61 protein-coding genes are annotated in these 55069 nt (G+C 70.4%); 11 read left to right on the plus strand and 50 right to left on the minus strand.

What is annotated here, in order from left to right; all coding sequences use genetic code 11:
- The coding region (locus VFW66_10975) for a serine/threonine-protein kinase (GenBank protein HEX5387215.1) at nucleotides 1–1300 on the minus strand (1300 nt) is incomplete at its 3' end.
- 132 nt (nucleotides 1301–1432) lie between these two features.
- Between VFW66_10975 and VFW66_10980 the strand changes: the two genes are divergently transcribed.
- A complete protein-coding gene (locus VFW66_10980; GenBank protein HEX5387216.1) occupies nucleotides 1433–1882 on the plus strand; it encodes a hypothetical protein in 450 nt (149 codons plus the stop codon).
- Between the two features lie 10 nt (nucleotides 1883–1892).
- Here VFW66_10980 and VFW66_10985 read toward each other — a convergent pair whose 3' ends face one another.
- Nucleotides 1893–3905, minus strand: a complete 2013-nt coding sequence (locus VFW66_10985; GenBank protein ID HEX5387217.1) for an N-acetylmuramoyl-L-alanine amidase — start codon at nucleotides 3903–3905, stop codon at nucleotides 1893–1895.
- 99 nt (nucleotides 3906–4004) lie between these two features.
- On the opposite strand from VFW66_10985, the gene VFW66_10990 reads away from it, so the two are divergent.
- Nucleotides 4005–5183, plus strand: coding sequence for a protein phosphatase 2C domain-containing protein (locus VFW66_10990; protein ID HEX5387218.1), 1179 nt, complete (start codon nucleotides 4005–4007; stop codon nucleotides 5181–5183).
- A gap of 30 nt (nucleotides 5184–5213) precedes the next feature.
- The gene (locus VFW66_10995) at nucleotides 5214–6392 is read left to right on the plus strand and encodes an MFS transporter (GenBank protein ID HEX5387219.1); all 1179 of its coding nucleotides are present in this window, start codon (nucleotides 5214–5216) and stop codon (nucleotides 6390–6392) included.
- Between the two features lie 24 nt (nucleotides 6393–6416).
- Here the strand turns inward: VFW66_10995 and VFW66_11000 are convergent, their stop codons facing one another.
- The 5 genes from VFW66_11000 to VFW66_11020 all read right to left on the minus strand — a co-directional run bounded on the left by VFW66_11000 (nucleotide 6417) and on the right by VFW66_11020 (nucleotide 11792).
- Nucleotides 6417–7871, minus strand: a complete 1455-nt coding sequence (locus VFW66_11000; protein ID HEX5387220.1) for a glycoside hydrolase family 3 N-terminal domain-containing protein — start codon at nucleotides 7869–7871, stop codon at nucleotides 6417–6419.
- 10 nt (nucleotides 7872–7881) lie between these two features.
- Entirely contained in the window at nucleotides 7882–9006 is a 1125-nt protein-coding gene (locus tag VFW66_11005) for an anhydro-N-acetylmuramic acid kinase (GenBank protein HEX5387221.1), read from the minus strand.
- Nucleotides 9003–9929 (minus strand): N-acetylmuramic acid 6-phosphate etherase, encoded by a 927-nt coding sequence (gene murQ / locus VFW66_11010; protein ID HEX5387222.1) that lies wholly within the window; start codon nucleotides 9927–9929, stop codon nucleotides 9003–9005. The genes VFW66_11005 and murQ overlap by 4 nt, the downstream gene beginning before the upstream one ends.
- Before the next feature lie 97 nt (nucleotides 9930–10026).
- On the minus strand, nucleotides 10027–10890 hold the full coding sequence (locus tag VFW66_11015) for a hypothetical protein (protein ID HEX5387223.1): 864 nt from the start codon (nucleotides 10888–10890) through the stop codon (nucleotides 10027–10029).
- A 53-nt stretch (nucleotides 10891–10943) separates the two neighbouring features.
- On the minus strand, nucleotides 10944–11792 hold the full coding sequence (locus VFW66_11020; GenBank protein ID HEX5387224.1) for a hypothetical protein: 849 nt from the start codon (nucleotides 11790–11792) through the stop codon (nucleotides 10944–10946).
- 43 nt (nucleotides 11793–11835) lie between these two features.
- On the opposite strand from VFW66_11020, the gene VFW66_11025 reads away from it, so the two are divergent.
- Nucleotides 11836–13644 (plus strand): ABC transporter ATP-binding protein, encoded by a 1809-nt coding sequence (locus VFW66_11025; GenBank protein ID HEX5387225.1) that lies wholly within the window; start codon nucleotides 11836–11838, stop codon nucleotides 13642–13644.
- A gap of 18 nt (nucleotides 13645–13662) precedes the next feature.
- Here VFW66_11025 and VFW66_11030 read toward each other — a convergent pair whose 3' ends face one another.
- Genes VFW66_11030 through VFW66_11040 form a run of 3 tightly spaced genes read right to left on the minus strand, consistent with a single transcriptional unit; the run spans nucleotide 13663 to nucleotide 15606 of the window.
- Nucleotides 13663–14139: a Fur family transcriptional regulator gene (locus VFW66_11030; protein HEX5387226.1), complete on the minus strand. Its 477-nt coding sequence runs from the start codon at nucleotides 14137–14139 to the stop codon at nucleotides 13663–13665.
- Nucleotides 14123–14536 carry a hypothetical protein gene (locus VFW66_11035; GenBank protein HEX5387227.1) on the minus strand — a complete coding sequence of 138 codons (414 nt, stop codon included), beginning with the start codon at nucleotides 14534–14536 and terminating at the stop codon, nucleotides 14123–14125. Before VFW66_11035 ends, VFW66_11030 begins: the two co-directional genes overlap by 17 nt.
- Nucleotides 14515–15606: a hypothetical protein gene (locus VFW66_11040; GenBank protein ID HEX5387228.1), complete on the minus strand. Its 1092-nt coding sequence runs from the start codon at nucleotides 15604–15606 to the stop codon at nucleotides 14515–14517. The genes VFW66_11035 and VFW66_11040 overlap by 22 nt, the downstream gene beginning before the upstream one ends.
- Before the next feature lie 150 nt (nucleotides 15607–15756).
- Here VFW66_11040 and VFW66_11045 point away from each other — a divergent pair, with 150 nt between their 5' ends.
- Both VFW66_11045 and VFW66_11050 read left to right on the plus strand, forming a co-directional pair.
- On the plus strand, nucleotides 15757–17910 hold the full coding sequence (locus tag VFW66_11045; protein HEX5387229.1) for a TonB-dependent receptor: 2154 nt from the start codon (nucleotides 15757–15759) through the stop codon (nucleotides 17908–17910).
- Nucleotides 17911–18004: 94 nt separating this feature from the next.
- The gene (locus tag VFW66_11050; GenBank protein ID HEX5387230.1) at nucleotides 18005–19846 is read left to right on the plus strand and encodes a chloride channel protein; all 1842 of its coding nucleotides are present in this window, start codon (nucleotides 18005–18007) and stop codon (nucleotides 19844–19846) included.
- A 61-nt stretch (nucleotides 19847–19907) separates the two neighbouring features.
- Here the strand turns inward: VFW66_11050 and priA are convergent, their stop codons facing one another.
- The 7 genes from priA to VFW66_11085 form a co-directional block, all read right to left on the minus strand.
- Nucleotides 19908–22406, minus strand: a complete 2499-nt coding sequence (gene priA / locus VFW66_11055) for a primosomal protein N' (GenBank protein HEX5387231.1) — start codon at nucleotides 22404–22406, stop codon at nucleotides 19908–19910.
- Nucleotides 22403–23428 (minus strand): dipeptide epimerase, encoded by a 1026-nt coding sequence (locus VFW66_11060; protein ID HEX5387232.1) that lies wholly within the window; start codon nucleotides 23426–23428, stop codon nucleotides 22403–22405. Before VFW66_11060 ends, priA begins: the two co-directional genes overlap by 4 nt.
- Nucleotides 23429–23857: 429 nt before the next feature.
- Nucleotides 23858–24772 carry a histone deacetylase gene (locus VFW66_11065; protein HEX5387233.1) on the minus strand — a complete coding sequence of 305 codons (915 nt, stop codon included), beginning with the start codon at nucleotides 24770–24772 and terminating at the stop codon, nucleotides 23858–23860.
- A gap of 37 nt (nucleotides 24773–24809) precedes the next feature.
- On the minus strand, nucleotides 24810–25073 hold the full coding sequence (locus VFW66_11070; GenBank protein HEX5387234.1) for a hypothetical protein: 264 nt from the start codon (nucleotides 25071–25073) through the stop codon (nucleotides 24810–24812).
- A 4-nt stretch (nucleotides 25074–25077) separates the two neighbouring features.
- Nucleotides 25078–25362 carry a hypothetical protein gene (locus VFW66_11075; protein HEX5387235.1) on the minus strand — a complete coding sequence of 95 codons (285 nt, stop codon included), beginning with the start codon at nucleotides 25360–25362 and terminating at the stop codon, nucleotides 25078–25080.
- Nucleotides 25359–25646, minus strand: coding sequence for a hypothetical protein (locus tag VFW66_11080; protein HEX5387236.1), 288 nt, complete (start codon nucleotides 25644–25646; stop codon nucleotides 25359–25361). The genes VFW66_11075 and VFW66_11080 overlap by 4 nt, the downstream gene beginning before the upstream one ends.
- A complete protein-coding gene (locus VFW66_11085) occupies nucleotides 25643–26989 on the minus strand; it encodes a glycine--tRNA ligase (GenBank protein ID HEX5387237.1) in 1347 nt (448 codons plus the stop codon). The genes VFW66_11080 and VFW66_11085 overlap by 4 nt, the downstream gene beginning before the upstream one ends.
- A 181-nt stretch (nucleotides 26990–27170) precedes the next feature.
- On the opposite strand from VFW66_11085, the gene VFW66_11090 reads away from it, so the two are divergent.
- The 3 genes from VFW66_11090 (at nucleotide 27171) to VFW66_11100 (ending at nucleotide 30856) form a co-directional block, all read left to right on the plus strand.
- Entirely contained in the window at nucleotides 27171–27467 is a 297-nt protein-coding gene (locus VFW66_11090) for a hypothetical protein (GenBank protein HEX5387238.1), read from the plus strand.
- Between the two features lie 183 nt (nucleotides 27468–27650).
- Nucleotides 27651–29699, plus strand: coding sequence for a HEAT repeat domain-containing protein (locus VFW66_11095; protein ID HEX5387239.1), 2049 nt, complete (start codon nucleotides 27651–27653; stop codon nucleotides 29697–29699).
- On the plus strand, nucleotides 29696–30856 hold the full coding sequence (locus VFW66_11100; GenBank protein ID HEX5387240.1) for an HD domain-containing phosphohydrolase: 1161 nt from the start codon (nucleotides 29696–29698) through the stop codon (nucleotides 30854–30856). The genes VFW66_11095 and VFW66_11100 overlap by 4 nt, the downstream gene beginning before the upstream one ends.
- Here VFW66_11100 and VFW66_11105 read toward each other — a convergent pair.
- From VFW66_11105 to trpS, 5 genes are all read right to left on the minus strand, one after another.
- Nucleotides 30835–31857 (minus strand): YpdA family putative bacillithiol disulfide reductase, encoded by a 1023-nt coding sequence (locus VFW66_11105; GenBank protein HEX5387241.1) that lies wholly within the window; start codon nucleotides 31855–31857, stop codon nucleotides 30835–30837. The genes VFW66_11100 and VFW66_11105 overlap by 22 nt on opposite strands.
- On the minus strand, nucleotides 31854–33134 hold the full coding sequence (locus tag VFW66_11110; protein ID HEX5387242.1) for an adenylosuccinate synthase: 1281 nt from the start codon (nucleotides 33132–33134) through the stop codon (nucleotides 31854–31856). Before VFW66_11110 ends, VFW66_11105 begins: the two co-directional genes overlap by 4 nt.
- 163 nt (nucleotides 33135–33297) lie before the next feature.
- Complete coding sequence (locus VFW66_11115) at nucleotides 33298–34347, minus strand: M28 family peptidase (protein HEX5387243.1); 1050 nt, start codon at nucleotides 34345–34347, stop codon at nucleotides 33298–33300.
- A 13-nt stretch (nucleotides 34348–34360) separates the two neighbouring features.
- A complete protein-coding gene (locus VFW66_11120; GenBank protein ID HEX5387244.1) occupies nucleotides 34361–35518 on the minus strand; it encodes a PilT/PilU family type 4a pilus ATPase in 1158 nt (385 codons plus the stop codon).
- A 24-nt stretch (nucleotides 35519–35542) separates the two neighbouring features.
- Nucleotides 35543–36532, minus strand: a complete 990-nt coding sequence (gene trpS / locus VFW66_11125; protein HEX5387245.1) for a tryptophan--tRNA ligase — start codon at nucleotides 36530–36532, stop codon at nucleotides 35543–35545.
- 35 nt (nucleotides 36533–36567) lie between these two features.
- Here trpS and VFW66_11130 point away from each other — a divergent pair, with 35 nt between their 5' ends.
- Nucleotides 36568–37386: an inositol monophosphatase family protein gene (locus tag VFW66_11130; GenBank protein ID HEX5387246.1), complete on the plus strand. Its 819-nt coding sequence runs from the start codon at nucleotides 36568–36570 to the stop codon at nucleotides 37384–37386.
- 45 nt (nucleotides 37387–37431) lie between these two features.
- Entirely contained in the window at nucleotides 37432–38058 is a 627-nt protein-coding gene (locus VFW66_11135; GenBank protein ID HEX5387247.1) for a cyclodeaminase/cyclohydrolase family protein, read from the plus strand.
- A 6-nt stretch (nucleotides 38059–38064) separates the two neighbouring features.
- Here the strand turns inward: VFW66_11135 and map are convergent, their stop codons facing one another.
- From map to rpsL, 28 genes are all read right to left on the minus strand, one after another.
- Nucleotides 38065–38817, minus strand: a complete 753-nt coding sequence (gene map / locus VFW66_11140; protein ID HEX5387248.1) for a type I methionyl aminopeptidase — start codon at nucleotides 38815–38817, stop codon at nucleotides 38065–38067.
- The gene (locus tag VFW66_11145; protein HEX5387249.1) at nucleotides 38814–39365 is read right to left on the minus strand and encodes an adenylate kinase; all 552 of its coding nucleotides are present in this window, start codon (nucleotides 39363–39365) and stop codon (nucleotides 38814–38816) included. The genes map and VFW66_11145 overlap by 4 nt, the downstream gene beginning before the upstream one ends.
- Nucleotides 39366–39382: 17 nt before the next feature.
- Complete coding sequence (secY, locus tag VFW66_11150) at nucleotides 39383–40696, minus strand: preprotein translocase subunit SecY (protein ID HEX5387250.1); 1314 nt, start codon at nucleotides 40694–40696, stop codon at nucleotides 39383–39385.
- Nucleotides 40697–41149, minus strand: a complete 453-nt coding sequence (gene rplO, locus VFW66_11155; GenBank protein HEX5387251.1) for a 50S ribosomal protein L15 — start codon at nucleotides 41147–41149, stop codon at nucleotides 40697–40699.
- Between the two features lie 2 nt (nucleotides 41150–41151).
- Nucleotides 41152–41409: a 50S ribosomal protein L30 gene (rpmD, locus tag VFW66_11160; GenBank protein HEX5387252.1), complete on the minus strand. Its 258-nt coding sequence runs from the start codon at nucleotides 41407–41409 to the stop codon at nucleotides 41152–41154.
- A 1-nt stretch (nucleotide 41410) separates the two neighbouring features.
- A complete protein-coding gene (rpsE, locus tag VFW66_11165) occupies nucleotides 41411–41899 on the minus strand; it encodes a 30S ribosomal protein S5 (GenBank protein ID HEX5387253.1) in 489 nt (162 codons plus the stop codon).
- A gap of 223 nt (nucleotides 41900–42122) precedes the next feature.
- Nucleotides 42123–42494, minus strand: a complete 372-nt coding sequence (gene rplR, locus VFW66_11170; protein HEX5387254.1) for a 50S ribosomal protein L18 — start codon at nucleotides 42492–42494, stop codon at nucleotides 42123–42125.
- A gap of 2 nt (nucleotides 42495–42496) precedes the next feature.
- Nucleotides 42497–43036, minus strand: coding sequence for a 50S ribosomal protein L6 (gene rplF / locus VFW66_11175; protein HEX5387255.1), 540 nt, complete (start codon nucleotides 43034–43036; stop codon nucleotides 42497–42499).
- A gap of 10 nt (nucleotides 43037–43046) precedes the next feature.
- On the minus strand, nucleotides 43047–43442 hold the full coding sequence (rpsH, locus tag VFW66_11180) for a 30S ribosomal protein S8 (protein ID HEX5387256.1): 396 nt from the start codon (nucleotides 43440–43442) through the stop codon (nucleotides 43047–43049).
- Nucleotides 43443–43456: 14 nt separating this feature from the next.
- The gene (locus tag VFW66_11185; GenBank protein ID HEX5387257.1) at nucleotides 43457–43642 is read right to left on the minus strand and encodes a type Z 30S ribosomal protein S14; all 186 of its coding nucleotides are present in this window, start codon (nucleotides 43640–43642) and stop codon (nucleotides 43457–43459) included.
- A 17-nt stretch (nucleotides 43643–43659) separates the two neighbouring features.
- Complete coding sequence (rplE, locus tag VFW66_11190) at nucleotides 43660–44211, minus strand: 50S ribosomal protein L5 (protein HEX5387258.1); 552 nt, start codon at nucleotides 44209–44211, stop codon at nucleotides 43660–43662.
- Between the two features lie 188 nt (nucleotides 44212–44399).
- Entirely contained in the window at nucleotides 44400–44783 is a 384-nt protein-coding gene (gene rplX, locus VFW66_11195) for a 50S ribosomal protein L24 (protein HEX5387259.1), read from the minus strand.
- A 1-nt stretch (nucleotide 44784) separates the two neighbouring features.
- Entirely contained in the window at nucleotides 44785–45153 is a 369-nt protein-coding gene (rplN, locus tag VFW66_11200) for a 50S ribosomal protein L14 (GenBank protein ID HEX5387260.1), read from the minus strand.
- A 2-nt stretch (nucleotides 45154–45155) separates the two neighbouring features.
- Nucleotides 45156–45437: a 30S ribosomal protein S17 gene (gene rpsQ, locus VFW66_11205; GenBank protein ID HEX5387261.1), complete on the minus strand. Its 282-nt coding sequence runs from the start codon at nucleotides 45435–45437 to the stop codon at nucleotides 45156–45158.
- Nucleotides 45438–45442: 5 nt separating this feature from the next.
- On the minus strand, nucleotides 45443–45658 hold the full coding sequence (rpmC, locus tag VFW66_11210) for a 50S ribosomal protein L29 (protein HEX5387262.1): 216 nt from the start codon (nucleotides 45656–45658) through the stop codon (nucleotides 45443–45445).
- Between the two features lie 3 nt (nucleotides 45659–45661).
- Nucleotides 45662–46075 (minus strand): 50S ribosomal protein L16, encoded by a 414-nt coding sequence (gene rplP / locus VFW66_11215; GenBank protein HEX5387263.1) that lies wholly within the window; start codon nucleotides 46073–46075, stop codon nucleotides 45662–45664.
- Between the two features lie 6 nt (nucleotides 46076–46081).
- Nucleotides 46082–46741: a 30S ribosomal protein S3 gene (gene rpsC / locus VFW66_11220; protein ID HEX5387264.1), complete on the minus strand. Its 660-nt coding sequence runs from the start codon at nucleotides 46739–46741 to the stop codon at nucleotides 46082–46084.
- A complete protein-coding gene (gene rplV / locus VFW66_11225) occupies nucleotides 46741–47097 on the minus strand; it encodes a 50S ribosomal protein L22 (protein HEX5387265.1) in 357 nt (118 codons plus the stop codon). Before rplV ends, rpsC begins: the two co-directional genes overlap by 1 nt.
- A 3-nt stretch (nucleotides 47098–47100) precedes the next feature.
- Nucleotides 47101–47391: a 30S ribosomal protein S19 gene (gene rpsS, locus VFW66_11230; GenBank protein HEX5387266.1), complete on the minus strand. Its 291-nt coding sequence runs from the start codon at nucleotides 47389–47391 to the stop codon at nucleotides 47101–47103.
- A complete protein-coding gene (gene rplB / locus VFW66_11235) occupies nucleotides 47391–48230 on the minus strand; it encodes a 50S ribosomal protein L2 (GenBank protein ID HEX5387267.1) in 840 nt (279 codons plus the stop codon). The genes rpsS and rplB overlap by 1 nt, the downstream gene beginning before the upstream one ends.
- 13 nt (nucleotides 48231–48243) lie before the next feature.
- Nucleotides 48244–48531, minus strand: coding sequence for a 50S ribosomal protein L23 (gene rplW, locus VFW66_11240; protein ID HEX5387268.1), 288 nt, complete (start codon nucleotides 48529–48531; stop codon nucleotides 48244–48246).
- Nucleotides 48532–49380 (minus strand): 50S ribosomal protein L4, encoded by an 849-nt coding sequence (gene rplD, locus VFW66_11245; protein ID HEX5387269.1) that lies wholly within the window; start codon nucleotides 49378–49380, stop codon nucleotides 48532–48534. It lies immediately after the preceding gene.
- Entirely contained in the window at nucleotides 49373–49996 is a 624-nt protein-coding gene (rplC, locus tag VFW66_11250) for a 50S ribosomal protein L3 (protein ID HEX5387270.1), read from the minus strand. The genes rplD and rplC overlap by 8 nt, the downstream gene beginning before the upstream one ends.
- A gap of 12 nt (nucleotides 49997–50008) precedes the next feature.
- Nucleotides 50009–50317, minus strand: a complete 309-nt coding sequence (gene rpsJ / locus VFW66_11255; GenBank protein ID HEX5387271.1) for a 30S ribosomal protein S10 — start codon at nucleotides 50315–50317, stop codon at nucleotides 50009–50011.
- A 78-nt stretch (nucleotides 50318–50395) separates the two neighbouring features.
- Complete coding sequence (gene tuf, locus VFW66_11260; protein HEX5387272.1) at nucleotides 50396–51598, minus strand: elongation factor Tu; 1203 nt, start codon at nucleotides 51596–51598, stop codon at nucleotides 50396–50398.
- A 34-nt stretch (nucleotides 51599–51632) separates the two neighbouring features.
- On the minus strand, nucleotides 51633–53726 hold the full coding sequence (gene fusA / locus VFW66_11265) for an elongation factor G (GenBank protein HEX5387273.1): 2094 nt from the start codon (nucleotides 53724–53726) through the stop codon (nucleotides 51633–51635).
- 347 nt (nucleotides 53727–54073) lie between these two features.
- Nucleotides 54074–54544, minus strand: a complete 471-nt coding sequence (gene rpsG, locus VFW66_11270) for a 30S ribosomal protein S7 (GenBank protein HEX5387274.1) — start codon at nucleotides 54542–54544, stop codon at nucleotides 54074–54076.
- Nucleotides 54541–54930 (minus strand): 30S ribosomal protein S12, encoded by a 390-nt coding sequence (gene rpsL, locus VFW66_11275; protein ID HEX5387275.1) that lies wholly within the window; start codon nucleotides 54928–54930, stop codon nucleotides 54541–54543. Before rpsL ends, rpsG begins: the two co-directional genes overlap by 4 nt.
- Nucleotides 54931–55069: the final 139 nt, after the last annotated feature.

Genomic DNA, 55069 nt, shown 5'->3' on the forward strand with positions numbered 1-55069 from the left:
TACGCGACGAGTCAATCGGCGTCCCGGCCGGACCCGCGGCCGGTGCACCCGCACCGGTCGTATCGGTGGCCGGCATCTCCACCGTAGAGTTGGGCCGAACGCCGGGCTTGAATCCGTGCGCCTCGTAGTAGTAGAGCAGCCCCGCGGCCCCACCGATCACGGCGAGCACCACGAAGGGCCACGCCGGCATGCCGTTCCGGAGGGCGAGCGAGCGATCGGCAATGCGCCGCCCGGACAGGTCGCGCCGCTCGGGCGCGGCCCGGCGGTCCACGGACGCCGCGTTGAGCGGAGTCGTCGGCTGGCTCGCGATCGCGGCCGCCACCGAACCGGAGTTGACCGCCGCGCGCACCGATCCGGGCGCCGCGATCGGCTGCCCCTGCAGTGCCGCGACCAGCTCCTCGCACGCCTGGAACCGGTCCGCCGGGTCCTTCATCAGCATCCGCTTGATCGCCTCGAAAAGCCGGCGTTCGTCCGCGGTGAGCAACTGCGGCGTCGGGATCGGCTCGGTGATGTGCTTGTAGCCGATCGAAAAACTGTCCTCCCCATCGTACGGCACCGCGCCGGTCAGGGCCTGGTAGGCGACGACGCCGAGGCTGTAGATGTCGCTCCGGCCGTCGATGGGCTGGGCCCGCGCCTGCTCGGGGCTCATGTAGTGCGGCGTGCCGATCGACATCCCGGTGCCGGTGAGCCGCTGGCCCGAGGCCGCCTTCGCGATGCCGAAGTCGGTGAGGACGCACTGCCCGAACTCGTCGAACATGATGTTGTCGGGCTTGATATCACGGTGGACGATGCCGCGCTGTGCCGCGTAGCCGAGGGCGCTTCCGGCTTCCACGAGGAGACGCCGGATTTCGGGCGGGGTGAGCGTCTTCCGTTCGGCCAGCACGCCCGAGAGCGCGCCGCCGCGTAGAAACTTCATGACGAAGTAGATCACCCGGCCCGAGCGGCCGACCCGGTAGATCGGGATGATGTTGGGGTGCTCGAGCTGCGCCGCCGTGCGGGCCTCGCGTTGGAAGCGCTCGACGAACTCGCTGTCGAAGCCCAACGTGAACGGCAGCACCTTGACCGCTACCTCGCGCTCCAGGTGCCGGTCCTTGGCCCGGAACACGAGCGCCATTCCGCCGCGGCCCAGCTCTTCCAGCACCTCGTATTCGCTCGACAGCGCTTCGCGCACGAGGTCGAGCTCGGCCACGGCGCCGCTCGCGAGCGCCTGGATCGGCGTGGTCGCCGTGAGATCGAGGCCGCAGGAGGGACAGAATTTGGATTGGCTGGCGACTTCGCTGCCGCAGCGCGAGCAGAACATGGGCCCCAAGCTATCGAGGGTGTCCGGGTAGTCAAGCGAGTTTCCGGCGTTCGAGCGCCAAATGGCACGAACTATGCCGGTGAGCACATGACCCGCTTCTCATCGCACGCGTTTCACTACCCCGGAGTACCCGTGGTCCCGTATCACACGATTGCCTTCAGCCAGCAGAAGCTCCGCGCCGCCCTGCGCCGCGCCGCAGCCCAGGAGCCCGCGCTCACCTACGGCTTCGTGGTGCACTCGAGACGGCACCACACCCGCCCCACGCTCGGGATCATCACGCTGAACGGCGAAAGCCTCCCGCTCAGCCGCAACCTCCTCGCCTCGCTCGGCGGGCTCCCGCTCTGGCTGTTCGGCCACGCGCGCATTTCTCTCGGACACGGCACGACCATCGACGGCGTCGAGGACGAGGAAAAGGCGGCGATCGCGCCGCTCGTTTCACTCATCATGCATATCGCAACGTTCGACGCGAGTACCGGGGTGACGCAGAATCTGGTGCAGGTCGAAGCCGCGATCCGCGCCGATACGCTGGTGCAGCCGCTGCTCGTGCTCACGCACGGCCGACCGTCCGCCTGGCCTTCCTGAAGAGCGGCCGCTAGGGAGCGGCCGCCGTCCGCAGGAACCGCTCGATCCCGTCGTAGACCCCACGCGCATACAGCTCCTGCCCCTCGGCGCTCCGGAGCGCCGCCTCCTGATCCGGCATGATGATGTACATCCCTTCGCAGAGTACGGCCGGCATCCAGCTCGGCCGCGCCAGCGCGAGGTCCGCCCGGCCGACGCCCAGGTCGCGGAGGCCCAGACGGCGGACGAGCGCCGTCTCGATGTCGCGCGCAAGCGGAAGGGCCTGCGGCTGGTTGTAGAAGACGCTGGTGCCGCTGTTGGTGAGCGGATTGACCCCGTCCGGCAACGCGTTTTGATGGATTGAGACGAGAAGGTCGGCATTGAGCCGCTCGGCGAGCCCGATGCGCGGCAGGAGATCCACCGCCGAGCTGTCGCTCCGGGTGAGCGTGACCCGCGCGCCGGCCGAGCGGAGGAGATCGCGCAGCCGAAGCGCCACGGCGAGGTTCGCATCCTGTTCGCGGAGGCCGGTCGGACCGGTAGCGCCGAGCGGCGGGTGCCCCGGATCCACCACGATGACGCGCCCCTCAAGCGGATGCGAGGGATCCATGGGTGGCGGGGCGCGCAGCTCGACCACGAGATCGGTCCGGCTCCAGCGCACCCGGTATCCCCAGAGCGGGCGCGCCAGATCGAGCGTGAGCACAACCTGTCCCGGCGCCTTCTCCTCCCAACTCATCCGGCGCACCAGCGAGTCGCGCGCGACCGGCCCGTAGCGCATCCAGTCGAGGTCGCCCATTGCGCCGTAGAGCGTGAGGGTCACCGACCGTTCCGCGGGCGTCACATGGAACGGGAGCCGCTCGCCCACCGGAATTCGGACGACCGCGCGATCCGGGTCAGCGGCGCGCGAGAGCGTTACCGAGCCGACCGTGGCAGCTGGCGGCGGCGTTCCGGCCGGGAGGGCGTGCGCGTCGGCGGCGGCGACCCAGGTGTCGAGGCCCGGCTCGAGCCGGAGCCGCAGGTCGTCGTTCACCCGGCCACTCACGACCGCGCGGGTGCCGGTCGGAAAGAACCAGTAGTAGCTCCCCCCGGGCGTGGTGCGGCCGGGAGTGAGGCTGTCGGTCCCGCCGCGATGCGCCACGTCGTCGTCGAGCTCGGCCACGACGGGCAGCGTGTCGAGCACCGCCACGCTGAGGGGCCAGCTCACCCGGGCGGTATCTCCGCCGCTGATGGCCTCGAGCACCGGTTCGGCATAGGAGCCGACGGGAAGCGGCTCGGCGACGGCGAAGGGGCACCGGCCGGTCGGACAGCGGGCGCGGGCAGCCGCGAGGGCGCGCGCGAAGTCCGGTCCTGCGCCGGGTAGCACGGCACCCGGGCTCTGGCCGAGCGGCCGCGCCGCCAGCAGGCCGGCGTAGTGTTCGGCATTCAACGGGAGCGCGAGGTTGGCCGTGTCGCGGTCGAAGGCGCGAACGGCGCGGGGCACCTCATCATGCGACCCCTCGGGCCAGAGCGGCACCACGGTGCCATCGCTCAAGCGAAGCTGCACTAACGCGCCGGCCGACGCGCGCGCCGAAAGGGTGAGCAACTCACCGTGCCCGAGCCAGACGCGCCCGCTGGGCCGGAGCGAGCTGCTGTCGATCCAGACCGGTGCCGCGGGCGGCTCGAACGCCATGGCGCGGGGCACCACGTAGTCGAGCCGCGCGGAATCGGCGGCGGTGCGCGCCTCGATATCGAAGTGCATCAGCGAGTCGCGCGGAAACGCAAGCCACGCGAGCCATGCGCCATTGGGCCAGACGCGCGCGGGCACGCGGTTCACCGTGACCGCGGCCGCGCCGTTCCCGGAATATCCGAAGATGAAGCTCGAGTCGCGCACGCTCACGGTGTCGTCGGGACGCGGGTAGACGACGCGAAGCGCAAGCGGGCCGCGCACCTCCGGCACCGCCGGCAGGCGCCGGGAAGCGCCGTCGGGGCCGGGAGAGGTGATCGGTTGTGGTGCGCAGCAGAGGGTGGCGAGTGCGAGCCAGCCGGCCCCGAAGGAGCGGGCGAGGTGCATGTTGCAAGGTACACGGGCGCCATAACTTACGCCAAGATGGCGTTGACGGCCCCCCGGCGCCTTCCCTAGATTCACCGGACCTTTCATGACGAGGTCCGCGTGAATCTCGGCCCGATCCGCGTGTCGGTCTTCGGCAAGAGCGATCTTGGCCGCACGCGCGAGCACAACGAGGACACCTTCCTCGTGGCCGACCTCACGCTGCGCAACGCCAGCCTCCGACCCGAAGTGCGCGATCATGTGGTGGGTCCGCGCGGCTCGCTCTTCATGGTGGCGGACGGCATGGGCGGCGCCGCCGCAGGCGAAGTCGCGAGCCGCATGGCGGCGGACGTCATCTATCGGCATCTCTCCACCGAGTGGGGCGACGACCCGGATGTCTCCGAGCGCCGGTTCGCCTTCCGCATGCGCGAGGCGGTAGAACGCGCCAACCACGAGATCCATGTCTACGCCCGCGCGCACCCCGAGATGCGGGGCATGGGGACCACCGCCACGGTGGCGGGCGTGCAGGGATCGAATCTCTACCTCGCGCAGATCGGCGACAGCCGAGGTTATCTCGCCCGCGGCGGGCGGCTGATTCAGCTCACCAAGGACCAGTCGCTCATGCAGCGACTGGTCGAAGCCGGCGAGCTGACCGAGGAGGAGGCGGAGCAGAGCGAGCGGCGCAACATCATCCTGCAGGCGCTCGGGCCTGATCCGAAGGTCAAGGTGGAGCTCACCTACCAGCCGCTCCGCCGCGGCGACACGCTCGTCATCTGCTCCGACGGCCTCTTCGGCCTGGTGAAGCGCGACGAAATCGCCGAGGTGATCGCGACGACGCCCGACCTCGCTGCCGTGTGCGGTACGCTCATCGATCTCGCCAACGCGCGCGGCGGTTCGGACAACATCACGGTGGTGCTGGCCCGCTTCGAGGGTCAGGGGCTGCCCGACGCCGATGGCGCCGCTGGCGTGGAGTATCGGGTGTACCGGCCATCGGGCGACGTGGAGCCGGAGGAGCCGCCGGCGATGAGCATGGCCGCGCCACCGCTCGCGGGCGCGTTTGCCGGGGTACGCGCCGGCGGGCACGCGGCAGCGTTCGGCGACGCTTCCGCCCCGCTGCCGCACGCGCCGGTGCCGCTGGAGCCCGCGCCGCTCGAATCGGCGCCGGGTGCGCCCCAGGTGGATGCGCCTGCGCCGGGCCTCGCACCGCCGCCGGGGTCGTCGCCCTCGTTTCCGCGCGCGCTCATCGCGATTCTCCTCGTCGTGGCGCTGCTCATCATCATCAGTCTCCTCTCCCGACGTTGAGCGGGTGACGCTCTGATCCGCGATCCAGACGTGGCTCCGCCGGCCGCGAAGCCACTCGCGGTGCGGCTCGCATGGCTCGGCCTGCTGTCGGTGGCGTCGGGCCTGCCCTACTTCCTCTTCTATGAGACCGTGCCGGTGTATCTCGCGGCGCGGCACGTGAGCCTGGCCGAGATCGGGCTCGCCACCGGAGCGTCGGCGCCGTGGGTGCTCAAGTTTCTCTGGTCTCCGCTGGTGGATCGCTACGGAAGCCGGCGGGCGTGGATTCGCGGCGCGCTGCTGTTGCTCGCGGCTGCGACGGTGCTCTTCGGCGCGGTCGAGCCGGCTGCGCGGCCGGTGGCGTTCGGCCTCCTGCTCACCGCATTCGTCGCGCTCTCGGCGACGCAGGACATCGCGATCAACGCGTACACGATCGAGAGCACCACGACCCGCGAACTGGGCGTCGCGAACTCGGTGCTGATCGGCGGCTATCGCGCGTCGAGCTTCGTCTCGAGCGCGCTGCTCATCTGGATCGCCGCCCGGCGCGGGTGGGACGCGGCATTCGGCGCGGGGGCGGCGGTCTTCGCGGTGCTGGCACTCGCGACGCTCGCGCTCCCCGCGGCCGAGGGCGCACGCAAGGCGCCCGGCACGCTGACGGAGCCGATCGCGGCGCTTCTCAGGCGGAAGGACGTGTGGGCGATCGCGCTCTTCGCCCTGCTCTTCAAGCTGGACATTTCGGCGATGGAGCCGATGACGAAGCCGTTCTGGGTGGCGCGCGGCTTCGGACTGGGTGAGATCGCGGCGCTCACCACGGCGCGGCTCGTCGCGACGCTCGTGGGCGCCGCGCTCGGCGGCATCGTGGCAACCCGGTGGGGCATCTTCCGCGCGCTCTGGTCGCTTGGTCTCGTGCAGTTGCTCTCGAGCCTGGGCTACGCGCTCGCGGCCGCGGTGCCGGGCAAGGCGCTGGTGACCGGGGCCGCCGTGTTCGAGAACTTTGCCGCCGGCCTCGGCACCGCTGCGTTCCTCGCATTCCTCATGTCGGTCTGCGAGCGGCGCTACGCAGCGACACAGTACGCGCTCCTGAGCGCGATCTTCGCCCTGAGCCGCTGGGCCGCAGGTATTGCGTCGGGCGTGCTGGCGGAGCAACTCGGCTTTGCGCGGTATTTTCTGCTGACGTTTTTTCTCGGCCTTCCGGCCTACCTGCTGCTGCCAAGGATGCGGCGCATCTCGTAGACGGGTCGCTCGGCGTGGGTCGCGTCACGCCTTTGCCGCGATCCAGCGCGCCACGGCTTCCTGCATGAGACGCTGGCGGTGCCACGCAATCAGGACCGGCGCCGGGCCCGGTATCTCGGCCACGAGGCGGGGATGGCCAAAGAGAACCACGAGCCCCGCGTCGGGAGCTTCCCGCGCGAGCGCGGCGGCGGACTCGGCGCTGAAACTGGCGCGGCCTTTCCATCCTCTCGGTCCATTGAAGGCGAGCACGACGCGCGTGCTGGTGCGGCTGCCGGCGCGGTTCACGGCGAGCCGGAGGGACAACCCGCGGCGTTTGAGCTCGGCTTCGACGTAGCCCGCCGGGCTCGGCGCGTACGGCCCGCCCACGTCGTCGTCCACCACCACACATTCGATCGGCGGCGGAAGCGGGCTCATCCGGCCGCGCACGAGGCCGCGGTCGAGCAGCGCATCGGCGAGCGCGTCGGGAGATACCCAGGGGCCTGCGCGCGGAGGCACGACGGGGCGCTCTGCGCGCTCGAGCGCGTGGACGTAGCGCCGCCGCGCCTCGCGCACCCGCGCGGGCTCGAGCCGGCCTGCGTCGATTGCGCGCGCGAGCGCATCGTGGACCGCCGCCGGGTCGCCCGGATAGAGCAGCAGGTCCACGCCGGCGCGGATCGCCTCGACCGCCGCCTCGCCCTCGCTCCGGCCGGCGCGCGCGCCTTCCATGATGAGCGCGTCGGTTACCACGAGCCCGTCAAAACCGAGCGATTCGCGGAGCTGGCGGAGGATGGGCGGCGACATCGTGGCGGGACGGCGTGATGGGTCGAGCGCAGCGTATGCCACGTGCGCCGTCATCACCGTGGCGACGCCCGCGCGCGCGGCCTCGGCAAACGGGCGCAAGTCGCCCGCGCTGAGCGTGGCCGCATCGGCGTCCACCTCCGGCAGCGCGACGTGCGAATCGCGCGCCGTGCGCCCGTGACCCGGATAGTGTTTCGCGCACGCCAGCGCACCTGCGCTCTGGCATCCCTCGACCCAGGCGCGCACGCAGGCAGCGACGCGCGCGGGATCAGCGCCGAACGAGCGCGTCTGCACGATGGGATTCTCCGGCAGCACGTCGAGATCGGCAACCGGCGCAAACGCCCAGTTGATTCCGACGCTCCGCGCATCGGCGCCGGTGCGGGCGCCGGCCCAACGGATCACGTCGAGGTCGCCGAGCGAGGCCAGGGCGAGCGGCGGCGGCAATTCGCTCAGCCCGGCCACCTGCTGCCCCGCCCCGCGCTCGATGTCCGACCCGATGAGGAGCGGGCGATGCGCCCGTCGCACCAGATCGGCCGTGAGCGTGCGCACTGCGTCCGCCGTGCCACCGAAAACGATGAATCCGCCGGCGCCGATGGCGAGCGCGCCGGCGATCAGCGGTCCTTCGTGAGCAAACCCCGTGTCGGGGCGCCACCGGAGCGCGGGAATGATGAGACGGCCGAGCGCGGCATCGGCTCCGGGCATGGGAGGAATGCTAGGCCGGCGTGATCGCGCCGAGAATGCGCGGCCCGATGGCGCCGGTGGCCGCGGGTACGTTGCCGGGCTGGCCGTGCAGCGTGAGGTACCCGAGCAGCGCGAAGGCGACGGCTTCCTTGGCATCGCCCGGAAAGAAGAGCTCGTCGAAGCGGCGAAGCCGGGTGCCTTCGCTTGGCGCCGCCCCGCCGTCGAGCGCGCGCGCGAGTGCCGCGACGAGCCCCGGATGGTGCGCGCCACCGCCTGAGATGACAACTTCGGGCCGGCCGGGAACCCAGCGCTCGATGGCGGCTCCGATCGAACGCGCCGTGAGCTCGACCGCGGTAGCGACGCCGTCCGGGCCCGGCACCCGGGCGTGCAGCCGCCGCGCGTACGCGTCGCCGAACCGTTCGCGTCCGGTGCTCTTCGGCGGCGGCGCCGCAAAGAACGGATCGCTCAGCAGCTCTGCGACCACGCCGGCGTCGGCGCGACCGCGCGCGGCGATTGCGCCGTCCTGATCGAACGGCGCGCCAGGCGCCACCAGCCGCGCCACCGCGTCGATCACCGCCACACCGGGCCCGGTGTCGAACGCGAGCGTGCCCCGCTCCTGCGCCCGGCGTGGCACGTAGCAGAGGTTCGCCATGCCGCCCACGTTGAGCAACACACGGGGTGCATCGGGCGAGGCAAAGAGGAGGACGTCGGCCGCGGGGACGAGCGGTGCGCCCTCACCTCCCGCGGCGACGTCGCGCGCGCGGAAGTTGTGGACGACGCGCACGCCGAAGCGCTCGGCCAGGAGCGCCGGCTCGCCGAGCTGCCAGCTGACGTGAGGCGGCTCGTGCCAGACGGTCTGGCCGGGAAATGCGATGAATGCGAGCTCGCGCGCGGCATCGGCGTGCGCATCGAGCAGGCGCCGTACGGCATCAGCCGCCCACTCAGCGAGGCTGGCGTGAAGGAGCGCGTACTCGCGCGGCGTGCCGCCCTCGAGCGCCGAACGGAGCAGCGCGCGCTGCGCGTCATCGTACGGCCGAGTGAGGAAACCCAGCAGTTCTGCGCGAGTCGGGCCGGTGAACCGGACCAGCGCGGCGTCCACGCCGTCGAGCGAGGTGCCCGACATGAGGCCGATGCCGACGATGGGCCGCTCGCTCACGCGGGACGCACCGGCGGCGGATCGCCGACGATGGGCCGGAGCCGGCCCGCGTGCGCTTCGATCAGGCGCTCGGCCTCGGCGCGGGAGACCCCGCGCCGCGCCATGACGATCGCGAGCTTCACGCTCCCCTCGGCGGCGTCGATTGCGGCGCGCGCCGCCGCCCGGTCGAGTCCCGTCGCCTCCATGATGATCCGCTCGCTTCGATCGATCAATTTGTCGTTCCACGCGCGCAGATCGACCATCAGGTTCCCGTATGTCTTGCCGAGCCGGATCATGGCGCCGGTCGTGATGGTGTTGAGCACGAGCTTGGTCGCGGTGCCGGCCTTCATGCGGGTCGAGCCGGTGACGACCTCGGGCCCGACCGGCACCAAGACGACGACGTCGCACTCCGCCGCGAGCGCCGGCGGCGGGTCGGCGCAGGTGACGAGCGCGGTGCGCGCACCGAGCGCCCGCGCGCGCGCGAGTGCCGCGCGCACGAACGGGGTGGTGCCGCTCGCCGCGATGCCGATGACTATGTCGTGCGCGGTCACGCGGTGAGCGTCGATCGCGTCCGCGGCCGCCTTCACATCGTCCTCCGCGCCTTCGACCGAGCGCACCAGCGCGGCGGCTCCGCCCGCGATCACCGCAACGACCATCTCCGGTGGCGTTCCGAACGTGGGCGGGCACTCGGCCGCGTCGAGCACGCCGAGGCGGCCGCTCGTCCCGGCGCCGATGTAGACCAGCCGGCCGCCGGCGCGGAAGGCCGTTTCGACCAGCTCGATCGCACGCGCGAGCTCCCTCCGCGCCCGCGCCACCGCCGCCGGCACGCCGGCGTCCTGCGCGCCGATCAGGTCGACGATTTCGAGCGGCGTCGCGACATCGATGGCGATGGTGGCAGGGTTGCGGCGTTCCGTGAGCCGTGCGTCCACGAATTCGTCGGGCATGGCGCGGAAGATAAGACGCCCGGGCGAGACGGAGAACGGCGCGGCTCCGATGGACGGAGCCGCGCCGTTCGCCCACGCGAGATCGCGAGAGATGCCGCTACGCCGTCGGCGTGAAGGGGCTCTTGAGCGTGAGCTTGACCGACGATCCGGCGGGCACGACGACATCGCGGTCCTTGGTTTCGACCGCGCGCTGCGCGCCCACCGCGCCGCCAATCACACCGCCGATGATGGCACCCGTGGCACCCCCGCCGATCACCCGGCCCGCGACGGCGCCGATGCCTGCCCCAGCGCCGACCTTCGCGATATCACCCGCGCCGGTCTTGCGCCCCGCGAGGCTGGTGTTCACCGAGTCGATGCTCGCCGTGATGGGATAGCTCTGGCCGTTCATCCGCACTTCGGTCGGCTCCAGCGTGAGCGTGCCGGTCTTGTCGCTCTTGTTCTCGGATTCGTGGATGGCGGTGATCTTCATCGACACCGTGGCGCCTCGGGGGATGACCGTGCGCCCGCGCGAATCTTTGACCGCCGAAGTGGTGGTCGCCTCGATCACGTCGCCCACCTTGTTGCGCCGGGAGCTGATCGAGTCGGCGAGCGTGGCGCGGATCACGGTGCCGGCCGCGAGGCTCGCGCCGGCGGCAGGTGCCGCGGGCGCCGCGGGTGCCGCGGCGCCCGATGGCTGGGGCGTGGCCGGCGAAGGCCGGCTCGGGTTCGAGCTGGCGCCGGCGGTGGACCGCCGCTTCGGGGCCGGTGCTGCCGGTGGTGCTGCGGGCGTTGCCGCCGCCGTGGCGGTGTCCGCCGCGCGGTCGCCGAGCGCCGCGGTCGTGTCGGTGGGAGCCAATTGCAGATCGCGGGTCAGGCTGTCGGCCGACGCCATGGAGCCGCGGTCGCGTCCTCCGCAGGCCACGGCGCCGGCCGCGGCGGCCGCCACGAACGCCGCCGCGATGCTTCGATGCCATCTATGCATATCACACCTCTCCTTCAGGTGGTAATCGCTAGGGTACCGCGGAGCCGGATAGCTCAGGTCGCGGTGAACTTCTGCCGCAACCGTATGGTAACCGCGGCGCCTGGGGAAACCACCACATCGCGGTCCTTGGTCTCGACGGCGCGCTGGGCGCCCACCGCCCCGCCGATGAGTCCCCCGATCACGGCACCCGTGGCGCCGCCACCAATCACCCGGCCGGCGACCGCGCCGATGCCTGCGCCGGCGCCGACCTTGGCCACGTCGCCGGCGCCGGTGCCACGGCCCTGGAGGTGCGAATCGACCGACTCGACGGTGCCGTCGAGCGCGTACGCGTGCCCACCGACCGTGATGTCACCGGCCTCGAGCTTGAGCTTCCCGGTCTTGTCGCCCTTGTTCTCGGATTCATGGATCTCCGCGATCGTGAACGTCACCGTCGAGCCGGCGGGAATCACCACCTGGCCGGCGGCATCGCGCACATCCTGGGCGACCCTGGCGCGCACGCGGTCACCCGCCTTGTTGCGGCGTGAGGTGATCGAATCGACCATCGCGACGTGAATCACGGTGCCCGCGTCGAGACTCGCCGGAGCGGCCGGCGCGGGTGCCGGCGCCGGCGCGGGAGCCGCGGCCGCCTGCGACGGCTCGCTCGCCGGGCGCGGGGTGGAACGCGGCTTGGGCTTGGGGCGCGGGGCCGGAGTCGCGACGCGCGCCGGCTCTGGCGCGGGTGCGGCTGCGGGCGCGGCCGCGGTATCGGCCGGACGGTCGCTCAGCGGCTGCGTCGTGTCCACCGGCGCAAGCTGCAGATCGCGCTTCAGGCTGTCGGCCGCGGCCATCGTCTGCCTGTTGTCGCCCCTCGAGCACGCCACCATGGCGGCGAGGGCCACCAGAGCCACGATTCGCTTCGCCATCAGTTCCTCCTTGAAATCTGACTTGCCCGGGTTTCGACTGCCGGTGACATTTGAGCCGATGCGTGAGCTGCGCGCGCTGTTACCGTACCTCCGCCGCTATCGCGGCACCGTGGCATTCGGCATGGCCATGGTGCTCGTGTCGAACGGCTTTGCCGTGCTTGGACCGCACTTTCTGGAGCGCGGCATCGATGCGCTCCGGGCTGGGGCGCCCTTCGCACGGGTCCAGTACTTTGCTTTCCTCATCGTGGGCGTCGCCGCCGTGGGCGGTGTGGCGCGCTACGGCATGCGCCAGATCCTGAACAGCGCGAGCCGCTGGATCGAGTACGATCTCCGGAACGACCTGTACGAGCACGTCCAGGGAATGTCAGCCGAGTTCCACGATCGGCACACCACGGGGGACGTGATGGCCCGCGCCACCAACGATCTCCTCGCGGTGCGCATGGTGGCGGGACCGGCGTTGATGTATCTGGTGGATACAATAATCAGGGCGGCGCTCATCGTACCAGCCATGGCGCGCATCAGTCCGCTCCTCACCGGCCTCGCCCTGCTGCCGCTCGTGGGGCTGCCCATCGCCATGGTGTCGCTCGGGCAATTGATCCACCGCCGCACGCTGGAGATCCAGGGGCGGTTCGGCGACCTGACCGGCTTCGTGCACGAGAACCTCTCCGGCGTGCGGGTGGTGCGCGCCTACCGCCAGGAACGTGCCGAGCTGGATGCATTCGGCGACCTCAACCGCGACTATCTCCGCCGCAACATCGCGCTCGCCCGGGTGCAGGGTGTGTTCTATCCGGTGATGGGCCTATTCGGCGGGCTCGGCGCCGTAATCATCATCTATCTCGGTGGGCGCCTCGTCATCGCGGGCACGGTGAGCGTCGGCGCATTTATCGCGTTCGGCGTGTATCTCGCCATGCTGGTGTGGCCGATGATCGCGCTCGGCTGGGCCATCAATCTGGTGCAGCGCGGGGCCGCCTCGATGGCCCGCATCAACGAAATCTTCGCCGAGCGGCCCGCCATCGTGTCCCCGGCCGCGCCGAAGCATCTGCCGCCGCTCAATCCACGCGGGCCCAACGCTCGCGCGCTTTCAGTGCGCGAGCTCTGGTTCCGCTACCCCGGCGCCGTGGACCGCGGCTGGGCGCTTCGGGGCATCTCGCTCCATGTGCCTGCCGGTCGATCGCTCGCGGTCGTGGGGCCCACGGGCTCGGGCAAGTCGACGCTCGTGGACCTGGTGGTCCGCACCTACGACCCGGATCGCGGGCAGGTGGAGATCGACGGTGTGAACATCCGGGACCTGCCACTCGAGGAACTGCACCGCGCCATCGGGTTCGTGCCGCAGGAGACCTTTCTCTTCAGCGCCCGGCTCCGCGACAACGTGCTCCTCGGCGCGCCCGACGACGGCCGGCTCGAGCGCGCGGCGGAGGTATCGCAGTTGAGCGCGGCGCTCACCGATCTTCCTCACGGCTTCGATACCATGTTGGGCGAGCGCGGGGTGAATCTCTCGGGCGGGCAGAAGCAGCGCGCGGCCATTGCGCGCGCCCTCGCGCAGGACCCGACGATCTTCGTGCTCGACGATGCCTTGAGCGCGGTGGACGCGCAGACCGAAGCACGCATCCTGGCGGGGCTCCGCGGTGCGCTCGCGGGCCGCACCAGCGTGATCGTGTCCCACCGGCTCACCGCGGTCCGGGATGCGGACTGGATCGTCGTGCTGGACGAGGGACAGGTCGTGGAACAGGGCACCCACGAAGCGCTGGTGGCGCGCGGCGGCCGCTACTGGGAGCTGCTCCGCCGGCAGCAGCTCGAGACCGAGCTGGAAACCGCGTTGGAGGAAGAGGCCGAGGGCGAGGCGGTAGGCTGAGCGGGCGGGCGGCCCGCCCTACTCGGCGAGCGGGCCGAGGTCGCGGCGGCGGCAGTCCTGGCAAATGCCGTGGATCTCGACCCGGTGGTGCTGGTGCAGGAAGGCGTGCTCGTCGGCGATGATGGGAAGCATGCGCTCCAGCCGCTCGTTCTGAAACTCGACCACGGCCCCGCAGCGGACGCAGATCAGGTGCTCGTGGTGCGCCTGCTCCGGCGTGGGCTCGAAGCGCCGGAAGCCTTCGCCGAAATCGTGCGCGCGGGCGAGGCCGCTTTTCACCAGCACGTCGAGCGTGCGGTAGATCGTCGCGGTGCCGACGTGCTCGCCCCGCTCGGCGAGCCGCTTCTGGATGGCCTCGACCGAGAGATGCTCGTCGGACGTGAGCACCGTCTCCGCGACGAGATCACGCTGGCGGGTGACCGGGAGGTGGTGGTCGCGCAGGTGGCGGCGGAACCGGTCGAGGAGCGCGGCGCCCTCGCCTCTAGCGAGCCGGGCCATCGTCGGGATCCTCGGGCGGCGGGAACCACGCGGCGAGCGGCACGGGGACCGGCGGATGCTCGTCGTCAGTGCGCTGATGCACGTCCCGCAGCAGCGTGGCCAGCGCCTCGACGGGTCCGCTCCCCACCTCCTCCAGCTCCGCCTCGAACTGCCCCCGCTCCTTCCCCTTGAGCACGAGCACGTAGCGCGCGGTGTAGATGCGGCGCCGCTCGCCCGAACGGCGCGCGACCACGGCCGTGCCCCATTCCCGCCCGTCGCGGCGGAGGTTGGGGAAGGCCCAGACGGCGTCGATCTCGCCCGGCGGGAGCGCGCGGCCGATGTGCTCCGCCAGCCGGCTCCAGCCCAGGCCGACGCCCGGCGCCGCGGCCGGCCGGTTCAGTCCGGCGCCTGGGCCCATCGCTCCACGTAGAATCGGAGCACGTGCATGAAGTCCTGCGCGTTGGTCACCACGCCGTACGCCTGGTGGGTGCCGCGATCCTTGAGTTTGTTCACCACGAACTCGGTCTGGTCCACGCAGATCGTCATGAGCGGCTCGGGCACGCCGTGGCCGGTGTGGAACGCCGGCAGCATGTTGCCGACGGCGATCGCGTGCAGCGCCGTGGCGATGAAGATGGCGCCCGTGGCCTTGACCGTGTGCTCGCGCATGGCATCCTGCGCCGCGAGCGTGTCGCTCAGGACGCCGGGGAGCGGGCCGTCGTCGCGGATGGAGCCAGCCAGCACGAACGGAATACCGTGGGTGACGAGCGAATGCATGATGCCGCTCGTCACGAGCCCCGAGGCCACGGCGTTCTCGATCGAGCCCGCCGCGCGCACCTGGTTGATGGCGCGCATGTGGAGGCCGTGGCCCCCCTCGGTGGCCTCGCCGGTGCTGGTCATGCCGAGCGTCGTGCCGTAGATGGCGGCTTCCATATCGTGCACGGCGACGGCGTTTCCGACGAGCACCGCCTGCACGAAGCCCTTGGCGATGAACCACTCGAAGTCCGCGCGCGCGCGCGAGTGCACCAGCGCCGGCCCCACCACCCAGATGAGGTAGCCGCCATTTCGCCGCTCCTCGACGAGCCGGCGCGCCAGCTCCTCGTAGTTCACCGGCCGCTCGCGGCTCACCTCGGTGGACATGAAGCGGAACTCGTTCGCCCCGTGGCTGCCGCCCAGAAACCCGTCCCCGTGAACCACGATGCCCTGAGTGCCGTCCTCCGCTTCGCCCATCGCGACCAGATCGCCTCGACGCAGCCGGCGCGGCTCGATCGTCTCCAGCCGGTTCGGCCGGCGCACCACCACACAGTCCATCCGCGGCCGCTCCGGCATGACCCAGCGGCCGTCCACGTGCAGGTAGGTCGGGAGGTTGGAGGTCGAGAAGAAGCCTTCGGGCAGCACGCCGTCGGCGGGGAGCGGCGCAAAGCGGGCCTCCGGCGCACCCGCGAACGGCGGCTTGGCAAAATCGGGCATCCGATACGGCGAGTCGGCCATAGAGCGCGGAAAGCTAGGCGCCGCCCGGGGGCGATACAAGCGGCGGAGCCGTTGTATAATCCTGACGTCATCCGCGTGCCCACCCTTCGCAAGGACTCGGCAATGCCCGTCCGGACCCGTCCGCGCCCGGCAGCATCCTCGAGGTCGCTCGTGCTGGCGGCGTTCGCGGCGGCGCTCGCGCTCACGCCGCGTCAGACAGCGGCGCAGCAGCCGACGGCAGCCGACACGGCAGCGCGGGACACGCTGGCGCGCGATACCACCGTGCAGCAGCTCAAGACCCTCGAGGTGACCGTCACCCGCACCGCCGAGCCGCTGAGCCGGGTGCCGGCGGCGGTGTCCGTGCTGGACCGCGCCGAAATCCGCCGCGCGCAGCCCACGCTCGGCCTCGACGAAGCGCTCAACGATCTGCCCGGCGTCTACGTCGCCAACCGCTACAACTTTTCGCTCGACCAACGGCTCTCGATCCGCGGCTTCGGCAGTCGGGCCAACTTCGGCACTCGCGGCGTCAAGATCCTGCTCGACGGCGTGCCGCAGACGCTGCCCGACGGCCAGAGCCAGCTCACCAACGTCGAGTTCGGATTGATCGACCGGGTTGAGGTGCTGCGCGGCTCGGCGTCGTCGCTCTACGGCAACGCATCGGGTGGCGTGATTTCGCTTCAGACCGAAACGGCCGATCCGGGCCCGTTCTCCCAGTACGTCCGCGCGGAAGGCGGCGCGTTCGGCTTATTCAAGTGGCAGACCCGCACCCACGGCCGCCTCGGCGCCGCGAGCGGCGTGCTCTCGCTCTCGCGCGCCACGCTCGACGGCTTCCGCCAGCAGAGCGCCGCCGACCTCCGCCTGCTCAACGCGGGCATCGACTACGCGCTTTCGGGCAACGACCTCCTCACCCTCCGCTTCAACGCCGCTGACGATCCGCAGGCGCAGAACCCCGGGGCGCTCACGCCCGCCGAGTACGCGGCGAACCCCGATTCGGCCTCGGCGGGCAACATCCGGCGCGGGGCCGACAAGGATGTGAGCCAGGAGCAGCTCGCCTTCGGCTACAAGCACGTGGGCAACGAGGGCGACGAGTACGGGGTCACGATCTTCGGCGTCCTCCGCGATCTCAACAATCCGCTCGCGACGCCCCCGCCGCAGGGGCCCGGGCCCACCATCGGCACCTACGTGCGGATCGGCCGCGCGGTGGGCGGCGTGCGGGCCACGGGCACGCGGCGCATCGGCCAGGGTACGCTCGCGCCACAGCTCACGGCAGGCGTGGATTTTCAGTATCTGCGCGACAATCGCAGCAACTTCCGCTCGGTGTCGGGCGCGCCGACCGACAGCGTGCTGGTGGACCAGCGGGAGCAGGTGGACGAGGTGGGGCCGTTCGTGCAGGCGAACTGGACGCCCACACCGCGCGTCCGGGTGAGCGGCGGCGCGCGATACGACCGGGTGCACTTTGCCGTTGACGACCGTCACCTGACCGACGGCCGGGACGACAGCGGCGACCGCACGCTCGATGCGTGGGACGGCAACGGCGGGGTGAGTTACTTCGTCTCCGACGCGGTGATCCCGTACGTCAACGTGGCCAGCTCGTTCGAGACGCCGACCACGACCGAGCTGGCCAACAGGCCGGACGGGAGCGGCGGCTTCAACGACGCGCTCGGGCCGCAGCGCGCCTGGACCTACGAGGTCGGCGCGCGCGGACGGATCGGCACGCGGGTGGAATACTCGGTCGCCGCGTTCCTCGGGCGGGTGAGCGACGCGATCGTCCAGTTCGAGGAGGTGGGCGGCCGCGCCTTCTTCCGGAACGCCGGCAAGACCCACAACGACGGCGTGGAGCTCGGCCTCTCGGTGACGCCGATCCGCGGGCTCCGGGTCTTCGGCTCCTACACATTCGCGGACTACATCTTCGCGGACTACAAGGTGCAGAACGGCGCGTCGGTCGACACGCTCGACGGCCACCGCCTTCCGGGCGTGCCCGAGCACTTCGCGCGGCTCGGGCTCCGGGCCGATCTGCCTCGCGGGTTCGCGGTGGATGTGGACCACACGCTCAGCTCGTCGCTCTTCGCCGACGACGACAACACCTTCGAGGTGGCCGGCTGGGGCGCCGGCGTCACCAATCTCAGGGTGAGCTGGCGGGGCGAGACCGGGCGCACGCGCGTGACGCCGTTCATCGGCATCAACAACCTGTTCGACAAGCGCTACATCGCCTCGGTGACGATCAACGGGTTCGACCGACTGGCCAACGCCCCGCGCGTGATCGAGCCCGCGCCCGGCATCAGTCTCTATGCGGGGGGCGAGATCGGCTTCCGGGCGGGGCAGTAGCGCCGCGGATGAGCGTCGCGATACCGACGACGGTCGCGTTGAATTCGATCTCATGCCGGGCGTGAAGCTGGGTCGCCGCCGAGTCCGGCGGTGGGTGCGTCGCACGACCCGGGGCGTCCGGCACGTCACCTACGGCGCGGTGCGGCCGGCGCGCGGCGCGTGGGACGACTTCGTCGACTGGTTCAACGCGCTCGAGCTGAGCGAGAACGCGATCCTGCTCGGATTTGCCGTGCTCATCGGCATCGCGAGCGCGCTCGGCGTGGTGGCGTTCTACAAGCTCATCGACTTCGCGTACATCGCCTTCTTCCGCTGGCCCGGCACGTTCCTCCCCAAACTCGGATTTCTCGCGTACCGGCCGGTCGTGACCGGCGCCGGACTCGTGGTGGCGTGGCTCATCATGCGCCAGTTCGGGCAGGGGAACGACGGCCTCAACGTGCCCGACGTGCAGGTAAGCGTGGTGCGGCGCGGCGGCGTGATTCCCTCGCGCCCGGCGCTCGCGCGGACGGCGGCGAGCGCGGTGACGATCGGCGCCGGCGGTGCGGCTGGCAGCGAGGGCCCGGTGGCCGTGCTCGGCGCCGCGATCGGCTCGCTCCTCGGGCGGCTCTTCCGCTTCGCCTCGTCACGTGTCACGGTGCTCGTGGCGGCGGGAGCCGCCGGCGGGATTTCGGCCGCGTTCAACGCGCCGCTTGCCGGCGCGTTCTTCGCGCTCGAGGAAATCCTGGGGACGCTCAGCGTCAGCGCGTTTCCGACGGTGGTGGTGAGCAGTGTGGTGGCCGCCGTGGTCTCGCGCGCGGCGTTCGGCAACCATCCCGCATTCGGGATTCCGATGGAGTACGGCTACCGCCTCACCTGGGAGGTGGCCGCGTTCTATCCATTGCTTGGCGTCATTGCGGGGCTCGTCTCGGTCGCTTTCGTGCGGATCTTTTTCGCGGCCGAGGAGCATCGGGCGCGGCTCAAGCTTCCACCGGCGCTGGTGGCGGCGCTCGGCGGGGTGTTGGTAGGCGGCCTTGTGTTCGCCTCACGAGGATTTCTGGTGGGCACCGGGCATGTGGCGTTTCCGCTCGTGGTGTTCGGCCGGCTCGAATGGTACACGCTCGCGGCGCTCGCGCTCGGGGAAATTCTGGCGACGTCGATTACGCTCAACTCCGGCGGCTCGGGCGGCCTCTTCACGCCATCGCTCTACGTGGGCGCGGCCACGGGAGGCGCGGTGGGTGTCGCATTGCAGCGCCTGTTCCCATCGCTCGCGCTGCACCCGGAGGCGTACGCGCTGGTCGGCATGGGCGCGCTGATCGCGGGCGCAACGGACGCGCCGATCACTGGCATTTTGCTCGTGTTCGAGATGACGAACGACTACGCGATCATCCCGCCGCTCATGCTCGCCGCGGTGATCAGCTACGTCATCGCCCGCTGGCTCGAGCCCGACTCGCTCTACAGCGGATGGCTCCGCCGGCGCGGCGAGGACATCGAGCACGGCACCAGCCGCGACGTGCTGGCAGGGCTGCGGGTGGGCGATGCCTACGAGCGGCGGCCGGACGTGATTCCCGCCTCGGAGCTCGTGAGCGCCGCGCTCCGCCACCTCGGGCGGGCCGACCAGGAGACCTTCCCGGTGATTGACGCCGACGGGCTCCTGATCGGCGTGCTCACGCTCTCGGAGCTGGGCCAGATCGCGCGCGATCGGAAACCCGACGACGCCAGACTCACCGCCGGGGACGTCGCCGACGACTGCGAGACCGTTGCGCCCGCCGACACGCTGCTCGAGGCGATCCACCGGATGGGCACGCGCGGCTCGGCGGCGCTGCCGGTGGTCGACCCCGTTACGGGCCGGCTGCTCGGGCTCCTGAGCCGGAGCCACGTGCTGGGCCTGTACGAGCGCGCAGCGCTCGGCGCGCCGGAGGGCATTGGCGCCGAGCTCGCCGCGCCACCGTCGGGACAATAGGGCGCGCGGAGGTGCGCGCGCGACGGTTCGCGGGAACGCGTGGGTTGGAAACGCCGGGCGGTCAGAGCACCGACGCCGGATCGCGATCGATGACGACCCGCGTATCGCCGCGGCGCGCGGGCCGCCGGGCCGCGTAACGCACCACGCGGCCGAGCACGCGCGAAGGCCCCTTGAGCAGCACGTGCCAGCGCCAGCGGTCCTTGATCCGCGCGAGCGGGCACGGCGCGGGCCCGAGCACCTCGACGGCGAGCGCGTGCCGCGCCGCGACCGCCGTGCACCAGTCGGCCACCTGCGCCGCGCGGCGGCTCACGGCCCGCTCGGCCGGCCCCGAGACGATGAGATTCACCAGCGCCACGATCGGCGGATACGGCGGCGCCCGACGGGTCCCAAGTTCGGCGGCGAGGAATCCCTCGGTGTCGTGCTGCGCCGCGTGTACCAGCGCCGGATGTCGCGGGCTCCGGGTCTGGACCAGCACGCGGCCGCCTTTCGGCCCGCGGCCCGCGCGCCCCGCTACCTGCGCCAGCAACTGAAAGGTCCGCTCGGCCGAGCGGAAGTCGGGCAGGTGCAGGCCGGTGTCGGCGTCGACCACGCCCACGAGCGTGACGTTGGGGAAATCGAGCCCTTTCGCGATCATCTGCGTGCCGACGAGCAGATCCACTTCGCCCCGCTCGACTGCACCCAGGATGCGCTGGTGCGACCACTTGGTGCTCGTGGCGTCGAGGTCCATCCGCGCCACGCGCGCCGCCGGATAACGCTCGGCGAGCACGCGCTCGAGCTGCTGAGTGCCGACCCCGCGCATCTCGTACACCGGGCTGGCGCATGCGCGACAGGTGAACGGCATCGGCTCCTCGTGCCCGCAGTAATGGCAGCGCAATGCGGACGGATGCCGGTGCACCGTGAGTGAGACCGAGCAGCGCGGGCATTGCCACACCTCGCCGCAGTCGGGACATTGCAGGAACGACGCCCAGCCGCGCCGGTTGAGCAGCAGCAACGCCTGCTCGCCGCGCGCGAGCACTGCGCCGACGGCGCCGTCGAGTGGCTCCGACCAGGCCACCGGACCCGTGTCCGCGACCTTCGGCGCCGTCCGCAGATCGACCAGCTCGACCGGCGGCAGCGGCCGCATGCCGATGCGCTCGGGGAGGCGCACCATCTGGAGCCGCCGCGGTGCGGGAGCAGGGGACGATTCCGGCGGCGCGACCTGCCGCGATGCCGGCGAGACCGCCTGCACCGGAGCCGCGAGCGCGAGTGCCAGCGTCTCGAGCGAGGGCGTAGCGCTCCCGAGCACGAGCGCGGCGCCTTCGAGCCGGGCGCGCACGGCGGCCACGTCGCGCGTGTGGTAGCGCGGCGTCTCGCCGTTCTTGTAGGTGGCCTCGTGCTCCTCGTCGAGCACGATGATGCCGAGTCGCTGGACCGGCGCGAACACGGCCGAGCGTGCGCCGACCGCGACGCGGCGCTCGCCCCGGCGCAGCAGGCGCCAGGCGTCGGCGCGCTCGCCATCGGAGAGGCCGCTGTGGAGCACCGCGACGTCGTCGCCGAACGCGCCGCGGAACCGGCTCACCGTCTGGGGCGTGAGGCCGATCTCGGGGACTAGAACGATCGCGCCGTGCCCTGCGGCGAGCAGTCGCCGCACGGCCTCCAGATAGACCAGCGTCTTTCCGCTTCCCGTGACGCCGAACAGCAGCGCCCCCTCGCCGGGCGCGAGCGTACCGATCGCATGAAGCGCGGCGGCCTGGTCGCCGGTGAGATGCTCGGGCGGCGGCGTTGCCGGGAGCACCGCGAACGGATCGCGCACGCGCTCGGTGGACTCGACCCGCGCCAGCCGGCGCCGTACCAGCGCGCGCACCAGTGCGGCGCTGAAACCGAGCTGCTCGACCGCGTGGCGCACCGGCGCGTGGCCACCCAGACCCTCGAGCGCCTCGTAGAGCTCGCGCTGGCGGCGCGAGCGCCGGAAGAGCGCCTCGCGCTCGAGCAGCGTCGGCGCCGGCTCGGCGAGCACGAGGAGCCGCTCGGTGATGACCGCCGCCGAGGTATCGGGCGGCTCGACCCGGAGCGAGACCGCGCCCACGCGCGCAAGCCGATCGAGCGCGTCCCACACGCTTCGACCCAGTCCGCGCGCCATCGATGCGACCGCCGCCTCACCACCCTGCTCTTCAAGCCACGCGAGCACTCGACCGGCAAGACCGCCCACGGTCCTCGGTGCCCGCTCGAGGGTCGCGACTACGCGCGATGCGCCCCAGAGCCCTGCCGGCAATGCGGCGCGAAGCGCGAGGCCGAGCGGCGCGCCGTAGTAGCCCGCCATCCACTCCGCCGCGCGGAGCAGCGGCGCGGGCATGGCCGGCTCCGCATCGGGCGCGGCGAGCAGGTCCTTGAGCGGCACGCCGTCCGATCCGGCAGACGGTGCATCGTCGACGGAGACCACGATGCCGACGAGCTCGCGCCGCCGCACCGGCACGACCACGCGCGCGCCCGCCGACACGCGATCGGCGAGCGTTTCGGGAATGCGGTAGGTGTAGGCGGTGGAGAGCGGCAGCGGGAGTGCCACCCGCGCGAACCCGATCATCGCGCGCGGACGCCGAGCCCCGGTGCCGTGGGAAGCGAAAGCCGGCCGGCATCGATGCCCGCGCCGACGAAGGGATCGTCGGAGAGGAGCGCGGCCCCGTCGAGGTCCACGAGATCGACCAGCGGAGCGAGGTGCGCCGCCGCGGTGATCGCGATCGACGATTCGATCATGCAGCCCAGCATCACGGTCATCGCGTGCGCGCGGGCGACCGCCACCATCCGCAGCGCTTCGCGCAGGCTGCCGCACTTGGCGAGCTTGATGTTGATTCCGTCCACGACGCCGGCGAGCGGCGGGATGTCGGCGGCGACGAGGCAGCTCTCGTCGGCAATGACGGGAATCCGGGCCGCGCGGGTCACGGCCGCGAGCCCCGCCAGATCGCGCGGCGGGAGTGGCTGCTCGAGCACGGTGACGCCGTACTCCTCGATCAGCGGGAGCATGCGGAGCGCGTGGGTGCGGGTCCAGGATCCGTTGGCATCGACCCGCAACTCCTTGCTGGTCGCGTCGCGGATGGTGCGGAGAATTTCCACGTCGCGCGGCGTCCCGAGCTTCACCTTGAGGACCGGATAGGGCTCGGCTTCGGCCACCTTGGCCCGCATCTTGTCCGGCGCATCGAGCCCGATGGTGAAGGTGGACGGAGGCGCCGTGGTGGGGTCGAGTCCCCAGAAGCGCCAGAGCGGGACACCGAGTCGCTTGCCGGCGAGGTCGTGCAGCGCCATCGAGAGCGCGGCGCGCGCCGACGGATTTCCGGCGAGCGCGCGAGCGAACCGCGCGTCGGCTGCGTCGAGATCGAGCGGATCGTCCGGGAGCTCGGGCCGGTACCTGCCGAGCGCGGCGAGCACCGTGTCGGGTGTCTCGCCGTAGTACGGGCTCGGCGCCGCCTCGCCCCACCCGACCGCGCCGTCGCGGTCGGTAACGCGCACCCAGACTGTGCGGTGCTCCGCGCGTCCGCCGCGCGCGATGATGAACGGATGGCGCGTGTGGAGGTCGAGCGGCTCGGCTTCGAGATGGAGCGCGGGGGGCACGGCGGACCTCGGTCGGGGACGGCGTGGAATATCGCGGGCGGGCGGCGGGGGCGCTACGGCGTCGCAGCGCGCTGCAGCGGGGGTCCGTGTGGGGCGGACAGAAACGCGGGGACCGCCCCTCCCGGCCGCTGCAGTTCGCTCGATCGGGGAGATCCCAAGGGGGGCTACGGCTCACTGATGCGTCCGTCCGGGGCAGCCCCCGCGTTTCTCTCCGCCGCCGGCCACTCTCCCAGAGCGCGGCGATGCCAGTGGCGCCGAGCGCTCGAGCTTTGGGGCGGCGGTGAGCCGCGATCGGGGTCGGTGCCGCGCAGCGGGCGTCAGTGAGCGGTAGCCCCGCTTGGGATCTCTCAAGTTGAGCGAACTGCAGTCCGCGGAGTGGCACCGACCGCGATCCCGGCTCACAATTACACGGAGCACCGACCGCGCGGCTCACGCGAGCGCCCGCACATGCGCCGCCACCCCGTCGGCGAGGCGCTCCGGCACGTAACCTCCCTCGAGCACGCCCACAATCGGCACGTCCGGCATCCGCTCCCGTAGCCGCCGAGTGAGCTCGGCGTAATGCTCCGGCTCCAGCGTGAACCCGCCGAGCGGGTCGCCCCGCATCGCGTCGAACCCCGCCGAGACGAGCACCAGCTCCGGCTCCCACCCGCGGGTCGCCGCCAGGATCGCCGCCCAGAGATCGTCGACATAGAGCGACGCGGGGCGCCCCGGCCCGCGCGGCACGTTGAAGATGTTGCCTACACCGCGCTCCTCCGCGGCGCCGGTGCCGGGATACCATGGCCACTGATGCAGCGAGACGTAGCGGATGCCGGCGTCGTGCTCGACCAGCGCCTGTGTCCCGTTGCCGTGGTGCACGTCCCAGTCGACGATCAGCACCCGCTCGCGCCCGAGCCGCTGGGCGGCGCGCGCGCCGATCACCGCGTTATTGAGCAGGCAGAAGCCCATTCCCGTCGACGCGAGGGCGTGGTGTCCCGGCGGCCGCACCGCGGCGAAGGCGTGCGACGCCGCGCCGCGGCCGCCCGATGCCGGGTGCACGGATTCAACGGCGGACACGACCGAGCCGGCCGCGCCCGTTGCCGCGGACCAGCTCGCGCCGTTCATCATGGTATCGAGGAAAAGTACGCCGCCGCCGCGCGCGCTCAGCGACTCGAGGCGACGCAGATATGGCTCGGGGTGCACGACGAGAAGATCTTCGCGCCGCGCTTCCGGTGCCGTGACGAGCTCGGCCGCGGGTTCATCGCCCAGGCGCTCGAGCACGGCACGCAGCCGCGCCGGCGATTCCGGATGATCCGGCCCCGCGTCGTGGAGCAAACAGGCGGGATGGGTAAAGACGCGAACCGGCATCCGGGCGTTACCGCGGCAGGAGGAGGCCGCCGGCCCGTCACCCGCCGAGCAGATGGCGCAGCGAGTGCTCGGCGGTGACCAGCGCGTTGCGCGCGGCGGCGATCTCGTCGAGCTGCCGCCGGTGCCAGCGCCAGTACACGAGGATGAGGCCCGACGCGATGAAGAGGCAGAGCCCCGCGACGGCGACGAGCGGGTGCCGCGTCCAGACGCCGATCACGACCACCGCGGCGCCGTCAAACCCCAGAAAGGCTGACGCCAGCACTGTGGCGGTGCGCGCGGCGATGGGCGACAGCGGCCCCATGGCGCTACCGCACCGGACGGCGCCGCCGCGGAAGCACGATCAGCGCCGCGTTGGGCACCACGCCGGTCTCGGCCAGCGTGCGCGCCTCGTCCGGCTGCTCCGCACCGCGGAACTTCACGACGTACTCCGCGGGATCCCGCGCGACGCGGGTGCGCTCGAGCGCGCGGCGCTTGAGCTCGCCGAGCGACGCCGAGGCAGGCAGCAGCAACTCGACCTCGTCCCATACGTCCGGCACCATGACGCGCACCGGCAGGGCGCCGTTGCCCGCCGCGCCGTCGCGCGCGCTCACGCCGGCTCCGACTCTGCGCCCGCGGCGTCCACCGCGGGCAAGGTCGAGAGAAAGCGATCCACCACCTGATCGAAGAGCAGCGTGGAGCCCCGCACCCGCGTGCCCGCCTCACCCGCGATGGCGGCAAACGCGATCTCCTCCCCGCCCTGGCCGCGCAACACGAGGTAGTCCGGCCCCTCCTTCTCCGGATACGCCGCGTAGAGCGGCACCCGCTCGGCGAAGAACTCCCGGGCGCGGCGGAGCACCTCGGCCGGCAGCAGCGTGGTCATGGTCTCGTAGGTCATCGCGTCGAATATACCGGATCGATGCGATCGAAGAGAAAGGCATCAAGCTGGTCGAGCGACACACGGTCCTGGCTCATCGAGTCCCGATGCCGCACGGTGACGGTCCGGTCCGCGATGGTGTCGCCATCGATCGTGATGCAGAACGGCGTGCCCGCCTCGTCCATCCGGCGGTATCGCCGCCCGATGGCGCCGCTGTCGTCGTAGAAGCAGAAAAACCGGCGCCGGAGCGCGTGGTAGACCTCGATGGCGAGCTCCGGCATGCCGTCCTTCTTCACCAGCGGAAACACGCCCGCCTTGATCGGCGCGAGCGCCGGATGCAGGCCCAGCACCACGCGAGTCTCGCCCTCCACCTGCTCCTCGCGATAGGCGTCAACGAGCAGGGTGAGCGTCACCCGGTCGGCGCCGGCGGAGGTCTCGACGATGTAGGGCACGTAGCGCTCGTTCGCGGGCTGGTCGAAATAGTCGAGCCGCTTGCCGGAGTACTGCTGGTGACGCGTGAGGTCGAAGTCGGTGCGGTTGTGGATGCCTTCGATTTCCTGCCAGCCGAAGGGAAACTCGTACTCGATGTCGAACGCGGCGCGCGCGTAGTGGGCCAGCTCGTCGGGGCCGTGCGCGTGAAAGCGGAGCTTCGCCGGATCGAGCCCCAGGCCGCGATGCCACGCCATGCGCCATTCCTTCCAGCGCTCGAACCATTCCATGTCGGTCCCCGGCTTCACGAAAAACTGCATCTCCATCTGCTCGAATTCGCGGGTGCGGAAGATGAAGTTGCCCGGCGTGATCTCGTTGCGGAACGCCTTCCCGATTTGCGCGATGCCGAACGGAATCTTCTGCCGCGCGGTATTAAGGACGTTGAGGTAATTGACGTAGATGCCCTGCGCCGTCTCCGGCCGGAGATAGACGACGGCTGCCTGCTCCTCGACCGGTCCCATGAACGTCTTGAACATGAGGTTGAAGAGTCGCGGCTCGGTGAGCGTGCCGCGCGAGCCGCAGACGGGGCACTGCGCATCGGGCTGGCCGGGCGTGCCCTTGATCCGAGGGTCGTCAGCGCGAAACCGGTTCTTGCAATGTCGGCAGTCGACCAGCGGGTCGGTGAAGCCCGCCACGTGGCCTGACGCTTCCCACACCTTGGGGTGCATGAGAATCGCGGCGTCGAGTCCTTCGATGTCGTCGCGCTCGTGGACCATTGCGTCCCACCAGCGGTTCTTGACGTTCCGCTTGAGCTCGACGCCGAGCGGGCCGTAGTCCCAGACGGAGCCCAGGCCGCCGTAGATCTCGGACGACTGGAACACGAATCCGCGCCGCTTGGCGAGCGACACGAGCTTGTCCATCAGGGATTCGGCCATCGGCCAGCTACACCAGTGCGTGAGGGGAATGGTCCATACCGAAGTGGCGGCGGAAGATACGAGGGGCCGGCGGCGCGGGCAAGGAAGGCGGGAGCGCCGTTTGGTGGGAGCCACATGGTACCCGGCCGGAAGCGACGCGGCCGATCTTGCCGGCCCCGGGATCTGGCGGTAGCTTTGTGATGTGCAAAACCAATCCGGCTCCCGAACTCCACGTCGACGCTGTCCCCGCGCTCGCGCCGACCTCCGCTTCCAGCCCGCGCCCGGCGGCCTCGCCCTGCGCGACGGGCAGGGCCGGCGGAGCGGGCCGCTCAGCCTCACCGCGGCGCTCGTCCTCACCTACTGCGACGGCGCCCACGAGCCGAGCAGCATCGCCCACGCCGTCGCGCAGACACTCGCCCCGCAGGGCGAGAGTGACGCTCTCCGGGCCGACGTTCAGCGAATCATCGAGAGCTTCGAGACCGACGGCTTGTTGGTCTAGGCGGTGCGGCAGGCCGTCACGCCTCCCCTCTCAAAATCAGGCGCCCAGTGGAGAAATCCGGCGACCCGCCGGCCCCGCCCCCATGCGCGTGAGCGCATCGCCTTGTAAATCAAGCGTTTCTGCGCACGGGCCCAGGCCCCGAACTTGCCTCTCCTGACCCGACCAGCCGACCAGGTGAATGACATGCAGTTGCCCGGGACCGATTCGCAGGAGCTGTCGAGCGGCCGCAAGCCCGCGGCCGCCCTGCCTCGGGACGTGGCCGAGTTCCTGGTCGAGTTCTCCATCGCCCTCCACAACCGCTCGACCTATCCCCAGGGCCATCCGCAACTCCGCCGCGCGGCCGACCGGTTTGCCCGCCGGCTCGAGCTTCTTCTCGAGGCGCGGGGGCCGGTCTCTCTCGGCGTGGCGCACCGCCAGCTCCTCGTGGACGGCGCGGCCACCGATCCGCAGAACGCCCTGCTGCGGGATCTCTCGGAACGCCTGCACCGGCACCAGCTGACCGCGATCCGTTTCGAGCCTGGCGTATCACTCAGCGAGATCGACGACCTCGTCGGCGCGCTCGCCGCCGACCCGCTCCGCGGAGAAGGGCCGCTCGGCCGGCGGATCGGCGGCACCCTGCACTGGCCGCACCTCCGTCTCTCCGCCGTGGAATACGACAAGCTGGCACTGCGCGGCGCCGAACCGACCACGGCGCTCGATGGCGCGCGCGACGGCGCATCGCTCTGGGTGGACCTCGCGCGGCTTGCGCTCGGCGCTGATGGGGCGGCGGAGTCATCCGAGGTGGCGCGGGCGATCGACGCCAATGCCGGCGAGGTCGCCTACGACCGCGTCGTGCTCGAGTACCTGACCCGCATCGCCGAGGAGATGTCGGGTCGCGTGAGCCCGGCCGAGGAGCACCTGCGCCGCCGTGTCTCCGACCTCGTCAATCAGCTCGACCCCGCAACGCTGAAGCGGCTGCTCGCGGCCAGCACCGATCAGAGTGCGGCGCGACAATTCACCCTCGATGCCTCCCAGGTGCTCGCCGTCGACGCGGTTGTCGCGGTGCTCGAGGCTGCCGCGGGCGCCTGCGGCCAGACGATTTCGCATCAGCTTCTGCGCCTGCTCCACAAGCTCGCCCACCACGCCGAGCAGGGCGCGCTGCACGCGCGGCCGGAGGCGGCGGGAGTGCTTCGCCAGCAGGTCTCGGCCCTTGCGGCGGGATGGCAACTCGACGACCCGAATCCGAGCGCGTACACCGCCGTCCTCGACCAGCTCGTGCAGAGCGGCTCGGTCGATCTCTCGACCGATGTGACGCTTCGCAGCGAACCCGAGGACGTGCTCCGCATCGGGCTCGAAATCGGATCGGCGGGGTCGCGTGTGCTCGCCGCTGTGGACACGATGCTGGCCCGTGGGGATGTGCACCCGCTGCTCGATCTCCTCGCCGCGGCACCGCCGCACGAGGCGACGGACATCCTGTGGCAGCGGGTGGCGACTCCCGAGCGCCTCCGTGACACGCTCCACGACTCGCCCTGCGACCGCGCCCTCGTCGAGCGCCTGGCCGAGCGGCTCGGTGCCGCGGCGCTCCCTCCACTGCTCGATGCTCTGGCCGCGCGGGAGGAGCGCGGGGCCCGAGCGTGGCTGCTCCGCGTGCTCGCGGGGCTCGGGCTCACTGCCGCCACCGCGGCGATCGAGCGATTGCCCGGCGCACCCTGGTTCGTCCAGCGAAATCTGCTGCTCCTGCTCGGGCGTATCGGGGAGTGGCCGGAGGGCTTCAGCCCGCTGCCGTACGCGCGCGAAAGCCATCCCGCGGTACGGCGTGAAGCCGTAAAGCTGGGGCTCTCGCGCCCGGTGCTCCGCACCGAAACGGTGCTCACCGCGCTGGGCGACAGCGACCAGCGCGTCGTCACCCTCGCTCTCCGCGCGGCGTGCGAGGACTGTCCGCCGGACGCCGTGTCGCGGCTCGAGGCGATCGCAACCGACGGCCGGCGCGACCGCGAGATGCGCGCCCGCGCCGTGCGCGCGCTCGGCGGAAGCCGCACACCCACCGCGCTCGAGCGGCTGCTTGAGTTGGCACTCACCCGCCGGCGTTGGCTCCCGAGCCGCCTCGCGCCCAAATCCCCGGAGGTGCTCGCCGCCGTGAGCTCGCTGGCCGCGTTCTGGAGCGACGACCCGGGCGCGGCCAAGGTCGTGGCGATGGCCCGGCGCCATGCCGACCCCGCCTTTCAGGCCGCGGTGGGGCCGGCGCAGTCATGACCGACCCGACCCGGTTTCTCACCGCCTTCGCCAAGGGCGTCGCGGGGCTCCACCTCTATGGCGACGCTCACCCCGCGTTCCGCCGCGCGGTGGCGCAGGCGGCCGAGCACCTGGCCGAACTCCAGGCCGGCGACCCTCGCCTCGAGTTCAATTTCCTTCCGTCCGAGGTGCTGTTCGGACAGGAACTGCTTCACGAGCTGGAGGACTCGGAGTGGGCCGAGCGGATGCGCGGCGCCGGCATCGAGCGGCTCGAGTTCACCGGTCCGGTCGGCGCGGACGAGCTGGAGCGGTTCGTGACCCACGTGGGCGCGCGGCTCTCGCCGCGCGGCTCGGACACGAGCGAAACCTGGCAATCGGGCGGAGGCAACATTCGCTGGGGGCGGCTCGAGATCCGGAGCGACGACGCGCCCCGGCTCGTGCTCGAGCCGCCACCGACCATCGCGACGCTCACCTTCGGGCTGCGTGAGGAGCGCGAGGCGGTGGCCTGGATGCACGAAGAAATCCAGGCGGGAACGGCGCTGCCGCTCGTCGAAGCCGAGGCGGTCGTGCGCTCGCTCTCGTTCGCCATGCACGCGGACCGGGCGATGGTGCTGCCACTGCTCGAGCTGAAGGAGTTCGACCAGTACACCACGACGCACTCGATGAACGTCTCGGTGCTGGCGATGGGTCTCGCCGAGCATCTCGACCTGCGCGGCGACGTGCTGCGCACGATCGGCCTCGCCGCACTGCTGCACGACCTGGGCAAGGTCTGCGTGCCGCGCGAGATCCTGAATAAGCCCGGCAAGCTCACCGATGCCGAACGCGACGTGGTGCGGCGGCATCCGGTCGAAGGGGCGCGGATGATTCTCGAGCGCGACGAGGAGCTGGACCTGGCGGCCACGGTGGCCTACGAGCACCACCGGATGATCAACGGAGGCGGATACCCGTGCCCGCACTTCCCCCGCGAGGCCGGCTACGTGAGCCGGCTGGTCCACGTGTGCGACGTGTACGATGCATTGCGCACGCGGCGGCCCTACCGCGAGGCCTGGGAATCAGTCGAGGCGCTGCGCTACATTCAGAGCCGGGAGGGTATCGAATTCGATCCGACGATCGCGCGGGCGTTCGTGGGGATGATGCGGCACTGGGAGGAGCGGGTTCACCCGACCGCCGCGGCCTGACGGGCCGCGGCGCCCTGCCGCTCGATGATGTCCCGCACGATCCGCTCGCCGTGGCCGCGGGAATTTTCGATGAAGAGGCGATTGGCATCGTTGCCGCTCGCGATGACCCCCGCGAGATAGCAGCCCGGCAGCGGCGTGGACATCGTCCGTTCGTCGTGGGCCGGGATCCCGCTGGCGCCGTCCACCGGCACGCCGAGGCGCTGGAGGAGCATGGTGTCGGCGTGATACCCGGTCATCGCGAGCACCGCGTCGGCTCCCAGCTCCTCGACCTCCGAGACCCCCTCCGTCATGATCGCAACGTGGGTCGGCGTGATGGCCCGCACCCGCGAGCGCCAGCGCACTCCGATGCTCCCCTCGCGGATCCGGTTGGTGATGTCCGGCAGCACCCAGGGCTTCACCGTCGCGTCGAGCTTCTCGCCCAGATGGACGATGGTCACCTCCGCACCCGCGCGCCAGCACTCGAGCGCCGCATCTACCGCGCTGTTTCCCGCCCCGATGACGACCACCTGCCGGTGCCAGAACGGGTGCCCCTCGCGGAAGTAGTGGCTCACGTGCGGCAGCTCCTCGCCGGGCACACCGAGGAAGTTGGGGTTGTCGAAGTACCCGGTCGCGAACGCGACGTTCTCGGCGAGATAGCTCGTCTCGTCATGCGGCCGCTGCACCAGCAGGCGGTAGCGCCCGCTGCCGTCGCGGGTCACGTCCACCACCTCCTCCGCCGGACGCACGTCGAGCGCGTAATGCTCGGCCACGCGCCGATAGTAGATGAGCCCGTCGCGGCGGGTGGGCTTCTCGTGGCTCGCGACGAACGGCACGCCGCCGATCTCGATCCGCTCGGGCGTCGAGAAAAACGTCATGGCGAGCGGATAGCGGTCGATGGTGGATACGATGTTTCGGCGGTCGAGCAGCACGCAGGGCATCCCGGCCTGCCGCGCCGCGACGCCGACGGCGAGGCCGCACGGGCCGGCCCCGATCACGAGAAGCGTCGTCGACTCGGTTGTCATACCTCGATGATCTGGTCGCGGCGGGTGCCGACGCTCACGTACCGGATCGGCGCCCCGGAGAGCTGTTCCAGCCGGTCGAGATAGCGGCGTGCCTCGATCGGAAGATCGGCGAGCCGGCGGGCCCCGGCGGTCGGTTGACGCCAGCCCGGCAGCACCTCATAGATCGGCTGCACCCGGCCGAGCAGGTCCACCTCCGCCGGCATCTCCTCGCAGGCGCAGCCGTCGAGACGGTACGCGGTGCCCACCGGAATCTGCGCGAAGGTGTCGAGCACGTCGAGCTTGGTGACGGCGAGTCCGGTGAGTCCGTTCACCCGCACCGCGTAGCGCACCACCGTCGCGTCGAACCAGCCGCAGCGCCGCGGGCGACCGGTCACCGCACCGAACTCGTCGCCCAGCTCGCGCAGGCGCGCGCCCTCGGCGTCGGTTGCCTCGGTCGGGAGGGGACCGTTGCCGACGCGCGTCGTGTACGCCTTCACCACGCCGAGCACGCCGTGGATGGCGGTGGGCCCGATTCCGGCACCGACGGCGGCCCCGCCCGCCGTGGTGTTCGACGACGTGACGTAAGGATAGGTGCCGTGATCCACGTCGAGCAGCGCGCCCTGCGCGCCCTCGAGCAGCACCCGGCGACCGGCGAGCACCGCCCGATGGACCAGCAAGCCCGCGTCGGCCGCGAGCGAGAGCAGCCGTGGCGCCCAGCGCTCGAGCAGCGCCGCGTGCGCCTCGAGCGAGGCGCGCTCGGGGCTTCCCATGAGCTCGAGCAGCCGGTTGGCCCGCTCCACCCGCTCGGCCAGCACCGGCCGGGTGCACTCGAGCAAGCGGAGGTCGCCCACGCGAATGCCGCGGCGGCCGTATTTGTCCTCGTAGGTGGGACCGATGCCGCGGCCGGTCGTGCCGATCTTCTGGCTCCGCTCGGTGGCGGCATCCAGCAGTTTGTGGTACGGCAGGACGAGATGGGCGCGGTCGGAAACGAAGATGCGGCCGTCGGTGGCGATGCCCCTGGCGCGAAGCTGGTCCAGCTCGCCGAAAAGCTGGTCGGGGTCGAGCACGACGCCGTTTCCCACCACGCAGGTGACCCGTGGGTGGAGGATGCCCGAAGGAATCTGCTGCAGGATGAATTGGGTGTCACCGGTGACGACGGTGTGGCCGGCATTGGCGCCGCCCTGATAGCGCACGACCATGTCGGCCCGCTCGGCGAGGACGTCGACCAGCTTGCCCTTGCCCTCGTCGCCCCATTGCGCGCCCACGACCACCACGCAGGTGGTCCGTGCATCGAACATGGCTGCTCCTCGCGCGCCGACATGCGCGCGCGCTCCTCACGACAACAAAAAAGCCCCGCGGGGGGCGCTCGTGCATCCTCCGGCAATGTTAGCGGCGGCGGGCGCAAACGTCAAACGCTCGCCGCTGCCCAGCTCAGCGCCCTCGCCGGATGCATGGCGCCGCTCAGGCGCCGAGTGCGCGCCCCACCCGCTCCGCCGTGTCGAATGCGAAGCCATCGGCGGCATCGCGCGGGGTATGGATCAGGCGGAGCGTGCTGCGGTCGAGCCGCGCGACGGTCACGGCGGCGGCGCCCGCGCGGGCGAGCGGCATGCTGTCGACCAGAATACCGAGCGGGAGCCGCCGCACCCGCACCGGAAGACCGAGGCCGCCGAGCCGACCGGCGGTGGCCGCGGCGAGCGGCGCGCCGCGCGCGTCGTGGCGCACCACGGCGAGGGGGCCGGTGTCGTCCAGCGTGTCGAAGTTGATCACCTCGCACCCCCGCAGCGCGGCCGCGTGCGCGCGGGCGAACGCGCGCGCACCGACGAGGCCGAATTCTTCGGCCGCCGTGATGAGAAACCCGGTGGCGTCGTCCGTCGAGTGCTCCGCCACGGTGAGCGCCGCGAAGAGCCCGCTGGCGTTGTCCCGCGCGCCCACCGAGCGACCCTTGAGCCGGCCCCGGCCCGCGAGCGCGCCCGCCAGGACTGCGAGCGCGGCGCCGGCACCCGCCACCACGATCGGCAGCTCGCCCCGTACCCGGAGCGCGGCGAGCGCCGTGAGAGCGAGAGCCGCGAGTAGCACGAGCCAGACGGCGACGATCCGCCCCGCCATCGAATGTCCCTGCGCCTTGGAATCGAGATGTGCCACGATCCAGCGGCGCACCTCGGGCGAGCGGGTGGCGACGATGGTCGCATCGTCGCGCAACCGGCCGGCGAGCGGGAGCGACGCCCAGCCCGCGCCCACCACCCAGACCAATGCCGTGAGGCTTACGGCACCGATGGCCCAAAGGACGAGCGCGGCCCACGGTGTCACGGTCGGCATCACGAGGAGCGGGAGGAGCACGAGGCCGAGCCAGCCGAGCCCCGCGCCGAGCACCGGGAGCGCCCAGAGCGACGAGGGCGTGAAGCGGATCGGCTCGAGCGTGACGGCGTACCCCAACGCGCTCAGATGCCGCGCGACCGCATCGCGCGCGGCGTGGGCCTCGGGCGTGCCGGCCTCGCGCGGGGCGGCGAGCACCCGCGCGAGCGCATCACGCGCCCGCGGCCTGTTTGCCGCGGCGGCCGGACGGGGCCTGTGGTGCGCCACCGGAGGGTGAGTTCGGGGTGGCCGCGCGCCCGCCGCTTTGCGCGGCGCCGGGGCGCGCAGCCGGTGCGGGGCTTGGCATGGCAGCGGTGGCGGCCGCCGCCGCCTCACGCGTGATCCGCCCAGCCTCGACCAACTCGAGGAGATGCTGCTCGAACGTTTGCATGCCATCGTCACGGGCGGCGGCCATGAGCGCCGCCAGCTCGTCGAGCCGCGCCGGCGCCTTCACACAGTCGCGCACCGCCGGGGTCGCGACCATCAGCTCGGCCACCGCAACCCGTCCCGCGCCGTTCCGCGTCGGCAGAAGCTGCTGGGCCACGATGGCGCGCACCGCCTCGCCGAAGCGAACCCGGCCGATCTCGCGCTCGCCGGGTTCGAGTGTGGCAAGCACGCGCTCCACCGCGCCGGCCACGTTCGGCGCCGGCACCGTCGCGATGACGAGCCGGCCGGTCTCGGCCGCCTTGAGCGACACGTCGAGCGTCTCGGCGTCCGCCATGTCGCCGATCACGACGACGTCCGGGTCCTGCCGGAGCGCCGCGCGGAGCCCTATGGCGAGCGACTCGGTGTCCACGCCCACCTCGCGCTGGGTGATCGAGCAGTTGATGTCGCGGTGGAGGAATTCGATCGGGTTTTCGATCGTCACGACGTGCCGGTGCTGGGTCCGGTTCACGTGATGGATCATCGCGGCGACCGTCGAGCTCTTGCCGCTCCCGCTCACGCCGGCCACCAGCACGAGCCCGCGATCGGACTCGGCCACCTGGGCGAGCGCCGCCGGCAGCGCCAGCTCATCGAGCGTGGGCACGGTGAACGGGATGACGCGCATCACGACCATGAACGACGAGCGCTGGCGCAGCACGTTGACCCGGAAGCGGCCCACACCCGGCATGCCCCAGGAGCAGTCGAAGTCGCGCAGCTGCTCGATGCGTGCGCGATCTACGTCGCTGCTCATGAGCTGGAGCGCGATGGCGCGGGTCTGCTCGGGCGTGAGCCGCTGCTTCGTGAGCGGCACGAGTTTGCCGTTGATGCGGGCACGGAAGACGTCGCCCGCCTTGATGTGCAGGTCCGACGCGCCCCGCTCGACCGCCGCCTTGATGATTTTTTCCATGTCGTGTCCGCGTTGGACGGAGAATCAGTCGACCGGCAGGAACCCCATACGCTCGCGCACCTCCGCCATCGTGGCGCGCGCCATTTGCCGCGCCCGCTCGGCACCTGCCGCGAGCAGCTCCGCCACCCGCACCGGGTGCGCGTTCAGCTCGCGCGCGCGCTCGCGCATGGGCGCGAAGTGCGCGGCAATGTTGTCGGCCAGCACGCGCTTGCAGTCGAGGCAGCCCCAGCGCGCGCCGCGGCAGTTTTCCGCCACCTCGGCCACGGTGGGCGCCGGCGAAAAGTAGCGGTGCAGGTCGTAGATGTTGCAGATCTCGGGCGTGCCGGGGTCCTTGCGGGTGACCCGCGCCGGATCGGTGACCGCCGGACGGAGCTTCTGCCAGATCTCCTCCGGGCTCGCCAGCACGGCAATCGTGTTGCCCAGGCTCTTCGACATCTTCGCCTGCCCGTCGAGGCCCAGGATACGCTTGGCTTCGGTGAGCAGCGGCTTGGGCTCGGGAAAGTAGTCGGCGCCGCCGCCGAACTCGGCGTTCCAGCGCCGCGCGATTTCGCGCGCGAGCTCGAGATGCTGCACCTGGTCTTCGCCCACGGGGACGAGATCCGCGCGATACATCAGAATGTCGGCCGCCTGCAGGATCGGATAGTTGAGCAGGCCCGCCGGGATGCTCTCCATTCCCCGCGACTTATCTTTGAACTGCGTCATCCGCTCCAGCTCGCCGAGCGGCGTCACCGCGTTCAAGAGCCACATGAGCTCGGCGTGCGCCGGCACGTGCGACTGCACGAAGAGCGTCGCGCGTTCGGGGTCAATGCCCGCGGCCAGCAGGCCGACCGCCATCTCGTGGGTGCGCTGCGCCAGCAGCGCCGGCTCGTACTTGCGGGTGATGGCGTGCAGGTCCACGATGCAGTAGATGCACTCGTAGGAGTCCTGCAGCCGGACCCAGTTCTGCACCGCGCCGAGGTAGTTGCCGAGATGCAGCTCGCCGGACGGTTGAATGCCGGAAAATATGCGGGGCATCACCCAAGGTAGCTTGCCGGAGTTGGCGCCACAAGATGCTGTCGTCATTAGACTTACTTGATCTCGCCCGGTCGGCGGCCGCGGGCGCCGCCGGCTTCATTCGCTCGGTCGAGCGGCCGGCCGACCCAGCCGGCTGGACCCTCAAGGGGAGCCGCGACTTCGTCACCGAGGTCGACCGCACCGCCGAGCGGCTCATCCGCGACATCTTGCTCGGCGGCGTTCCGGGGGCCACTATCGTCGGCGAGGAGCTGTCGCCCGAGATCACCACGGCGGGGCTCGTGTGGGTGGTCGATCCGCTCGACGGCACGACCAACTTTCTGCACGACTACCCGGCCTACGCGGTGTCGATCGCCGCGGCCATCGACGGTGAGCTGGTGGCCGGCGTGGTGCATCAGGTGCCGTTCGATCAGGTGTACTGGGCGACCCGCGGCGGCGGCGCGTGGACCAGCGCGGCGGGGGATGGCGGTCCCTCGGGGAGCGCCCGCGCGCTCCGCGTGTCGCCCATCGCCGACCCGGCTCACGCTCTCATCGGCACGGGATTTCCTTTCAAGGATCTCGCGCAGCTCGAGGAATACGAGCAACAGTTCGGCCGCGTCGCTTCGGCGACCACCGGCATCCGTCGCGCTGGCTCTGCCGCGCTCGACCTGGTCGACGTCGCGGCCGGCCGCTTCGAGGGGTTCTGGGAGCAGCGGCTCTCGGCGTGGGACATCGCGGCGGGACTCGTGCTCATTCGTGAGGCGGGCGGCGTCGCCACTGATTTCGCGGGGCGCGATCTGGGCGTGGAGCACGGACCGGTGGTGGCGGGCAATCGGCCGATCCACGCATGGCTACTCAAGACACTCGGGCCGGACTGATCGACAACCTCGGACCGCATTGATCGTGTACGTGGAGGACGACGCATGATCGGCAGCCACGATTCGGTCGAGACGTGGACGGATGCGCTCGCCGCTGCGTCGGCGACGCCCGCAGGCGGGTCGGCGGCGGCGATCGCCGCCGCACTCGCCGCGGCGCTCGTCGGCATGGTGGCGGCGCTCACCGGACGCCGGGAGAGCTACGCGGCGGTGCGAAGCGAATCGGCGGCGGCACTCGCGCGGGCGGAGCCGCTCCGCCGCCGGCTGCTGGCGCTCGCGAGCGAGGACATCGAGGCGTTCGACGAGGTATTGCAGGCGCTCGCGCTGCCCCGCGGCACCGAGGCCGAGATCGCGCGGCGCGGGGCGGCGCGCGACGCGGCGCTCAAGGCGGCGGCGGCGGTGCAGTACGAGCTGCTGCTGCTCGCCGGAGAGACGGTCGACCTCGCCGAAGTGCTGGCCGACCGCGGGCTCCGAAGTGCGGCCGGCGATGCGGCCTCCGCCGCGTTCCTCGGCGCCGCGGCGAGCCGCGCGGCGTACTGGGCGATCCGCTCCAACCTGCGGCGGATGCACGAGGACCGCGAGGCGGAGCGGATGTGCGAGCAGGCGCTGGAGCGGCTGGAGCTGGTCGAGGCGACGGAAGCGCGGGTGCTGCGGCGGCTCAGCGAGTGGGCGTGAGCTGCCCTACGCCGCGGTGAGGATCCGCGGCCCATCGCCGGTAATCGCGACGGTATGCTCGAAGTGGGCCGAGAGGCTCCCATCCACCGTGACGACGGTCCACTTGTCGGCCAGCGTGCGGGTGATGGGGTTGCCGACCGTGATCATCGGCTCGATGGCGATCGTCATGCCCTCGAGCAGCCGGGGCCCGCGGCGCGGCGCGCCGTAGTTCGGCACCTGCGGCTCCTCGTGGAACCGCGTGCCGATGCCGTGCCCCACCAGCTCGCGTACCACGCCGTACCCTGCCGCCTCAGCCACCCGCTGCACCGCGTGCCCGATGTCGCCGATGTGGTTGCCCACCCGAGCCGCGGCGATCCCGGCGGCGAGGCACTGCTGGGTCACGTCGAGCAGGCGCTGCGTTGCCGGTGCGGTGCGCCCCACGGCAAAAGTCGCCGCCGAGTCGGCATGCAGCCCTTCGAGCTGCACCCCTACGTCCACGCTCACGATGCTGCCCTCGGCCAGCACGCGCCTGGTCGACGGAATGCCGTGCACGATTTCCTGATCGATGGAGGTGCAGAGCGTCTTGGGGAACCCGTAGAGGCCCTTGAACGACGGCGTGGCGCCCGGATGGCTCCGGATGAATGCCTCCGCCTCGGCGTCCAGCGCTGCGGTACTGATACCGGGCTTCACGGTGTCGCGCATGAGCGCGAGCACGCCCGCGACGATTCGTCCCGCCCGGGCCATGGTGTCGACTTCCCGGGGGGACTTGAGCGTGATCATGCCTCCCCGATCGCCCTCCGCACCCGTCCGGCGATGTCGTCCACCGCGCCCACGGCGGGCACCCGCTTCACCAGTCGCCGATCGTCGTACCAGGCGAGCACCGGCGCGGTCTGCGACCGGTATGCCTTGAGCCGGGTCGCTACCGCGGCGGGGTCGTCATCGGCGCGGCCCTCGATCGAGCGGCGCCGCTCGAGCCGGGAGAGGATTTCTTCGTCGGTAACATCGAAAAAGAGCACGGCGTCGAGCCGCCGGTCGCGCTCGCCCAGCAATTTCTCCATCGCTTCGGCCTGGGGCACGGTCCGCACCACGCCGTCGAGGATGGCGCCGCCGGCGGCCGCCGGCTTGTCCAGCTCTTCGCGGACCATGCCGAGGATGATATCGTCGCTGACCAGGTTTCCGGCCTCCATCACCGCCTTGGCCTTCCGGCCGAGCGGAGTGCCCTGCTTGACGGCGTCGCGGAGCAGATCTCCGGTGGCGAGTTTCGGCAGACCAAGATGCTCGGCAAGGATGGCGCCTTGGGTGCCCTTGCCGGCCCCAGGCGGCCCCATCAGCAGGTAATAAGCGGTCACATGTAGCGCTGCTGGTTGCCGCGGAACTTCACCCGGCCGGTCTTCATGAAGCCGTCGTACTTCCTGAGCGTGCGGTGCTGTTCCACCTGCGCGATGGTGTCGAGCAGCACGCCGACCACGATCAGCACGGAGGTGCCGCCGAACCGCGCCTGGATGTTCACCTGATCCGACACGATGACCGGCAGGATCGCGACGAAGGCGAGGAACAGGCCGCCGGGGAGCGTCACCCGCGCGAGCACGGCATCGATGTAGTCGGCGGTGCTGGCACCCGGCTTCACGCCGGGAATGAAGCCGCCCTGCTTCTTCAGGTTTTCCGCCAGGTCCACCGAGTTGAAGATGATGGACGTGTAGAAGTAGGTGAACAGCACCGTGAGCACGGCGAACGTGAGATCGTACGCGATGTTGCCGGGCGCGAAGTAGGTGGCCAGATCCTGCAGGACCGGCGACTTGGTGAAGGTCGCCAGCGTGCCGGGCACGATGATGATCGTCTGCGCGAAGATGATGGGCATCACGCCCGCCGTGATGAGGCGGATGGGGATGAAGGTCTTCTGGCCTTCGCGGATGCGCCCGCGTCCCATCACCTTGCGCGGGATCTGGATGGGGATGCGCCGCGCGGCGATCGTCATCGCCACCACGGCCGCGATCACGCCGAGCAGAACGGCCATGAAGATCACGGTGCCGAGCACCGTGACCGACCCCGCCTTGATGAACTGTACGAGCTGCACCGTGGCCGGCCAGAGCCGCTCCAGGATCGAGAACGTAATGAGAAGGCTCATCCCGTTCCCGATGCCGCGCTCGGTGATCTGCTCGCCGAGCCACATGACGAAGATCGAGCCGGCGGTGAGCGTCACCACCATGACGAGGCGCGACGCGAAGCCCGGATTCTCGATGGCGCCGGGGATGGACTCGGTAAAGAGGGCGAAGGTATAGGCCTGGGCGAGCGAGATGCCGACCGTCATGTATCTGGTCCACTGGGTCAGCTTCTTCCTGCCCTCTTCGTCCTTCTGCATCTTGCCGACCGAGGGCGACACGCCGCCGAGCAGCTGGAAGATGATCGAGGCCGAGATGTACGGCATGATCCCGAGGGCAAACACCGTCGCCCGCGAGAGGCCGCCGCCCAGCGTATCGTAGAGCCCGAAGAACCCGGCGGCGCCCGAGTTCCGGATGAAGTCGGCCAGCGCCGCGACATTGACCCCGGGTGCGGCGATGTGGGCGCCGACCCGGTAGATGACGAGCGCGAGCAGGGTAAAGAGGAGCTTGCGCTTGAGCTCCTCATCGATGTGGAACGTGGAAACGCGAGGTGCGGTCACTTACGCCTCGATGGTGCCGCCGGCGGCTTCGATCTTCTGGCGCGCCGACGCGGAAATCGCCACGCCGGTCACCGTGTATGCCCGGCCGGCCTCGCCGGTGCCGAGCAGCTTCACGGGGGCGTCTCGCTTGCCGATGAGCCCCGCGGCGTGGAGGGTGTCTGGATTGACGGCCGGTCCGGACAGCTTGTCGAGCTGCGCCAGGTTGACCGGCTGCGCCACGACCTTGAATGGATTGGTGAAGCCGCGCTTCGGAAGGCGCCGGTACATTGGCATCTGGCCGCCCTCGAAGCCGGGGTTGGTCGACCCGCCGGTGCGCGCCTTGTGTCCCTTGTGGCCCTTGCCCGACGTCTTGCCGAGCCCCGATCCGGGCCCGCGGCCAACGCGCCGGCGCGCCTGGGTGCTGCCCCGCGGCGGGCGCAGCGTCGAGAGGGTGATCTTGCGGTCGTCTGCCATCGTCATTCCTTGGCCGGCGCCACGTCGACGAGGTGGCGCACCTTGAACAGCATGCCGCGAACGGATGCGTTGTTGGGTACCTGCACCGTCTGCTGGTGGTGCCTCAATCCGAGGGCCTTGAGCGTGCGGCGGAGCCGCTCGGCGTGCCCGATCTCCGAGCGAATCTGGGTGACCGCGAGCGTCGCGGCCGCATCTTCACTCGGGATGACCGCGGCGTGGTGGCCGGGACCCTGGCGCCCGACGACCGGATTGCGTCCCATGTCAGACCTCCTGCCGCGGCCGGTAGGCGATCTGATCGATCTCGATGCCGCGTTCGCGCGCCACCTGCCGTGCGCTCACCAGCCGCGAGAGGCCGTTCATGGTGGCCCGCACCATGTTGTGCGCGTTGCTCGAGCCGAGGCTCTTGGTGAGGATGTCGGTGACGCCGGCGCACTCGAGCACGGCGCGCACGGGGCCGCCGGCAATGACGCCGGTGCCAGTCGCGGCGGGCTTGAGCAGCACGCGTCCGGCGCCGTGCTCGCCCACCACCTCGTGCGGAATGGTGGACCCGGTGCGCGGAAGGTCCACCATCGCGCGCTTGGCCGCTTCGACCGCCTTCCGCACCGCCTCGGACACTTCGTTCGCCTTGCCCGTCGCGATGCCGACCTTGCCACGGCCATCGCCCACCGCCACGAGCGCATTGAACGAAAAGCGGCGGCCGCCCTTCACGACCTTGGCGACGCGGTTGATGGCGATCACGTTCTCGACCATGTCGCTGCCGTGGTCGCGATCGCGGTCCCGGTCGCGCCGGGGGCCACGATCGCCGCGTCCGCCCCGGCCGCCGGCCCCGCCACCGCGGCGGCCCCGGGGCCGCTCGGCGGCTGCTGGAGCTTCTGCCGCGCCGGGGCGCTGATCGCCCCCGGGGGCTCCGGTGCCGGTATCTGCCGTCGGGCCGCTGCCCTCGGGCGCCGCGCTCTGCTTTTCGTCTGCCATGCTAGAACTCCAGTCCGCCTTCGCGTGCGCCGTCTGCGACGGCTTGCACACGACCATGGTAACGGTATCCGGCGCGGTCGAACACCACCCGGGTGATTCCAGCCGCGCGCGCCTTTTCGGCGAGGCGTTTGCCCGTGGCCTTGCCGCGCGCCACCTTGCTCGCGCCGTCCGCCTGCACGCCCTCGCTCCGGTCATTCACGCCGAAGAGCGTGACGCCCCGGTCGTCGTCGACCAGTTGCGCCGAGATGTGCTTGAGCGAGCGGAAAACCACGAGCCGCGGCCGTTCGGCCGTGCCGTGCACCTGCTTGCGCACGCGGAGGTGGCGCCGGTAGCGCCGATCGCCGCGGGTACGCGGGGCATGGATCGCGCGCATGCTTACTTCGCTCCTGTCTTGCCGGCCTTGCGGCGGACCTGCTCGCCCTGGTAGCGGATGCCCTTGCCCTTGTACGGCTCCGGCGGGCGCACGTTGCGGAGCTCGGCGGCCACCTGGCCCACGACCTCCTTGTCGGCGCCTTCGACCTTCACGAGCGTATTGTTGTCCACCGAAATCTTGATGCCCTTCGGGGCCTCGTACTTGACCGGGTGCGAGTAGCCCACGATCAGGTTCACGCCGTACGGCTTGGCCTCGGCCTTGTAACCCACGCCCTGGATCTCGAGGGTCTTGAGATAGCCACGCGAGACGCCGTCCACCATGTTCTGGACCAGGGTGCGGGTGAGGCCGTGCAGCGCCTTGTGCCGGTTCTCGTCGCTCGGGCGCGCCACTGTCACCTCGGCGTCGGTTACCGCGACCTGCATGTCGCGGTGGAGGCGGCGGCTGAGCTCACCCTTGGGCCCCTTCACCGAGATCGTGTGGTCGGTGAGCGCCACGGTGACGCCCTTCGGGATCGCCACGGGCTTCTTGCCGATGCGGGACATGCGCGCCTCCCTACCAGACGAGCGCCAGGAGCTCGCCGCCCAGCCGGGCGGTGCGCGCCTCGCGGTCGGTCATGAGCCCCTTCGGGGTGGAGACGATCGCCATCCCGAGTCCGTTCTTGACCCGCGGGATCTCCCGGCACTTGACGTAGCGCCGGAGGCCCGGAGTCGAGATCCGGCGCAGCTCCCGGATGACCGGCTCGTCGTTGTGGTACTTGAGGTACAGGCGCAGCACGCTGTGGGTGCCGTCGTCGAGCACCTTGAAGTCCGCGATGTAATGATTGTCGCGCAGCAGCCGGGCGACCTCGCTCTTGAGCTTGGACACCGGCATATCCACCCGCCGGTGGCCCGCGGCGCAGGCGTTCCGGATGCGGGTGAGCATGTCCGCGACGGGATCTGTGAGGTTCATCATCCCTCGTCCCCCTACCAGCTGGCCTTGCGCACGCCGGGGATGTCTCCCCTGAGCGCGAGCTCACGGAAACAGATGCGGCACAGGCCGAATTTGCGCAGCACCGCGCGCGAGCGGCCGCACCGCTGGCAGCGCCGCACCGTGCGGACCTTGAATTTCGGGACCCGTTTTGCCCGTTCGATCCACGCCGTCTTTGCCATCGACTCTCCTTGCTCCTTTACGCCACCTTCACCGGCGTCTCGCCCCGGAAGGGCCACCCGAACTCGCGCAAGAGCGCCAGCGCCAGATCGTCCCGCGTCGCCGAGGTGACGATCGTGATGTCCATCCCGTGGATCCGCTCGACCTTGTCGAAGTCGATCTCGGGGAAGATCATCTGCTCCTTGATGCCGAACGTATAGTTGCCGCGTCCGTCGAAGCTCCGGTTCGAGAGCCCGCGGAAATCGCGAATGCGCGGGATCGCGAGGCTGATGAACCGGTCGAGGAACTCGTACATCCGAGCCCGGCGCAGCGTCACCGTGGTACCCACCGGCATCCCGGCCCGGAGGCCGAAATTGGCGATGGCCTTCTTGGCCCGGGTCACCACCGGCTTCTGCCCGGTGATCAGAGCCAGCTCTTCGACCGCCGCCTCGAGCCCCTTCGGATTCTTCGAGGCGTCGCCCATGCCGACGTTGAGCACGATCTTGTCGAGCTTCGGCACCTGGTGCGGGTTCGCGAGCCCGAACTCGCGCTGAAGCCTGGGCCGGATCGTCTGCTCGTAATGGGTCTGCAACCGCGGCTTCCCTTCCGCCGCTTTGGGCGCATGATCGACCGCGCCAGCAGCGGCCTTGTCCTTTCCCTTGGCCTGCGCCGCGCCGCCACCCTTAGGCGCACCGCCCCCCTTCTGACCGGCGCCCTTACCGCCCTTTCCGTCTTTACCGCCCTTACCGCCTTCCTGCATGCCTTTCGTCTCGTCCGCCATTACCTCACCCTCGGAATCGGCTGCCCCGACTTGATCGCAATCCGCTCCACCGTCCCATCTGCCGCCCGCCGCCGGCGAATACGCGTCGGCGCGCCGGTCTTGGGGTCAATGAGCATTGCCTTCGAGTGGTGGATCGGCGCCGGCATGCTGATGATTCCCGATTCGCCGCCCGGCGTCGTGGCGCGGCGGTGCCGCTTCACGATGTTGACGCCTTCGATCGTGATCCGCCCGCTCTTGGGATCGACCCGCAGCACGGTGCCGCGCTTTCCCTTCTCGTCACCCGAAACGATCTGCACGGTGTCGCCCTTGGTGATGTGCAGCCGCATCCGCTCGGGCGGCGCGTGGCGCACCCGCTTCCGCTTCTTGTAGACCAGCGGTTTCATGCTAGAGCACCTCCGGCGCGAGCGACACGATCTTCATGTATCGCTTCTCGCGCAGTTCGCGGGCGACGGGGCCGAAGATGCGGGTCGCGCGCGGCTCGCCGTTGTCGGTGATGAGCACCGCCGCGTTCTCGTCGAACCGGATGTAGGAGCCGTCCTTGCGCCGGACCTCCTTGGCCGTCCGCACGATCACCGCCTTGGCCACGTCGCCCTTCTTCACCTGCCCGGTGGGGATGGCGTCCTTGATGGCCACGACGACCTGGTCGCCGAGCCCCGCGTAGCGGCGCTTGCTGCCGCCCAGGACGCGGATCACGAGCGCGCGCCGGGCCCCCGAGTTGTCCGCGATGCGGAGGATGCTCTCTTGCTGGACCATGGCTACTTCGCTCTCTCGACGATCTCGGTGACCCGCCAGCGCACCGTCTTCGCGAGCGGCCGGGTTTCCATGATGCGCACCGTATCGCCCGTGTGCGCGCCGTGCTCGTCCCGCGCCTTCACGGTCTTGGTGCGCGTCACCTGCTTGCCGTAGACCGGGTGGGCGTAGCGGCGCACCAGCGATACGGTGACCGTGCGGGTCATCTTGTCGCTCGTCACCACCCCGACGCGGGTCTTCCGCCGCCCGCGCGGCGCACTCGTGTTCGTCGTCTCGCGTTCCGGCATGTTGCTCACCCTTGCGGCTGGCCCGCCGGCGCGCCCGGGGCGCGCTCGCGCAGGATCGTCTTGATCCGGGCGATGTCCCGGCGCAGCGCGCGGAACCGGATCGGATTCTCGATCGTCTCGGTCGCGGCGCGGAAGCGCAGCCGGAACCGTTCCTCGACGAGCTCGTGCAGTTTGGTCTCCAGCTCGTCGTTCGTGAGCTCGCGCAACTCGGTCGGCGTCATCGCTCAGGTCTCCTCGCGGGTCACGAACCGGGTCTTGACCGGCAGCTTGGCCGCCGCGAGCGCCAGCGCCTTCCGCGCCAGGTCCTCGCTGATCCCCTCGATCTCGAACAGCATCCGGCCCGGCTTTACCACGGCCACCCACCCCTCCGGGTTGCCTTTGCCCTTCCCCATGCGGGTCTCGGCCGGCTTTTTGGTGATCGGCTTGTCCGGAAAGATCCGGATCCACACCTTGCCGCCGCGCTTCATCTCGCGGGTCATGGCGACGCGGCTCGCCTCGATCTGCCGGTTGGTGATCCAGCCCGGATCGAGACTCATGAGCCCGAACTCGCCGAACGCGACCGTGTTGCCCCGCTGCGCGATGCCCCGGGTGCGGCCCTTGAACGTCTTGCGGAACTTGATCCGCTTGGGAGCCAGCATCGTTCGTCAGGCTCCGGTGCTGTAGGTGCGGCCCGCCACGTCTTCGATCACTTCGCCCTTGAAGATCCAGACCTTGATGCCGATGGTGCCGTAGGTCGTCTTTGCCGTGCTGGTGGCGTAGTCGATGTCCGCGCGCAGCGTGTGCAGCGGCACCCGTCCCTCGTGATAGCCCTCGGTGCGCGCGATCTCGGCGCCTCCCAGACGCCCCGACACCCGGATCTTGATGCCTTGCGCGCCCATTCGCATGGCGCTCTGCACCGCGCGCTTCATGGCGCGGCGGAACGAGATCCGTTGCATGAGCTGGTGGGCGATGTTGTCACCGACCAGTTGGGCCGAGAGCTCGGGCCGCTTGATCTCTTCGACGTTGATCGCGGCGTCCTTGCCGGTGAGCTGCGCCAGCTCGTCGCGCAGCTTGTCGACCTCGGCGCCGCGCTTGCCGATCACCACGCCGGGCCGCCCGGTGTGCACCGTCACGGTGGCCTTGCCGGGGCGGCGCTCGATATGGATCTCCGAGATCGCGGCGTGCCCGAGGCGGGTCTTCAGGTACTTCCGGATCAGCTCGTCCTCCTTGAGCAGCGCCGGCATGTCCTTGGCTGCGAACCAGCGCGACTTCCACGGCTTCACGATCCCGAGGCGAAAGCCCACCGGATGTGTCTTCTGGCCCATCAGTCGTTCTCCTTGGCCGCCACGTGAATCTCGACGTGGCTGGTGCGCTTTCTGATCGGCGTCGCCCGGCCCTGCGCCGCCGCGCCGAAGCGCTTGAGCGGCGAGCCGGCGTTCACGATCGCCTTGCTGACGACCAGCAGATCGGGATCGAAGTGGCCGTTGTCCTTGAGCGCCGCCTGCTCGGCATTGGCCACGGCCGAGCGCAGCGTCTTTGCGATCTGCCTGGCCGCGAGCTTCTTGTTGTACTTGAGGATGGCGTACGCATCGTTCACATCCTTGCCGCGGATGAGATCGATGACGAGCCGCATCTTCCGGGGCGACTGCCGCACCCCCCGCTGAATCGCGTGGCCGCTCATCGGTTACTCCGGCTTGGCCTTCTTGTCGGCCACGAGCTTGCCGCTGTGCCCGCGGAAGAGCCGCGTCGGCGCGAACTCGCCGAGCTTGTGGCCCACCATGTTCTCGGTCACGTACACCGGCACGAACTTGTTGCCGTTGTGCACCGCGAAGGTGTGGCCCACGAACTCGGGGAGGATCGTGCTCGCCCGGCTCCAGGTTTTCACCACCCGCTTCTCGTTGCGCTGGTTGAGCTGGCCCACCTTGCGGGCCAGCGCCTCCTGTACGAAGGGACCCTTCTTGACGCTGCGTGCCATTACCGGGTTGCCTTCCCGCGCTTCCGTCCGCGCACGACGTACTTGTTGGAGGCCTTCTTGTGATGCCTCGTCTTCCGCCCCTCGGGCTTGCCCCAGGGCGACACCGGCGGCCGCCCGCCCGAGCTCTTGCCCTCGCCGCCGCCCAGCGGATGGTCGACCGGGTTCTTGGCGACGCCGCGCACCTTGGAGCGCTTGCCGAGCCAGCGGTTCTTGCCCGCCTTGCCGATGGAGAGCAGCTCGTGCTCGGCGTTGCCCACCTCGCCCACGGTGGCGAGGCAGCGCGCGTGGACCAGGCGCATCTCGGTGGAGCGGAGCCGGAGCGTGACGTAATCGCCTTCCTTGGCCACGACCTGCGCGCTAGTGCCGGCGCTCCGGCAGAGCTGCCCGCCCTTGCCGATCTTGAGCTCGATGTTGTGCACCTGGGTGCCGAGCGGCATTTCGCCCAGCGGCACCGCGTTGCCGGTGCGCGTGTCCGACCCCGGGCCCGAGACGATGGTGTCGCCCACGGCGAGGCCCTTTGGGTGGAGCACGTAGCGCTTCTCACCGTCGGCGTACACGATGAGCGCGATCCGCGCGCTCCGGTTCGGGTCGTACTCGATTTCGGCGACCCGGCCCGGAATGCCGAACTTGTTGCGCTTGAAGTCGATCTTCCGGTATTGCCGCTTGTGACCGCCTCCCTTGTAGCGCGCCGTCACGTGGCCCTGGTTGTTGCGGCCGCCGCTCTGGCGCTTGGGCTCGAGCAGCGACTTCTCGGGCGTGGACCGGGTGATCTCGTCGAATCCCGACACCGAGCGGAACCGGGTGCCCGCAGTCATGGGTCTGAATTGTCTGATGCTCATCGCGACGGCCTCCTCAACCCTCGAACACGGCGATCGAGTCACCGTCCTTGAGCGTCACCACGGCCTTCTTCCAGCGCGCCGTCTTGCCCCGCGTGCGGCCGCGCACCACCTCGCGCCGCCGCATCTGCATCGTGCGCACACCCGTGACCGTGACACCGAACAGCCGCTCGAGCGCCGTGCGGATTTCGGGCTTGGTGGCGGCCGGGTGCACCTCGAAGGTGTAGACCTTGCCGGCCTGGTAGGCAGCCGAGCTCTTCTCGGTCACCACGGGTCGAACGATCGTGTCATGCAGCGACGGCATTTACTCGCGCTCCTTCTTCTTCCGCGCGGCGGGCCGCTTGGCGGCCTTGGCCTTGGCGGTCTTGGCCTTGGCCGTCGACTTGGCGGGCTTGCCCGCTGCCCGCTTGGCCTTGGCGCCGGTGCCCTTCGCGCGCTTGGCGGCCTTTGCCGCGCTCTTGGGCGCGGCGCGCTTGGGCTGCCTGGCGCGCGGCGCGGCTTCGGCGGGTTCAGCCTCGGGCTCCGCCTCCACCTCGGGAATCACCCCGGTGATGGCACCTTCCTCGACCACCACCGCGTCGGCCCGAACGACGTCGTATGCTGAGGCGTCGGCGTAGCGCATGACCTCGACGCCCGGCAGGTTGCGCCCGCTCAGATAGACGTTGGGGCTGTGCTCGGCGGTGAGCACGAGAACCTTCCGCCCGGCGACGCCGAGCCGCGCGAGCAGCGCCGCGAGATCGCGGGTGCGCGGCTCCGGAAACAGGAGCCGCTCGATCACGTGCAGCTCCGCCTCGCGGGCGCGCGCGTTGAGCGCGGAGCGCCGGGCGAGCTGCCGCACCTTGCGTGGAATGGCCGTGGTGTAGTCCCGCGGCGACGGACCGAACACCGTGCCGCCGCCCCGCCAGTGCGGGGCCCGCGTCGATCCCTGACGTGCCCGGCCCGTGCCCTTTTGCTTCCACGGCTTCTGATTGCCGCCGGAGACGAAGCTCCGAGTCTTGGTCTGGGCCGTGCCCTGGCGCTGGTTATTGAGGAATGCGCGCACGGCCTGGTGCAGCGCCGGCTCGTGCACGGTTCCGTCGAAATAATCGGCCGGCAGCGCGAATGCCGCGTCGCGCCGGACGCCGGCGGCAGAGTAGTGCGGCGCCTCAATCATGGCGGCTCCGCCCTCCCTGCTTGGCGATCGTGACGATCCCGTTGCGCGCGCCCGGAATGGCGCCGCGGACGAAGAGCAGATTCCGCTCCGGGTCGATCCGGACCACGGTGAGTCCGAGCTCGGTGTGCCGGGCAGCGCCTTGGTGCCCCGGCATGCGCTTGCCCTTGATGACGCGCGAGGGATCGGTGCCCGGACTGATCGAGCCCGGCTTCCGATGCCGCGTGTTGCCGTGTGTGGCCGGCCCCCCGCCAAAGCCGTGGCGGTGGACCACGCCCTGGAAGCCACGCCCCTTGGTGGTGCCGGTGACCTTGACCAGCTCGCCCGGCTCGAAGATGTCCACCTTCACCTCGGCGCCGGCCGCCGGCGCCTCGCCGTTCAGCGGAAAGTCCCGAAGCACCCGGGGTGCCGCATCGAGACCCGCCGCCTTGGCGTGGCCCAGCTCCGCGCGGCTCGTGCGCCGCGCCCGCTGCGCGCCCCAGCCGAGCTGCACGCCCTGCTCGCGCACCTGGACCACGCGGCAGGGGCCGGCCTCGATCACCGTCACCGCTACCGCGGTGCCGTCCTCCGCGAAGACCCGGGTCATCCCGAGCTTGCGGCCGATCAATCCAGTGGTCATCTGGGCCCTCGCCTACTCGACCTTGATCTCGACGTCGACACCCGCCGGCAGATCGAGCTTGGTCAGCGCGTCCATCGTCTGGGGCCGGGAGTCGTTGATATCGAGCAGCCGCTTGTGGGTGCGAAGCTCGAACTGCTCCCGGCTCTTCTTGTCGATGTGCGGGCTGCGCAGCACGGTCCACCGCTCGGTCTTGACCGGCAGCGGAATGGGCCCGGACACCTGCGCACCGGTTTTTTCCGCGGTGCGCACGATGTCCGCCGCCGCCTGGTCGAGGACGACGTGGTCAAAGGCCTTGAGGCGGATGCGGATTTTCTGAGCCATGAGCGCTCCAATGGGTCGGGCGGACCGCCGGGCGGCCGGTCGAGAGTGACCGGAACCGACCGGCTGACGCCGGACCGCCTACTTCAGGATCTTCGTCACCACACCGGCGCCGACCGTCCGCCCGCCCTCGCGGATGGCGAACCGGAGCCCCTCATCCATGGCGATCGGCGTGATCAGCTCGATCGTCATCTGGATGTTGTCACCCGGCATCACCATCTCGACGCCGCCCGGAAGCTCGACCGAGCCCGTGACGTCGGTCGTGCGGAAGTAGAACTGGGGCCGGTAGCCCTTGAAGAACGGCGTATGCCGCCCGCCCTCTTCCTTGGTGAGCACGTACACCTCGGCCTCGAACTTGGTGTGCGGGGTGATGCTGCCGCCCTTGGCCAGCACCATGCCGCGCTCGATCTCGTTCTTTTCGACGCCGCGGAGCAGGAGACCGACGTTGTCGCCGGCCTGGCCGTCGTCGAGCAGCTTGCGGAACATCTCGACGCCGGTCACGACCGTCTTCTTCTCGGCGCCGAACCCGACGAGCTGCACTTCGTCGCCCACCTTGACCTTGCCCCGCTCGATGCGTCCGGTGGCCACGGTGCCGCGGCCGGTGATCGAGAAGACGTCCTCCACCGGCATCAGGAAGGGCTTGTCGATCTCGCGGACCGGCTCCTTGATGAAGCTGTCCAGCGCGCCGTACAGCTCCTCGACCTTGCCGACGTAGTCCTTGTCGCCCTCGATCGCCTTGATGGCCGAGCCGCGGATGACCGGCGTGTCGTCGCCGGGGTACTCATACTGCGAGAGCAGCTCGCGCACCTCGAGCTCCACCAGGTCGAGCAGCTCGGCGTCGTCCACCAGGTCGCACTTGTTGAGGAAGACCACGATGGAGGGCACGTTCACCTGCCGCGCGAGCAGGATGTGCTCGCGGGTCTGCGGCATCGGGCCGTCCACCGCGCTCACCACCAGGATGGCGCCGTCCATCTGCGCCGCGCCCGTGATCATGTTCTTCACGTAGTCGGCGTGGCCCGGGCAGTCGACGTGCGCGTAGTGGCGGTTGGCGGTCTCGTATTCGACGTGGCTCGTCGCGATCGTCAGGATCTTGCTCGCATCGCGCCGTCCCTGCGCCTCCGACGCCTTGGCCACCTCGTCGTACGAGACGTACTTGGTGCCCCAGCCCTTGTCCGAGGACACCTTGGTGAGCGCCGCCGTGAGAGTGGTTTTTCCGTGGTCCACGTGGCCGATGGTGCCGACGTTCACGTGGGGCTTGGTCCGCTCGAATTTGGCCTTGGCCATGATCCTGTCCTCGTGCTCCTGTGTGGTGCCGCCCTTAGCTCTGCTTCGAGATGATCGCGTCCGCGATGGTCTTCGGCACTTCCTCGTAGTGATCGAACTGCATCGAGTACACCGCCCGCCCCTGCGTCATGCTGCGCAGCGTGGTGGAATACCCGAACATCTCCGCGAGCGGGACGTGGGCGGCCACGACCTGCGCATCGCCCCGCTGCGTCATGCCGCCGATCTTGCCGCGGCGGCTCGAGAGGTCGCCGATCACGTCGCCGAGGAAATCGGCGGGTGTCACGACCTCCACCTCCATGACCGGCTCGAGCAGCACGGCGTGCGCCTTCCGGGCCGCCTCCTTCACCGCCATCGAGCCGGCGATCTTGAACGCCATTTCGGAGCTGTCCACGTCGTGGTAGCTGCCGAAGGTGAGCGTCGCCTTCACGTCGACCATCGGGTAGCCGGCCAGCACGCCGCCCTCGAGCGCCTCGCGGATGCCGGCCTCGACCGGCTTGATGTATTCGCGCGGAATGACGCCGCCGACGATCTTGTCCTCGAAGAGGAATCCGGCGCCGGCCTCGGTCGGCTCGAGATCGATCACGACGTGGCCGTACTGGCCCTTGCCGCCGCTCTGCCGGATGAACTTGCCCTCGACGTCGCTCACCTTGCGGCGGATGGTTTCGCGGAAGGCCACCTGCGGCCGGCCGACGTTGGCCTCGACCTTGAACTCCCGCTTCATCCGGTCGACCAGGATCTCGAGGTGCAGCTCGCCCATGCCGGCGATGATCGTCTGCCCCGTTTCGGCGTCGCTCCGCACCCGGAAGGTCGGATCCTCCTCGGCCAGCTTCTGCATCGCGATGGCGAGCTTGTCCTGGTCGGCCTTGGTCTTGGGCTCGATCGAGACGTCGATGACCGGGTTGGGAAACTTCATCGCCTCGAGGATGACCGGCTTGGCGTCATCGCACAGCGTGTCGCCGGTGCGGGTGTCCTTGAGGCCGATGGCGGCCGCGATGTCGCCGGCCAGCACTTCCTCGATCTCGTCCCGCTTGTTGGCGTGCATCTGCAGGAGCCGGCCGATCCGCTCGCGCTTGTCCTTGGTGCTGTTGTAGACGTAGCTGCCGCTCTTGAGCGACCCCGAGTACACCCGGAAGTAGGTGAGCCGGCCCACGTACGGATCAGTCATGATCTTGAACGCGAGCGCGCTGAACGGCTCCGCATCGGAGGCGCAGCGCTCGACGTGGGTGTCGTCGTGCTGCGGCAGGTGCCCCTGCACCGGCGGAATGTCGAGCGGGCTCGGCAGATAATCGATGACCGCGTCGAGCAGCGCCTGCACGCCCTTGTTCTTGAACGAGGCGCCGCAGAGCACCGGCACGAACGCGCCCGCGATCGTCGCCTTGCGGATGGCGCGGGTGACCTCGTCGGGGCTCAGCTCGGCGCCGCCCAGGTATTTCTCCAGCAGCTCTTCGTCGTACTCGACGGCGGCCTCGATCAGCTCGTGACGCACCTGCTCCACCCGCTCGCGGTACGCTTCGGGCACCGGCATCTCGGTAAACGTCTTGCCCAGGGTCTCGTCATCGAAGACGATCTCGACCCGCCGGAGCACGTCGATGTGCCCGGTGAAGAGCTCGCCCGAGCCCACGGGAAGCTGTAGCGGGTACGCCCGCTTGGTGAGCCGGCCGCGGATCATGGCCAGGCAGCGGTCGAAGTCCGCCCCGACCCGGTCCATCTTGTTGGCGAAGATGATCCGGGGGACGTTGTAGCGGTCGGCCTGGCGCCAGACGGTCTCGGTCTGCGGCTCGACGCCGGCCACCGAGTCGAGCAGGGTGACGGCGCCATCAAGCACGCGGAGCGACCGCTCCACCTCGACGGTGAAGTCCACGTGGCCCGGGGTATCGATGATGTTGATCCGATACTCGGTGCCGTGCCGGCTCCAGAAGCAGGTAGTGGCAGCCGAGGTGATGGTGATGCCTCGCTCCTGCTCCTGCTCCATCCAGTCCATGGTGGCCGCGCCCTCATGGACCTCACCGATCTTGTAGTTCTTCCCCGTGTAGTAGAGGATGCGCTCGGTCGTAGTCGTTTTCCCGGCATCGATGTGGGCCATGATGCCGATGTTGCGATAGCGGTCGAGCGGGGTTCGCCGAGCCATAGTCCGTCTGGGTCCAGTCACTCTCGAGCGGCGCGTTTGCGGCGCCTGCGGCGCCTTTGCGGCGCGTTTGCGACGCGGCTTCTGCTCGAAGCGGCTAACGAAAAAGCGGGGCGACCGTGCCGGCCGAGGCCGGGGGTATCGCTCCGCGCGCATCCGGGCGTCCGCCCTGGATGAGGAGTTCGATTCTCCACGCGTTGTGTTTGGAAGACCAGAGGTGGCGGCCCGCGCCGGCGCGCGTCACGTGGTCCGATGTCGGCTTGGCGAACCTCGAAAGCAGCCAAGCCTTGTAAAAGTAGCGGGTTAGCTGGTGAAGTCAACCCCGCCGAGCGCGGGACCGGCCGCCCGGCTTACCAGCGATAATGCGCGAACGCCCGGTTAGCCTCGGCCATCCGGTGCGTGTCTTCCTTCTTCTTTATCGTGTTTCCCTCGCCCTTCGAGGCGAGGATGAGCTCGGCCGCCAGTCGCTCCGACATCGTCTTCTCGGTGCGCGCGCGCGAGTACTGGATGAGCCAGCGCATGGCGAGCGCCGTGCGGCGATCGGGCCGAACCTCGACCGGCACCTGGAGCGAGGCGCCGCCCACCCGGCGGCTCTTCACCTCGAGCGTCGGCTTGGCGTTGTTCACCGCCTGCTTGAACACGGCGACGCCAGGCTGCCCGGTGCGCTCCTCGATCAGGTCCATCGCCCGATAGAAGATGCCCTCGGACACGCTCTTCTGACCCGCGTACATGAGGTTGTTGACGAACTTGGAGACGGTCTGGCTGTCGTAGCGCGGATCCGCGGGGACCGGACGCTTGACCGAACGGGTGCGGCGGCTCACTTGCCGGCTCCCGCCGCCTTCGGCCGCTTGGCGCCGTACTTGGAGCGACCCTGCCGGCGATCGTTCACCCCGGCGGAGTCGAGCGTGCCGCGCACGATGTGGTAGCGCACGCCGGGAAGATCCTTCACGCGACCACCGCGGATGAGCACGATCGAGTGCTCCTGAAGGTTGTGCCCCTCGCCGGGAATGTACGCCGTGACCTCGAACCCGTTGGTGAGCCGCACCCGCGCCACCTTGCGCAGCGCCGAGTTGGGCTTTTTCGGGGTCGTGGTGTACACGCGCGTGCACACCCCCCGCTTCTGCGGGTTCGATTTCAAGGCCGGGGCCTTGTCCTTCGCTTCCACGTCTTTCCGGCCGTGCCGGATGAGCTGATTGATGGTTGGCATTCGCCTGCGTAATAAAGGAATCGCGCGAAACAGACCGACGAAGCTAGCCGGCCCCTCGGGGGAAAGCAAGCGCGGCGCGCGCTCGCGCGGAGGGCAGCGGGGCATCTGTCGCCGTGTCCATTTGCGCGGTCCACGGCCT

This window comes from Gemmatimonadales bacterium, assembly GCA_036279355.1.
Lineage (GTDB): Bacteria > Gemmatimonadota > Gemmatimonadetes > Gemmatimonadales > GWC2-71-9 > DASQPE01.

Bases quoted from the DNA above. Each gene is read 5' to 3' on its own strand.
- VFW66_11105 (HEX5387241.1), bottom strand. From the start codon at position 31,857: ATGACAACCGAGTCGACGACGCTTCTCGTGATCGGGGCCGGCCCGTGC.
- rplB (HEX5387267.1), bottom strand. From the start codon at position 48,230: ATGAGCATCAGACAATTCAGACCCATGACTGCGGGCACCCGGTTCCGC.
- rplV (HEX5387265.1), bottom strand. From the start codon at position 47,097: ATGAGCGGCCACGCGATTCAGCGGGGGGTGCGGCAGTCGCCCCGGAAG.
- VFW66_11065 (HEX5387233.1), bottom strand. From the start codon at position 24,772: ATGCCGGTTCGCGTCTTTACCCATCCCGCCTGTTTGCTCCACGACGCG.
- rpsL (HEX5387275.1), bottom strand. From the start codon at position 54,930: ATGCCAACCATCAATCAGCTCATCCGGCACGGCCGGAAAGACGTGGAA.
- VFW66_11135 (HEX5387247.1), top strand. From the start codon at position 37,432: ATGATCGGCAGCCACGATTCGGTCGAGACGTGGACGGATGCGCTCGCC.
- rpsQ (HEX5387261.1), bottom strand. From the start codon at position 45,437: ATGCCGGAACGCGAGACGACGAACACGAGTGCGCCGCGCGGGCGGCGG.
- rpsJ (HEX5387271.1), bottom strand. From the start codon at position 50,317: ATGGCTCAGAAAATCCGCATCCGCCTCAAGGCCTTTGACCACGTCGTC.
- map (HEX5387248.1), bottom strand. From the start codon at position 38,817: ATGATCACGCTCAAGTCCCCCCGGGAAGTCGACACCATGGCCCGGGCG.
- rplX (HEX5387259.1), bottom strand. From the start codon at position 44,783: ATGAAACCGCTGGTCTACAAGAAGCGGAAGCGGGTGCGCCACGCGCCG.
- rpsH (HEX5387256.1), bottom strand. From the start codon at position 43,442: ATGAACCTCACAGATCCCGTCGCGGACATGCTCACCCGCATCCGGAAC.
- murQ (HEX5387222.1), bottom strand. From the start codon at position 9,929: ATGCCCGACGAATTCGTGGACGCACGGCTCACGGAACGCCGCAACCCT.
- VFW66_11145 (HEX5387249.1), bottom strand. From the start codon at position 39,365: ATGGGGCCGCCTGGGGCCGGCAAGGGCACCCAAGGCGCCATCCTTGCC.
- VFW66_11100 (HEX5387240.1), top strand. From the start codon at position 29,696: ATGACCGACCCGACCCGGTTTCTCACCGCCTTCGCCAAGGGCGTCGCG.
- VFW66_11030 (HEX5387226.1), bottom strand. From the start codon at position 14,139: ATGGCCCGGCTCGCTAGAGGCGAGGGCGCCGCGCTCCTCGACCGGTTC.
- rpmC (HEX5387262.1), bottom strand. From the start codon at position 45,658: ATGACGCCGACCGAGTTGCGCGAGCTCACGAACGACGAGCTGGAGACC.
- VFW66_11185 (HEX5387257.1), bottom strand. From the start codon at position 43,642: ATGGCAAAGACGGCGTGGATCGAACGGGCAAAACGGGTCCCGAAATTC.
- VFW66_11015 (HEX5387223.1), bottom strand. From the start codon at position 10,890: ATGCATAGATGGCATCGAAGCATCGCGGCGGCGTTCGTGGCGGCCGCC.
- rplP (HEX5387263.1), bottom strand. From the start codon at position 46,075: ATGCTGGCTCCCAAGCGGATCAAGTTCCGCAAGACGTTCAAGGGCCGC.
- VFW66_11040 (HEX5387228.1), bottom strand. From the start codon at position 15,606: ATGGCCGACTCGCCGTATCGGATGCCCGATTTTGCCAAGCCGCCGTTC.
- rplN (HEX5387260.1), bottom strand. From the start codon at position 45,153: ATGGTCCAGCAAGAGAGCATCCTCCGCATCGCGGACAACTCGGGGGCC.
- VFW66_11070 (HEX5387234.1), bottom strand. From the start codon at position 25,073: ATGGGGCCGCTGTCGCCCATCGCCGCGCGCACCGCCACAGTGCTGGCG.
- VFW66_10985 (HEX5387217.1), bottom strand. From the start codon at position 3,905: ATGCACCTCGCCCGCTCCTTCGGGGCCGGCTGGCTCGCACTCGCCACC.
- rpsE (HEX5387253.1), bottom strand. From the start codon at position 41,899: ATGGTCGAGAACGTGATCGCCATCAACCGCGTCGCCAAGGTCGTGAAG.
- trpS (HEX5387245.1), bottom strand. From the start codon at position 36,532: ATGCCCCGCATATTTTCCGGCATTCAACCGTCCGGCGAGCTGCATCTC.
- VFW66_11110 (HEX5387242.1), bottom strand. From the start codon at position 33,134: ATGTTCGATGCACGGACCACCTGCGTGGTGGTCGTGGGCGCGCAATGG.
- rplR (HEX5387254.1), bottom strand. From the start codon at position 42,494: ATGCGCGCGATCCATGCCCCGCGTACCCGCGGCGATCGGCGCTACCGG.
- rplO (HEX5387251.1), bottom strand. From the start codon at position 41,149: ATGGCAGACGACCGCAAGATCACCCTCTCGACGCTGCGCCCGCCGCGG.
- rpmD (HEX5387252.1), bottom strand. From the start codon at position 41,409: ATGGGACGCAATCCGGTCGTCGGGCGCCAGGGTCCCGGCCACCACGCC.
- priA (HEX5387231.1), bottom strand. From the start codon at position 22,406: ATGATCGGGTTCGCGCGGGTGGCACTCCCGCTGCCGCTCTCCACCGCC.
- VFW66_11000 (HEX5387220.1), bottom strand. From the start codon at position 7,871: ATGCCCGGAGCCGATGCCGCGCTCGGCCGTCTCATCATTCCCGCGCTC.
- rpsC (HEX5387264.1), bottom strand. From the start codon at position 46,741: ATGGGCCAGAAGACACATCCGGTGGGCTTTCGCCTCGGGATCGTGAAG.
- tuf (HEX5387272.1), bottom strand. From the start codon at position 51,598: ATGGCCAAGGCCAAATTCGAGCGGACCAAGCCCCACGTGAACGTCGGC.
- fusA (HEX5387273.1), bottom strand. From the start codon at position 53,726: ATGGCTCGGCGAACCCCGCTCGACCGCTATCGCAACATCGGCATCATG.
- rplD (HEX5387269.1), bottom strand. From the start codon at position 49,380: ATGATTGAGGCGCCGCACTACTCTGCCGCCGGCGTCCGGCGCGACGCG.
- rplC (HEX5387270.1), bottom strand. From the start codon at position 49,996: ATGACCACTGGATTGATCGGCCGCAAGCTCGGGATGACCCGGGTCTTC.
- rpsS (HEX5387266.1), bottom strand. From the start codon at position 47,391: ATGGCACGCAGCGTCAAGAAGGGTCCCTTCGTACAGGAGGCGCTGGCC.
- rplW (HEX5387268.1), bottom strand. From the start codon at position 48,531: ATGCCGTCGCTGCATGACACGATCGTTCGACCCGTGGTGACCGAGAAG.
- VFW66_11120 (HEX5387244.1), bottom strand. From the start codon at position 35,518: ATGGAAAAAATCATCAAGGCGGCGGTCGAGCGGGGCGCGTCGGACCTG.
- VFW66_11085 (HEX5387237.1), bottom strand. From the start codon at position 26,989: ATGGCCGAATCCCTGATGGACAAGCTCGTGTCGCTCGCCAAGCGGCGC.
- VFW66_11035 (HEX5387227.1), bottom strand. From the start codon at position 14,536: ATGGGCCCAGGCGCCGGACTGAACCGGCCGGCCGCGGCGCCGGGCGTC.
- VFW66_11130 (HEX5387246.1), top strand. From the start codon at position 36,568: ATGCTGTCGTCATTAGACTTACTTGATCTCGCCCGGTCGGCGGCCGCG.
- VFW66_11080 (HEX5387236.1), bottom strand. From the start codon at position 25,646: ATGACCTACGAGACCATGACCACGCTGCTGCCGGCCGAGGTGCTCCGC.
- VFW66_11095 (HEX5387239.1), top strand. From the start codon at position 27,651: ATGCAGTTGCCCGGGACCGATTCGCAGGAGCTGTCGAGCGGCCGCAAG.
- rplF (HEX5387255.1), bottom strand. From the start codon at position 43,036: ATGTCCCGCATCGGCAAGAAGCCCGTGGCGATCCCGAAGGGCGTCACC.
- VFW66_11020 (HEX5387224.1), bottom strand. From the start codon at position 11,792: ATGGCGAAGCGAATCGTGGCTCTGGTGGCCCTCGCCGCCATGGTGGCG.